The sequence below is a fragment of the Streptomyces sp. NPDC004031 genome (assembly GCF_053604375.1).
This window is the reverse complement of record NZ_JBSGHL010000014.1, coordinates 1-57,671: the sequence shown is the minus strand read 5'-3', so window position 1 is coordinate 57,671 and position 57,671 is coordinate 1. Positions and strand designations below refer to the sequence as shown.

Below are 57,671 nucleotides of genomic sequence, written 5' to 3'. Positions count from 1 at the left end.
TGGGCGACACCGCGGACCTGCCCGGCTGGCGGCTGCGCGTCGCCGAGGTCGGGCACCACCGCGCCGAGCGGGTCCGCATCCTGCGCACCGCCCCCGCGCCGGACGCCACCGCGGACGAGGCGGGGGGTGAGGCCCGGTGAACGCGCTGATGCTCGTCCTCGCACTGCTGCTGGTCCTCGCCAACGGCTTCTTCGTCGGCGCCGAATTCGCCCTGGTCTCGGTCCGCCGCAGCCAGATCGAACCGCTCGCCGCGACCCACCGCGGCGCCCGGCGGGTGCTGTACGGGCTGGAGAACCTGCCGCAGATGATGGCCGCCGCCCAGTTCGGCGTCACCGTCTGCTCGCTGACCCTCGGCGCGGTCGCCGAGCCGACCGTCGCCCACCTGCTGGAACCGGTCTTCTCCGCCGTCCGCGTGCCGGAGGACCTGGTCCACCCGATCGGCTACGTGCTCGCGCTGGCCCTCGTGGTCTTCCTGCACCTGGTCATCGGCGAGCTGGTCCCGAAGAACCTGGCCATGGCCGACCCGGAGAAGACCGCGCTGTGGCTCAGCCCCGGACTCGTCGGCTTCGCCCGGGTCTTCCAGCCCGTCATCGTGGTGCTCGGCGCCGGTGCGCGGCTCATCCTGCGCGCCTTCCACGTCGAGCCCAAGGACGAGGTCGAGTCCGTCTTCACCAGCGCCGAACTGACGGTGCTGGTCGAGGACGCCCGGCGGGCCGGACTGCTGGACTCCGACGAGCAGGAACGTCTGGAGGACGCCCTGGAACTGGGCAGCCGCCCGGTCACCGAGGTACTGCTCACGCCCGACGAGCTGATCACCCTGGCCCCCACGGCGACGGCGAAGGAGGTCGAGGAGCTGACCGTACGGACCGGCTACTCGCGCTTCCCGGTCGCCGCCGAGTCCGGCACGGGCTACCTCGGCTACCTGCACGTCAAGGACGTCCTGGACCTGGAGGACCAGGACCGCCCGGTGCCGCGCCGGCTGTGGCGGCCCATCACCACGCTGCGGGCCGACCTGCCGCTGGACGACGCGCTCACCTCGATGCGCCGGGCCGCCTCGCACCTCGCGGCCGTCGCCGAGCCGGGCGGCCGGGTGCTCGGCCTGGTCGCGCTGGAGGACGTCCTGGAGATGCTGGTGGGCGAGGTGCGGGACCCCTCGCACCCGGCGCACCGCACGATGCCGGGCGAACTCGTCCGCTGACCCCGGACACCCCGCCGCCGGACCCCGCTACTCCGCGGGGTCCGGCGGCGGCACTCCCGGGCCGCGGCCCGAGAGCACCTCGCCGTACGCCTGCATCAGGTCCGGCAGCCGCAGCGTCGCCAGCTCGTCCCGGGTCGGCGTCGCCGGGTACTCCGACAGCCGCAGGTCGCGGTACGCGCAGCTCTTCTCGTACAGGGTGCGCAGCAGCCGGCCGTTGCCCAGCTCGTCGATCCAGCCCTGCTCCACCACATGGCCGCTGATCGCGCGCAGCTCGTCGATCGCCTCGTCGTCCCAGTGGTCGCCGTTCTCCGCGGCCAGCACCTCGCCGATCCGGGTCAGCTCGTTCGGACGGTAGCTCGGGAAGTCCACCCGGGTGGTGAAGCGCGAGCCAAGGCCCGGGTTGGCGGCGAGCAGCCGGTCCATGCCCTCGGGGTAGCCCGCCAGGATCACCACCAGCCGGTCCCGGTTGTCCTCGGCCCGCTTCAGCAGCACCTGGAGGGCCTCGTCGCCGTACGCGTCACCCTTGCTGTAACCGGAGTTGGACAGCGCGTACGCCTCGTCCACGAACAGCACGCCGCCCAGCGCCGAGTCGATCAGCTCATTGGCCTTGACCGCGGTCTGGCCCAGGAACTCCCCGACCAGATCGGACCGCTGCGCCTCCACCAGGTGGTCGCCGCCGAGCAGGCCCAACGCGTAGAACACCCGGCCCAGTATCCGGGCCACCGTGGTCTTGCCCGTGCCCGAGGGGCCGGAGAAGACGAAGTGGCGTTTCGGCGGCTGCACCGGCAGCCCCTGCCCGGCCCGCAGCCGGGCCATCCGCAACTGCGCCGACAGCGCCCGCACCTGGCGCTTCACCGGCTCCAGGCCCACCATCCGGTCCAGCTCCGCGAGCGCCTGCGCCAGCAGCGCCGGATCCGAGCCGCCGAGCGGCAGCGGGATCTGCGGGGCGCCCGCCAGCGGGGCGGCGCCGCGGTCGCGCGGGTCCTCCTCCAGCGGGCCCGGCGGGACCAGCAGCACATCGTCCACCTCGACGGGCTCCGGCACGGCGGGCGGCCGGCCCTCGCCCGGATCCGCGTACAGCCCGGCCTCCAGGTCCGTACCGCCCTCCGGCACCGCCTGCCCGCCCGCCAGCGACACCGCGGTGGCCAGGCCCGCGCTCTCGTCGAGGCCGTCGTCCGTCTCGTGTATCGCCGCCAGCCGCGCGGCGGTGTCCATGAACGCCGGATCCACCCGGTGCACCGCCCGGTACAGCGGTACGGCCGCGGCGGTACGGCCCGTGCCCTCGTACGCCCTGGCCAGCCAGTACCGCAGCTCCTTGCGCTGCGGCTGCTCGCTGCGGCAGCGCATCAGCGCCGCGGACAGCAGCGGTTCGGCCTGCCCGCACATCTCCAGGCGCACCCGCGCCATCCCGCCGAACAGGCCCGCCTCGATCCCCAGCAGCTGGTCGCCCAGCAGCGGCTCGGTGTGCCGGACCAGATGCTCCCAGTCCTTGACCAGATACGCCCGGCAGGCGTGCAGGAAACGCACCTGCGGATCGGTGTCCACCGGAGGGCAGTCCGCGAGCGCGCGGTCCAGCTCGGCGACATGCCGTCCGTCCAGCCAGTGGCTCGCGTGCGCGAGCAGCAGATCACGGCTGGTCTCCAGCACCGGCTGCACCCACCAGCCCAGCCAGTACCAGGAGTTCAGCGTACGGCGGTGGGCGGCGCGCTGCTCGCCGAAGCGGTCGCGGTGCCGGTACATCTGGAGCAGGGCCGTCGCGGTGTCCGCGCGCAGCGCGTGCAGGCCGAGCCAGGCGTCGGCCATCCCCGCGTCCAGCCGGACCGCGGTCCTGAACTCCTCCTCGGCCTGGGCGTAGGCGCCCACGGTGTACGCGTCGATGCCGCGCAGCCAGGCGAGATCGGCAGGGCCGCCCGCGCGGTCGGTGCCGAAGTCCATGTGGTCCCCACCCTCGTTGCCCCGCGCCCCTCGCCGACGGCTCCCGCCGCCAACCGGAAGGCGACACGCAGGAGTTGAAGCAGGTGGTGACTCCCCAGGGCACCACCGCGACCCCTCCGCATCGTACCCGCGAAGCGGGCGGGGCCGTAGAGTGCGTGGCCCCTGCGGGGTTGCTCCCGGGTGGCTGCGCCTTGCGCTGGGGCTTCCCGCTTACCCCGGCGGGGGGCACGCGCTCCCCGGGCGGGGGCGCGGGCCGGTGGCGCTCCGGGGGGCGTGGTGCGGTGCGGTGTGCGACCTTGCGGTGGGTGGGGGGTTGCTCGCGCAGTTCCTCGCGCCCCTTTTCGCGGCGCCGCCGTCGCTGGGTCGGGGGCCGCCACGGGGCACCTCCTCGGAATGCGCGTTCGGCCTCTTCCCGTGTGGGTGAGCCACTTGCAGCGCATTCCTGCGGGGGCACCCCGCACCGTCCCCCTCCGGGCCGGTTCGGTGGCTGCCTGCCGGTGGGGGGCGAGGGTTCTCGTCTTTAGGGGCGCGGCTGCGGGGGAGGGCACCCGTTTTCAGGGGCGCGGGGAACTGCGCGCTCAGCCCCCACCGGCGGAAAGGCGAACTGGCCACCCCGCGTGGCAATCACCCGGGGGCGCGTGGGGGAGAACGGGGCGACCGGCCACGACGGTGGCGCAAAAGGAGGGGTAGACGGAGCCCCCGGTCACGGGGGAACAACCGGGGGCTCCGTGCTACGGAAAGCGGTCTTCCGGGACCGCTTGGTTGAAAACGTAATTGCTCGCCGCCAAGCGGTCAAGCCGTCTCCGCAGGTCCCCGCACGGGGCCGCGCACCGCGCGGTAGCCGTCGTCCGTCTGATGGACCAGCAGGTCCGCGAAGGGCCGGGTCGGGTCGGAGGCGAAATGCGCGTCCTCCGCGGCGGACCACCCGGTCCAGAAGTGTTCGAGGGCGGGACCGTCCCGCCGTATCCCGCGGCCCCGCGCGGTCACGCGGTCGACTTCCAGCCACAGCGTGAGCGCGAGGTGCGGGCGCAGGGCGAGGCGTCCGGCTCCGACACCCTCGACGAGCACGACCGGGGCCGCCGGGACGTCGCGGGTGGACGCGAACCGCCGGGCCGTCCAGTCGTAGACCTCGTGCCGCGCCGCGCGCCCCGCGGCGAAGAGGCCGACGACCTGCGCCGCGAACCGCTCCTCCCAGTCGAACGGCTCCTCGTGCGTGGCGAGGTCGTCGGTGTGCACGACGGGCACCCCGTCGAGTTCCGCGGCGAGCCGCCCCGCCAGCGTGGTCTTGCCCGAGCCCGCGTGGCCGTCGACGGCGACCAGCCGGACCGGGCCGCAGGACGGTGGCAGCACGCCCAGTTCCGCGGCCAGCTCGCGCAGCGACAGGCCCTGTTCGTCGTCCATGTCCCAGGACCCTACGCGACCCGCCGGGCGCCCCGGCCGCACACCGTCCGGGCGGCGCGCGGCGTGCCGGAAAATATCGGCGTCCGGAGCGGGCGGGGCGTTTACCGTGGGCGGCGTGACCGTTACCGAGCAGAATGCCGACGCGCTCCACCCCGCCGAGCGCCTCACCCTCGCCAGGAAGGCTGCGGGCGACGCCGGCCTCGACGCGCTGCTGATCTCGCCGGGCGCGGACCTGCGGTATCTGACCGGCTACCAGGCGCTCCCGCTGGAGCGGCTGACGTGCCTGGTGGTGCCCGCCGAGGCCGACCCGTTCCTGGTGGTGCCCGCGCTGGAGCGCCCCGCCGCGACGGCCTCCCCGGCCGGCGCCCTGGCCCTGGACATCACCGGCTTCGCCGAGACCGACGACGCCTACGCGATGATCGCCCGCCGGCTGCCCGCGGGCGTCCGCCGCTTCGCGGTCGACAACCACATGTGGGCGGAGAAGCTGCTGGCCTTCCAGGCGGCACTGCCGGAGGCCCAGGCGTGCCTGGCGGGCGACGTGCTGACGGAGCTGCGGATGCGCAAGAGCCCGGCGGAGGTGGCCGCGCTGCGCCGCGCGGGCGCGGCGATCGACCGGGTGCACCGCCGGGTGGGGGAGTGGCTGCGCCCCGGCCGCACCGAGCGCGAGGTCGCCCGTGACATCGCCGACGCCATCATCGAGGCGGGCCACGTGACCGTGGACTTCGTCATCGTCGGCTCGGGCCCGAACAGTGCGAGCCCGCACCACGAGGTGTCCGACCGGGTCATCCGCACCGGCGACCCGGTCGTGGTCGACATCGGCGGCACCACCGCGGACGGCTACTGCTCGGACTCCACCCGCACCTACGCCGTCGGCGAGCCCCCCGCGGGCTTCCGCGAGCTGTACGCGGTGCTGCTGCGCGCGCAGACCACGCAGACCGAGGCGGTGCGGCCCGGCGTCACCGCCGAGCAGCTCGACGCGGTGGGCCGCGACATCATCACCGCCGCCGGCTACGGCGAGCACTTCATCCACCGCACCGGGCACGGCATCGGAATGGAGTCGCACGAGGAGCCGTACATCGTGGCGGGCAGCAGCCGACCGCTCGCGCCCGGCATGGCGTTCTCGATCGAGCCCGGCATCTATCTGCCCGACACGTACGGCGCGCGCATCGAGGACATCGCGGTGTGCACCGAGGACGGCGGCGAGCGGCTGAATCTGACCGGGCGCGACCTGGTCGTGCTGCCCGGCTGAACGGTGGCCCGGCGCCACTGGAACAGACCAATGACGGTGCCGCCACGCGGCCGGAAAGCCTGGTGGAAGGGCGGGTCGTGCTGCCATGGTGGTGCGACCTGCCCGCCGGCGGCGCGCAGGGGTGCCCACGCCTGTCCGGGCACGCCCAGGAACGAGCAACGCCGAGGGAAACGAAGGGGATTCAGCCATGACCAGTAACGCGCCCCGCCGTACCGTCATCACCGCGGCGCTGGCCGCCGCGGCAGCGGCCGCCACCACCGCCGTCGCGCGGCCCGCGGCCGCGGCGCCCGCCGCGGCGGGCACGCCCGGCGCCGCGCAGCACGGGCACGGCGGCGCAGCCGCGCCCGACGACGCACCGGTCGACTACCACGGCTGGACGACCTTCCCCGACTGGCTGTTCGGCGCGCACTCCGGCACCCGCCCGGTGCCCGGCGCGCGGCCCGGCCTGGAGATCGGCCGGGCCACCGGCTCGCTGGACTACACCGACCCGCACACCGGCACCACCGCGACCTGGGAGTCCGCGTCGTGGACCTCGCCGGTGCGCAAGGTGCCGCACCCGGCGACCGAGCTGATCGCGTCCTGGAACGCGCACACCCCGGCGGGCACCTGGCTCCAGGTCGAGCTGCTCGGCACGTACACCGACGGCACCGCGACCCCGGCGTACGTCATGGGCCGCTGGACGGCGGGCGACGGGCCCGAGGACATCCGGCGCACCTCCGTGGACGACCAGACCGACGGCAAGAGCAGCATCTGGACGGACACCTTCTCCATCGACGACGCCGCGGCCGGCCCGCTGCTCGCGTCGTACCGGCTGCGCCTGACCCTCTTCCGCAAGCCCGGCAGCAAGCTGACGCCCACGGTGTGGCGGCTCGGCGCGATGGCCTCGAACATCCCGGACCGCTTCACCGTGCCGGCCTCGGTGCCCGGGGTCGCGACGGGCGTGGAACTGCCCGTGCCCGCGTACTCGCAGAACATCCACAAGGGCCAGTACCCGGAGTACGACAACGGCGGCGAGGCGTGGTGCAGCCCGACGTCGTCGACGATGGTCATCGAGTACTGGGGCCGCGGCCCCACCGCGGAGCAGCTGGCGTGGGTCGACCCCGCGTACGCCGACCCGCAGGTCGACCAGGGCGCCCGCTACACGTACGACTACCAGTACGAGGGCTGCGGCAACTGGCCCTTCAACGCGGCCTACGCGGCCACCTACCGGGACATGCAGGGCGTCATCACCCGGCTGCACTCCCTCAACGACGTCGAGACGCTCATCGCCGCCGGCATCCCGGTGATAACGTCCCAGTCCTTCCTGGCCTCCGAGCTGGACGGCGCCGGCTACGGCACGTCCGGCCACCTGATGGCCCTGGTCGGCTTCACGGCGGAGGGCGACGTGGTCGCCAACGACCCCGCGAGCGACAGCGACGCGGTGGTCCGCAACGTCTACAAGCGGGCGCAGTTCGAAACGATCTGGCTCCGCACCAAGCGCATCAACGCCACCGGCGGCACGAGCGGCGGCACCGGCGGCGTCTGCTACCTCTACTTCCCCGCCCGCCCCACCCCCCGCCAACGCCGCGCCCTCGCCTCCGTCGGCGTGATCTGACCCCCCGCCCGGGGGACGGACCCCACGGCCCGCCCCCCGGCATCCCCTTGCCACACCAGCGACACGTTCCTCCGCCGTCAGGTGCGAGCCGCCCATGTGCCGCCCCCCCGGCGCTTCCCCTGCCGCACCACGTCCGGCGCGAGTCGCCTGCGTGCCGCTTCGCCCCTGACGCCCGTCTTCGCCGCGGCAGCGGCACGTCCCCACCTCCGGCGCGGGTCGCCCGCGTGCCGCTTCGCCCCGGCGAGGGTGTACGCCGCGGCAGCGGCATTTTCCCTGCGTCCGGCACGGAGCGCCTACTGCCGCTTCGCCGTGTCCCCGCCCCCGCCGCGGCAGCGGCACGTCCTCGCCTCCCGGCGCGGGTCGCCTACGTGCCGCTCCACCCCGGCACGGGTGTGCCCGGCGCCTGCCGCGGCAGCAGCACGTCCCCCACGCCCGGCGCGGAGCGCCTACGTGCTGCTTCGCCCCCGGCGAGGGAGTTCGCCGCGGCAGCGGCATGTTCCCAACTACCGGCGCGGAGCGCCCACGTGCCGCTTCTGCCACAAATTGGTCTCGACCAATTTGTGGGTTGCTCTAAAGGTCTGGACCAACTCATTGACGGGTTCGTGTCAGCGCTGGATTCTGCTGGCACGTTCCCCCACAGGAGGTTCCCGACGTGAAGCGTCTCCAAGCACTGGGTTCGGGCGTGGCCGCTGCCGCGCTCGCCGTGGCCGGGCTGGGTGCCGTGGCCACGGTCGGCGCCGGGCAGGCGGACGGCGCCACGGCGGCGTCGTCCGCCCTGGGCAGCCAGTGGTACGCCGCCGCCCCGTATCTGATGCCGACCGACAACAATCCGCCGGACGCGACCGCGATCATGGACGCCACCGGCCTGAAGGCCTTCCAGCTCGCGTTCATCCTGGCCCCCAACGGCGGTGGCTGTACGCCGACATGGAGCGGTACGAGCGCGGTCTCGTCCGACACCGCGGTCGGCAACGTCATCTCCGCGATCCGCGCCAAGGGCGGTGACGTCTCCGTCTCGATCGGCGGCTACGGCGGCACCAAGCTCGGCCAGGCCTGCTCCGACGCGGCCTCGACCGCGGCCGCCTACCAGCAGGTCATCAACAAGTACCAGCTCAAGGCGATGGACTTCGACCTGGAGGAGCCGGAGTACGAGAACACCGCGGCCGTCGCGCACGAGATCGGCGCGGCCAAGATCCTCCAGCAGAACAACCCGGGCCTGTACATCTCGGTGACCACCGCGGGCACCGCGGCCGGCACCGGCTGGTTCGGCCAGCAGATGCTCAACGAGGCCAAGTCGCAGGGCTTCACGCCCAACAACTTCTCCATCATGCCCTTCGACGGCGGCTTCAACGGTGCCGCCGCCCAGACCGCGGCGCTCACCGCCTTCAACGGCCTGCTGAAGACCACCTTCGGCTGGGACACCGCGACGGCGTACGCCCACGAGGGCTTCTCCGGCATGAACGGCCGCAGCGACGCGGGCGAGTACTTCTACCAGGCGGACTTCCAGACCGTGCTGGACTACGCGACCAGCCACGGCATGGCCCGCTTCACCTTCTGGTCCCTCAACCGGGACCGGCAGTGCACCCCGCCGGACAACCAGACCACCTCGGGCACGTGCAGCAGCGTGCCGCAGAGCAACTGGGAGTTCGCGAAGTTCTCGGTGAAGTTCGCGGGCGCCACCCCGCCCACCAACCCGCCGACGACGCCGCCGACCACCCCGCCGACCTCGCCCGGCGGTGGCGGCACCTGCACCGCCGCCCAGTGGAGCGCCTCCGCGGTCTACACGGGCGGCAACGAGGTCGCGCACAACGGCCACCTGTGGAAGGCCAAGTGGTGGACGACCAACGAGGAGCCCGGCACCACCGGCGAGTGGGGCGTGTGGCAGGACGAGGGCGCCTGCTGACCGCAGCGTGACGACACCCGGCCCGCAGAGATTGGCCGGAAATCGCTGAAGGGCCCGCGGCGTGAGGTGCCGCGGGCCCGTCATCGTGACGGGGCTTGCCCGCTTCCTCTGCGCGAATTCGCCGTGGCGCGTTTTCGCACCTGCACATGCCGGTGGTTGTTGACCGAAAACGGACGTAGCGTCTCCGGTTGGTTGTTTCGCTCCGAACATACGATCAGTAGCCTCACAGGGACAAGCGGCCTCCCGTCCGCGACAGTTGCTCCGGACGCGTCCACCCCGGCCCCTCGACCTGGAGACTCCCACCGTGACTGAGCGACCCTCCTGGGCACCCCCCGGTATCGACATCAACGTGCCCAGCGTGTCGCGGGTGTACGACTACTTCCTGGGCGGCTCGCACAACTTCGAGGTGGACCGGGACGCGGCCCGCAAGGCCATCGAGGCCATGCCGGGCATCCCCAAGCTGGGGCAGGCCAACCGGGCGATGATGCGCCGCGCGGTGCGCTACGCGGTGGGCCGCGGCATCACCCAGTTCCTCGACATCGGCTCGGGCATACCGACCTTCGGCAACGTCCACGAGGTCGTGCACGCTCTGAACCCCGAGGCGAACGTCGTCTACGTCGACAACGACCCGGTCGCCGTCGAGCACAGCAAGGCGGTGCTCGACGGCAACAAGCACGCCACGATCGCCGCGGCCGACCTGCGCGACCCGCGCGGCGTCCTGGACCACCCCGAGACCCGGCGGCTGCTGGATCTCGGGCAGCCGGTCGCGCTGCTGCTCGTCGCGGTGCTGCACTTCCTGTCCGAGGACGAGGACGACGCGTACGGCGTGGTCGCCACCCTCCGCGACGCCCTCGCGCCCGGCAGCGTGCTGGTCGTCACCCACGGCACGCAGCAGACCGAGATGAACGAGGACCAGGACGAGGCCGTCAAGATCTACCGGCGCACCCGGACCCCGCTGATCCTGCGCTCGCCGCAGGAGGTGGAACGCTTCTTCACCGGATTCGAGCTGCTGGAGCCCGGTGTCGTGACGCTCCCGTACTGGCGCCCCGACTCCCCGCCCGGGGACGACATCGATCCCGCCGTGCTGGCCGGGCTGTCCGGCGTGGGGCTGAAGGCGTGACGCTGCGACCGGTCCTCGCCGGGTACGGACCGGGCCCGGCGACGGCGGTGGACGACGACAGCCTGGCCCGGTTCGCGGCGATCTGGAGCCGGGCGGTCTACCCGGTGACGGCCACCTCGATGACCAAGGCGGAGTTCGAGGCGCACCTCCTGCCGCTGGCCGCGGTGCTGCGCGACGCCCTGCACGCCGAGCGCTTCGAGCCGCGCGCGGCCGTCCAGGTCGGCACCGGACTGGTCGCCGCGCACTGCACCGACCCCGAGGCGCTGCCCAGCATCCTCGGCGTCATCGACGCCTACCTCGTCCTCTACTGCGGTCCCGGCCCCGAGCTGGGCCTGCCCGCCGACGAGTGCCGGGCGCGCTGCGCCCGGCTGCAGCACGCGGTCGCCGTCGGCTTCGCCCACGCGCTGCGCGAACGCACCCTGCGCGAGCAGGAGTCCATCTCGCGCGCCGCCCTCAACGCCAAGAGCGAGGCGGAGAGTGCGCTCGCCGCGAGCGAGGCCCGCTTCCGGGCGGTCTTCGAGACCGCCGCCGTCGGCATCGGCATCGCCGACCTCGACGGCACCATCCTGGAGCTCAACGCGGCCCTGGTGCGGATGTTCGGCAGCGAGTCCTTCATCCGGCAGCGCAGGACCGCCGACTGGCTGCACCCGGAGAACTCCACCGACACCGAGGGCGTCAACCGCGAACTGGTCACCGGTGAGCGCGACCACTACCAGATCGAGAAGGCCTACCCGCGTGCCGACGGCTCGGTGCTGTGGGCCGACGTCCAGGTGTCGCTGCTGCGGGACGCCGCCGGGCGGCCGCGCTACCAGCTCGCGCTGCTCGACGACGTGACCGAGCGCCGTCGGCTGCTGGAGCGGCTGCGCCACCAGGCCACCCACGACGCGCTCACCGCGCTGCCCAACCGGGCACTGTTCTTCGAACGCCTCGACCAGGCCCTGGAGGAGCCCGCCGACGGGCCGTCCCGCCAGATCGGGGTGTGCTACCTGGACCTCGACGGCTTCAAGGCCGTCAACGACAGCCTCGGTCACGCCGTCGGCGACCGGCTGCTGCTCGCCGTCGCGGACCGGCTGCGCGAGTGCGTCACCTCGCCGGACCAGCTCGTCGCGCGGATCGGCGGCGACGAGTTCGTGGCGCTGTACGCCGACCCGCCCGACCGGCGGGCCGTCACCGACCTGGCCGCGCGCATCCTGGGCGCGCTGTCCACCCCGGTCCTGCTGGACGACCGCCAGCTCACCGTGCACGGCAGCCTCGGCCTCGTGCACGGCCCGGTCGGCGGCCGCGGCCCGGCCGACATCCTGCGCAGCGCCGACATCACGATGTACCGCGCGAAGGAGCGCGGCGGCAACCGCTACGAGGTCGCCGACGCGGACGCCGACGCCCGCGCCATCACCCGGCACGGCCTGACCAACCAGCTGCCCAGCGCGCTGCGCCACCACGAGTTCTTCGTGGAGTACCAGCCGCTCATCGCCCTGGAGGACAACTCCGTGCTCGGCGCCGAGGCGCTGGTGCGGTGGAGCCACCCGGTGCACGGCGTCCTCGGGCCCGACCGGTTCATCCCGCTCGCCGAGAGCACCGGGCAGATCGTGCCGCTCGGCCGCTGGGTGCTGGAGCAGGCCGTCCGGCAGGCCCAGGAGTGGCGGCAGGACCTGCACTGCCCGGGGCCCCCGCCGCGGATCAACGTCAACCTCTCGCCCGTGCAGCTCGGCCACCGCGGTCTGGTCTCCGACGTCGCCGCGGTCCTCGGCGAGAGCGGCCTGGAGCCGAGCGCGCTGTGCCTCGAAGTGACCGAGAGCGCCCTGATCGGCGCCGACAAGGACGCCCTCGAACCGCTGCGGCGGATCGCCGATCTCGGCGTCGCCATAGCGCTGGACGACTTCGGCACCGGCTACTCCAACCTCGCCTCGCTGCGCTGGCTCCCGGTCAGCGTGCTCAAGCTCGACCGCGCGTTCACCCGCGGCATGCGGTGCAAGCCGGCCGACCCGATGGAGTTCAAGATCGTCGAGTGTGTCGTCACCCTCGCGCACGCCCTCGGCCTCACCGTCACCGTCGAGGGCGTCGAGACCCGCGTCCAGGCCGACCACCTGCGCGCACTGGGCTGCGACACCGCCCAGGGCTGGTACTACGGCAAGGCCGGACCCGCCGACCGGCTGCACAAGCTCACCCTCGCCGACGCCGGCTGACGCGCCTGACGCGCCTGACGCGGCACCGGCCCGCGGCACGGCGGCGCTGTCCGGGCACCGCCCCCCGCTGTGATGAAATCCCCTGGTACGCCGTCATCCGCACCAGGGAGTTCCGCTGAGCACCGCAGCCGCAGAGACGCTGTCCGTGGCCGCGCTGCTGCTCGTCCTGGGCTTCGCCGTGCTGCGCCCGCACGGCTGGCCGGAGGCCGCCGCCGCGGTGCCCGCCGCGGTGCTGCTGGCCGCCGTCGGGGCCGTGCCGCTCTCCGCCGCCTGGCACCAGATCCGCGAACTGGCCCCCGTCGTCGGCTTCCTCGCCGCGGTGCTCGTGCTCGCCGAGCTGTGCGCCGACGACGGGCTCTTCACCGCCGCGGGCGACGCCATCTCGCAGGCCTGCCACGGGCGCCCGCAGCGGCTGCTCGCGGGCGTCTTCGCCGTCGCCGCCGTGGTGACCGCGGTGCTCAGCCTGGACGCCACGGTCGTGCTGCTCACCCCCGTCGTCATCGCGACCGCCGCGCGGGCCGGGGCGCGCGCCCGCCCGCACGTCTACGCGTGCGCGCACCTGGCCAACTCCGGCTCCCTGCTGCTGCCGGTGTCCAACCTGACCAACCTGCTGGCCTTCACCGCCGCGGGCATCACCTTCACCCGCTTCGCGCTGCTGATGGCGGTGCCCTGGCTGCTGGCCGTCGGCATCGAATACGCCGTCTTCCGCCGTTTCTTCGCCGCCGACCTCGCGGTCGTCGAGCACCCGCCGGAGCGCGGCGAGCCGCCCGCCGTCCCCGTCGTCACCCTCGTGGTGCTCGGCCTGACGCTGGCCGGCTTCGCCGTCACCTCGCTCGCCGGGATCAACCCGGCCTGGGCCGCGCTCGGCGGCGCGCTGGTGCTGGGGGTGCGCGCCCTGTACCGCGGGCGGGCCACCGTGCCCAGCCTGGTGAAGGCGGCCGGGCCGCTGTTCTGCCTGTTCGTGCTGGCGCTCGGCGTCGTCGTCGAGGCGGTCGTGCGCAATGGGCTGTCCGACGCGGCCGACGCGGTGCTGCCGAACGGCGACAGCCTGCCCGCGCTGCTCGGGGTCGCCGCGTTCTCCGCCGTGCTGGCCAACCTGATCAACAACCTGCCGGCCACCCTCGCGCTGCTGCCGCTCGCCGAGTCCGGCGGCGCGGGGCCGGTGCTCGCCGTGCTCATCGGCGTCAACCTCGGGCCCAACCTCAGCTACGCCGGGTCGCTCGCCACCCTGCTGTGGCGCCGCGTGCTGCACGACCACGGGGCCGACGCGAAGCTCGGCACCTTCACCCGGCTGGGGCTGCTCACCGTGCCGCCCACCCTGGTCGCCGCGACCGCCGCGCTGTGGGCGGGCCTGCGCCTCACCGGCACCTGACGGGCGCCCCGCTCAGCTCGTCTTCCGCAGGACGGTCGGCGACCCGGGGGCCGTGGAGCCGGGTGCCAGCTGCAGGTGCGTGGCATCGGTCATGGACAGCGTGTAGACGCGGCCGTCGGCGCAGTGCAGATCGGAATCGCGGTCGGTGGGCACGCTGGTGACCGCCTCGAAGGTCATCATGTCGCCCTGCACACCGGTGAGCCGCAGATCCTCGGTGCAGCCGTTGTCCACACCGGAGTCGGGTACGGGAATGTTGCTGACCTGCTTGCCGACGGTGCTGCCACGGCTGCCGCCCCGCAGGGTGAGCGTGACCTTGACCGAGCTGCTGCCCTGCGAGTAGCTCCCCGGACCCTCGCCGTACCAGGTGCCGACCCACGCCGCGGGCAGCCGGTCCCCGGCGGTGGCCGCGGACGCCCCGGACGACGTGCTGCCCGTGCCCTTGCCGCCCGTGTCGCCGCCCGAGCCGCCGTCGCCGCCCGATCCGGAGCCCAGGTTCTGGCTGAGCACCACGGCCAGCACCGCCACGACCGCCACCGCGCCGCCGGCCGCCGCGAGCAGCGGGCCGTTCGCGCGCCGCCGCCCCGGCGTGGCGGGGGAGGCGGGCGCGCCGCCGTAGGGGTGCCCCGCCGTCGGGGCCGCGACCGTGGGCCGGACCGGCTGCGGGTGCGGGGCGGTGTGCGGGGCAGTGAGCGGGGCGGGCCCGGTCGGATAGGCCGTGGTGCCCGGACCGTACGGCGAGGGGCCGAGGTCCGCGGCGGGCGCCGCGCCCAGCGCCGCCCGGGTCTGCGCCTCCCGGGCCGCCAGGTCCGCCGCCAGCTCCGAAGCGGCCGCGGGCCACCCGCCGGTGGCGCCGCCGCCGGGCAGCAGCTCGGCGGCGGTCCGGGCGTCGGGGCGCTCCGCCGGGCTCTTGGCCAGGCACGCGCGGAGCATCGGCAGCAGCTCGGCGGGCACACCCTCCAGGTCCGGGTCCTCGTGCACCACCCGGTAGAGCAGCGCCGGCGCGGAGACCTCCTCGCCGGGGTGCTGGAAGGGCCCGTGCCCGGTGGCCGCGTACACCAGCACCGCGGCCAGCGCGAAGAGGTCGCCCGGCTCGGCCGCCGAGCCCGCCGTGGCCTGCTCGGGCGCCATGTAGCCGGGGGAGCCGATCATCCCGCCGGTGCTGGTGTGCCGGGTGTCCTCCGCCGCGCGGGCGATGCCGAAGTCGATGAGCAGCGGCCGCCGCGCGGCCAGCAGCACGTTGGACGGCTTGACGTCGCGGTGCGCGAGCCCCGCCTCGTGGACGGTCCGCAGCGCCCCGCACAGCTCGGCGGCCAGGGCGGTCACCGCCCGCGCGGGCAGCGGGCCGTGGGCGGCGACCCGGTCGGAGAGCGACGGCGCCGGGACGTACTCGGTCGCCAGCCACTGCGGACCGCTGCCGGGCGGGCTGAAGTCGACCACCGCGACCGTCCACGGCGAGCGCACCCGGTCGGCGTTGCGGATCTCCTGGGCGAACCGGGCGCCGAAGCCGGGATCGAGCGCGAACTCCGGCCGTACGGTCTTCAGCGCCAGGGCCCGGCCCGCCGGGGTCCGGGCGAGGAACACCTGCCCCATCCCGCCCGCCCCGAGCCGCGCGAACAAGGGATATCCGCCGATCGACCGCGGGTCTCCGGCTTGCAGCCTCTCCATGGGCCGAGCGTACGACGGCGCGCCCCGCCCGGCCCCGCCGTTCCGGAAACCCGCGGATCTTCACCTGGCCCCCGTCCGGCGGCGGCGCACCGGTGACGTGCGCCGCCGCGTCCGGCATACTCCAACGCGCCGGTCTCGTCGATCAGCCCGTGCCGTGATCCGGTACGGGAGGGCGGCAGCCGGGTATGCCCATCGGACGGAACCGCCCACCCACGGCGGCCCGCCCCGTAGCCCCCGACCGGGAGGAGTGCGCCGCCATGCAGAAGTACGGTCCGCAGCCGGTGTCCCGCCAACTGCCCACCGAGGAGGCGCGCGACCTGCTCGCGCTCACCCGGGAACTGGCCCAGCGCGAGATCGCCCCCGCCGCGGCGGCCCAGGAGGAGGCGGGCCGCTTCCCGCGCGAGGTCTTCACCCTGATCGGCGAGTCCGGACTGCTCGGCCTGCCCTACCCGGAGGAGTACGGCGGCGGGGGCCAGCCCTACGAGGTCTACCTCCAGGTGCTGGAGGAGCTCGCGGCCGCGCGGCTGACCGTCGGCATGGGCGTCAGCGTCCACACCCTGTCCTGCCACGCCCTCGCCCACTACGGCACCAAGGAGCAGCGCGCCGAGCACCTGCCCGCGATGCTCGGCGGCGGCCTGCTGGGCGCCTACTGCCTGTCCGAGCCCACCTCCGGCTCCGACGCCGCGGCCCTGCGCACCCGCGCGGCCCGGGACGGCGACGACTGGGTCCTCGACGGCACCAAGGCCTGGATCACCCACGGCGGGGTCGCCGACTTCTACACCGTGCTGGCCCGCAGCGGCGGCGAGGGCGCGCACGGCATCTCGGCGTACCTCGTACCCGCCGACACCGCGGGGCTGTCCGCGGCCCCGCCCGAGCGGAAGATGGGCCTGAAGGGCTCGCCGACCGCGCAACTGCACCTCGACGGGGTACGCGTCCCCGACGCCCGCCGGATCGGCGACCTCGGCCAGGGCTTCGCCATCGCCCTCGGCGCCCTGGACTCCGGACGGCTCGGCATCGCCGCGTGCGCGATCGGCGTCGCCCAGGCCGCGCTGGACGCGGCACTCGGCTACGTCCTGGAGCGGCAGCAGTTCGGCAGGCCGGTCGCCGACTTCCAGGGACTGCGCTTCATGCTCGCCGACATGGCGACCGGAGTGGAGGCCGGCCGCGCCCTCTACCTGTCGGCCGCGCGGCTGCGGGACGCCGGGGAGCCCTTCTCCGCGCAGGCCGCGATGGCCAAGCTCTTCTGCACCGACACCGCGATGCGGGTGACCACCGACGCCGTCCAGCTGCTCGGCGGATACGGCTACACCGCCGACTTCCCGCTGGAGCGCTACCTGCGGGAGGCGAAGGTGCTGCAGATCCTGGAGGGCACCAACCAGATCCAGCGGATGGTCGTCGCCCGCCACCTGGCGGGCCCGGAATCCCGCCGCTGAGCTGCGGGCGCGGGCGAGGGCGGGGCGATGGAGGCGGGGGCCGGCGACGGGGGCGCCGGCCCGACCGCGGGCCTAGGCCGCGAGCCCCTGCGGGGGCAGGTGGACGGGGCGCGACTCGGGGCCGCCGACGTGCGAGAAGGGCTGGGTGCGCCAGTCCAGCCCGGCGGGCAGGGTGAGCAGTACGGCCAGGTCCGGCCGGCGGTCCGCGGCGCCGACGGCGACCGGGCCGGCCTCGGCGACCGCGCGGCCGGAGCCGTCGCACACCGTCAGGCCGAACGGATTCCACGGCGTCGGGCACAGCGCGTGCTGCGGGAGGCGGTCCTCGTCCGCGAGGACGGCGATGGGCCGCCCGCAGCCGGGGCAGGACAGCCGGACGATGTCCGCGGTGTCCTCGTCGAGGACGTCCTCGACGCCGGCGTCCGCCTCGGCGGCGAAGATGTCCATCAGGTCGTCGGACGCGTCGGCGTCCGTAAGGCCGGCGGCCGGGGTCGGGCCGCGTTCGTGGCCCTCCTCGAACGCGGGAGCGGTCCGCTCGCTGCGACTGCGGCGCACGTGATGACGCATGGTGCGTGTCCCCCTCGGGTGAGTGCCCCTCCAACGGGTCGGCCGGGCGTCACGCCTCAGGCCATAGCGAGCACTTCCCGCCGCGCTACGCGGGTAACCACGCCATAGCGGGCGGACCGGCCCATCCGGTGTGTGCTTCGTCACATCCCCGCGGTTGGCCGGTTCATGCGCCCCCGGCGTGCGCCCGCGCACCCCCCTGAGCCCCCGCGCGGCGCCTTGCCAACCGTCCGGATACAGTGCGAACAGGCGAGGCCAGGACGGGTCCCGCGGGATCGGAAGCGTGACGTGATGCGAACCAACTGGGCGGGGAACCTGACCTTCTCGGCGGCCGAAGTACGACGCCCGGCCACCGTGGCGGAACTGCGGTCCGCCGTCGCCGGCAGCCGCCGGGCCAAGGCGCTCGGCAGCGCCCACTCCTTCAGCGACATCGCGGACACCGACGGCACCCTCATCGACACCTCCGCGCTGCCGCCCGAGATCGACGTCGACACCGCCGCCCGCACCGTGCGGGTCGCCGCCGGTGTGCGCTACGCCGACCTCGCCGCGCACCTGCACGCCCACGGTTGGGCGCTGCCCAACATGGCCTCGCTGCCGCACATCTCCGTCGCCGGCTCCGTCGCGACCGGCACCCACGGCTCCGGCGACCGCAACGGCTCGCTGGCCACCGCGGTCTCCGGCCTCGACCTCGTCACCTCCGACGGCGCCATCCACACCATGAGCCGCGCCGCCGACCCCGACACGTTCGACGGCGCCGTCGTCGCCCTCGGGGCGCTCGGCGTCGTCACCCACCTCACCCTCGACCTGCGGCCCGACTTCGCCGTACGGCAGCAGGTCCGCACCGGCCTCGACCTCGCCGACGCCGTCGAGCACTTCGACGCGATCACCTCGGCCGCGTACAGCGTCAGCCTCTTCACCGACTGGCGCGGCCCGCGCTTCACCCAGGTCTGGCTCAAGCAGCTCGCCGACGCCCCCGACGCCGACTTCCCGTGGGCCGAGCCCGCGCCGGCCAAGCTGCACCCGGTGCCCGGCGTCGACCCGGTGCACTGCACCGAGCAGTTCGACGTCCCCGGGCCCTGGCACGAGCGGCTGCCGCACTTCCGGCCCGGCTTCACGCCCAGCAACGGCGAGGAGATCCAGTCCGAGTACCTCGTGCCGCGTGCGCACGCCACCGCCGCGCTCGCCGCGCTCGACGCGATGCGCGACACCATCGCGCCCGCGCTGCAGATCTGCGAGATCCGCACCATCGCCGCCGACCGGCTGTGGCTCAGCCCCGCGTACGGCCGCGACACCGTGGGACTCCACTTCACCTGGGTCAAGGACACCGCCGCCGTCCTGGCCGTGCTCGCCCCGCTGGAGGCCGCGCTCGCGCCCTACGCGGCCCGGCCGCACTGGGGCAAGCTCTTCACCACCGACCCCGCCGAGGTCCGCGCCCGCTACCCGAGGATGGACGACTTCGCCGCGCTCGTCGCCGCGACCGACCCCGCGGGCACCTTCTCCAACGCCTTCCTCGACCGTATGCTCCGCGGATGACCGAAATCCCCGGCGGAACGGTAAGGTCGTCGGCTGTGGAAGAGCTGGACCGGCAGATCGTGGAACTGCTCATGGCCGACGGGCGCATGAGCTACACCGACCTCGGCAAGGCGACCGGTCTGTCCACGTCGGCGGTCCACCAGCGGGTCCGCCGGCTGGAGCAGCGCGGGGTGATCCGCGGGTACGCCGCGATCGTCGACGCGGAGGCCGTCGGGCTGCCGCTGACCGCCTTCATCTCCGTCAAGCCGTTCGACCCCAGCGCGCCGGACGACATCCCCGAACGGCTCGCCGACGTCGCGGAGATCGAGGCGTGCCACTCCGTGGCGGGTGACGAGAACTACATACTCAAGGTGCGGGTGGGCACACCGAGCGAGCTCGAACACCTCCTCGCGCGGATCCGCACCCTCGCGGGCGTCTCGACCCGCACGACGGTCGTCCTCTCCACCCCGTACGAGTCGCGCCCTCCGCGGATGTAGGGGGGCGCCCCGGGGTGCCTCATGCGGTGGCCCGCGCGACCGTCTGCCGGTGGGTGGTCGCGCGCGCAGTTTCTCCCCCAGGCTCTGCCGGGAGGTGCCCCCACGCCCCTGGTGCGTTGCCTCGCGCGGCATGCGCGGGCTCTTGCCGGGCAGGGTGAGCGTTTTTAAGGGGCGCGGGGAACTGCGCGATCAGCCCGCCCCCGGCAGATGATCGCGAACGCCACCGCAAGGGGCAGCCCGGGGCGTACCCCGCGGCCGGGGCGGACGCCGGGACGGGGGAGACTGGGGAGATGCGCCCCAGCTCCACCACCCAGCCCCAGCCCCAGACCCCGGACCAGCTCAGCAGCATGCGGACCCTCATGCTGCGCGGCGGCTTCGTCTACAGCCCCGCGGACCCGTTCGCGACCGCGATGGTCGTCGAGGGCGACACCGTCGCCTGGGTCGGCGGCGAATCCGCGGCCGACTCTTTCGCCGACGGCGTGGACGAGATCGTCCACCTCGACGGCGCCCTCGTCACCCCCGCGTTCACCGACGCGCACGTGCACGTCACGTCCACCGGCCTGGCCCTGACGGGGCTGGACCTCACGGGCTGCGGCAGCCTGCGGGAGGCGCTGGAGCGGGTCGCCGCGCACGCCGCCGCGCACCCGGCGGACCGGGTGCTGCTCGGGCACGGCTGGGACGAGACGGCCTGGCCGGAGCGCCGGCCGCCGACCCGCGCGGAGCTGGACGCGGCGGCGGGCGGCCGCCCCCTGTACCTGTCCCGCACGGACGTGCACTCCGCGGCCGTCACGAGCGCGCTCGCCGTCCTCGTACCGGACCTCGCGGGACGCGCGGGCCACGACCCGCAGGCGCCGCTGACGCGCGACGCGCACCACGCCGTGCGCGGGGCCGCGTACGCCGCCGTGACGCCCGCGCAGCGCGACGCGGCGCAGCGGGCGGCGCTGCGGCACGCGGCGGCGCAGGGCATCGGCGCCGTCCACGAGTGCGCGGGCCCGGAGATCTCCTCGCAGGACGACCTGACGGCCCTGCTCGCGCTCGCCGCGCGGGGCGGGGGCCCGCGGGTGCTCGGCTACTGGGCCGAGCCGGTGGGCGGCCCCGCGGACCTTGAGCGGCTGCGCGACCTCGGCGCCGCCGGCGCCGCGGGCGACCTGTTCGTCGACGGCTCCTTCGGCTCGCACACCGCGCATCTGCACGCCCCGTACGCGGACGCGCCGGGCAGCACGGGCGTGGCGTACCTGGACGCCGAGACCGTCGCCCGGCACCTGCTGCTGTGCACCCGGGCGGGGGTCCAGGCGGGCTTCCACGCGATCGGCGACGCCGCCGTGGACACCGTCGTGGCGGGCGTGCGGGCCGCCGCGGCGGACGCGGGCCTGGACCGGGTGCGGGCGCTGCGGCACCGCGTGGAGCACGCCGAGCTGCTCTCGCCGGACGCGATCGCCGCCTTCGCCGAGTTCGGCCTCGTCGCGTCCGTGCAGCCCGCCTTCGACGCCACCTGGGGCGGTCCGGACGGCATGTACGCGCAGCGCCTGGGTGCCGAGCGCGCCGCGGCCCTCAACCCGCTGGCCGCGCTGAGCCGCGCGGGCGTACCGCTCGCGCTGGGCTCGGACAGCCCCGTCACCCCGCTGGACCCGTGGGGCGCGGTGCGGGCCGCGGCCTTCCACCGCACCCCCGCGCACCGCATCTCCGCCCGCGGTGCCTTCACCGCCCACACCCGCGGCGGCTGGCGTGCGGCGGGCCGGGACGACGCGGGCGTGCTGGTGCCGGGCGCGCCCGCCGACTACGCCGTGTGGAGCGTCGGCGACCTGGTCGTCCAGGCGCCCGACGAGCGGGTCGCCAACTGGTCCACGGACCCGCGCTCGGGCGTGCCGGGTCTGCCGGACCTGACCCCGGGCGGCGCGCTGCCGGTGGCGCTGCGCACGGTCGTCGGCGGCCGTACGGTCCACGAGCGGCCGAACGGGTGACCGCGGGCGCCGCCGGATGCGGCCGAACGGTGTGCCCTGGCCGGTCAGCGGCGTGTCGCAGCGCCCCGGGCCGGTCCGCACTGACCTGCTGATTTGGTGAAACCCCGCAGGTCACAGGGCTGTTGACAGTTGCCCGTCGAGGGCGAGTAGGTTCGGCGAAGTCCACCACAGGACGCCGGACCGGGGGTACTCGCGAGGGCGTCGACCGCCGCTGGGCCGTGGGGCGTCGCGCCGCACGTGCACGCCGCCACTGGCAGCCAGGTCCAGCGCGCTCGACGCGGAACGCGGCTCGCCAGTGGGCCTCTCCGCCCGTGAGGGTACGGAGGGTGAGCACCGCCCGATCGGCAGGTGGGACCCGGGAAGGGCCCGGACGCCCAGTAGACAACGGCCTCGGCGGACGCGCAGCCAGCGCGCCCCGGGTCGGCCCGAAGGGTGTCCGGGCCCGTTCCGCAGCGGCGCGCTCCGCGCGGGCGCGGCTTTGGGCCTGACAGGTTGAGGTGGGAAGCTTTGCCCACGTGCGGCCCACCCGGGTGCCATCCCGGGGTACGGTCGCCTTCACCCCGTCTCCACCTGCAGGAAGGCCGCGATCGTGCGCCTGCGCCCCGAAGCCGCGAGCGCGGCGCCCCCGGCGGAGTCCGGCGTGCCGGAACCCTCCGACTCCGCCGCCGCGCCGGCGCGCCCCCCGGCTTCCGCCGTCGGCCCCGTCGCGGACCGCGCGCCCGTCGCGGACCCGGCCCCGGTGCCGCGCCCCACCCGGCGGCAGCGGTTCGCCGCGCTCGTCCGCCGGATGTGGCGCGACAGCGCCGTCGCCGCGGCGGCGGGCCTCGCGCTGGCCGCCGCCTTCCCGCCGTACGACGTGTGGCCGCTGTCGCTCGTCGCCGTCGCCGCCTTCACGCTGCTGATGCGCGGCCGGACGGTGCGTCAGGGGGCGTGGCTGGGCTTCGCCTTCGGGCTGCCGTTCTTCATCTGGCTGCTCCAGTGGCTGCACACCGTCGGCTGGGACGCCGTGGTCGGGCTCGCGGTCATCGAGGCGTGCTTCCTCGCCGCGCTGGGCGCGTTCACGGTGCCCGTGACGCGGCTGCCGGGCTGGCCGGTGTGGGCGGCGTGCTTGTGGGTGACCGAGGAGCTGGCCCGCGACCGGCTGCCCTTCGGCGGCTTCCCGTGGGGGCGGCTGGCGTTCGCCAACACCGGCTCGCCCTTCACTCCGCTGGCCGCGCTCGGCGGCGCCCCGCTGGTGTCCTTCGCGGTGGCCCTGAGCGGCACGCTGCTGGCCGCGACGGCCCTCGCGCTGGTCCGGCTGCGTCCGCAGCCGCGCGACGCCCGTACCGCGCTGTCCGCGGCCGGTGCGCTCGCGCTGTCGGCTGCGGTGCTGCTGGCCGGGCTGCTGGTGCCCGTGCCGACCGATGCCCGGGACCACGTCCGGATCGCGGTGGTGCAGGGCAACGTGCAGCAGCCGGGCATGCACTTCCTGGGCCGTCCGATGATGATCCTGGACAACCACGTCAAGGCCACCCTCAAGCTCGCCGCCGACATCAAGGCGGGCAAGGTGCCCAAGCCGGACCTGGTGCTGTGGCCGGAGAACTCCTCCGACCTCGACCCCTTCAGCCACCCGGCCGCGTACGACAAGATCACCGAGGCGGTGCGGGCGGTCGGCGTCCCCGTCCTGGTCGGGGTGCTCGTGGACGGGCCGGACGCCGACCACGTGCAGAACGAGGGCATCGTCTGGGACCCGGTGAAGGGCCCCGGCGCGCACTACACCAAGCAGCACCCGGTGCCGTTCGGCGAGTACGTGCCCTTCCGCAAGGAGCTGACCAAGGTCATCAGCCGGCTCGACGAGATCCCGCGCGACTTCTACCCCGGGAAGACGACGGGTGTGCTGCAGATCGGCCCGGCCCGGCTCGGCGACGTGATCTGCTTCGAGGTCGCCTACGACGGCATCGTGCGCGACACCGTGAACGCCGGCGCCCGCGCCATCGTCGTCCAGACCAACAACGCCACCTACGGCGAGACCGGGCAGCCCGAGCAGCAGCTCGCGATGTCCCGGCTGCGCGCGATTGAGCACGGCCGGGCCATCGTCACCGCCGCGACCAGCGGAATCAGCGCGATCGTCGCTCCTGATGGCAAGATCGAGCAGCGCAGCAAGGAATTCACGCAGACGGTGCTCGACGCCGACATCCCGCTGCGCGACGGCACGACGACGGCCGATCGCGTCGGTGCGGCACCCGAGTGGACTCTCGCTATGGTGGGGCTCCTGTCCTGTGCGGCTGCCGTCGCGCTCGGCAGGCGCGAGCGCACCCGCACGGCGAAAGGGCAAGAGCAGCAGTGAACGACGGCGAGCAGCGGACCTTCGGCCCGCTGGGCAAGGTCCTGGTCATCATCCCGACCTACAACGAGGCCGAGAACGTCGTGCCGATCGTGCGGCGGGTGCGGGCCGCGGTGCCGGAGGCCGAGATCCTCGTCGCCGACGACAACAGCCCCGACGGCACCGGCAAGCTCGCCGACGAGCTGTCGGCGGCCGACCCCGCGGTGCACGTCATGCACCGCAAGGGCAAGGAGGGCCTGGGCGCCGCCTACCTCGCGGGCTTCCGCTGGGGCATCGACCACGGCTACGACGTGCTGGTCGAGATGGACGCCGACGGCTCCCACCAGCCCGAGGAGCTGCCGCGCCTGCTCACCGCGCTGAAGAGCGCCGACCTGGTGCTCGGCTCGCGCTGGATCCCCGGCGGCCGGGTCGTGAACTGGCCCAAGAGCCGTGAGTTCATCTCCCGCGGCGGCAGCACGTACTCCCGGCTGATGCTCGGTGTGACGCTGCGGGACGTGACGGGCGGCTACCGCGCCTTCCGCAAGGAGACCCTGCTGGGCCTCGGCATGGACGACGTGGCCTCCGCCGGATACTGCTTCCAGGTCGACCTCGCCTGGAGGGCGGTCAAGGCGGGCTTCCACGTCATCGAGGTGCCGATCACCTTCGTCGAGCGGGAGCGCGGCGACAGCAAGATGAGCCGCAACATCGTCGCCGAAGCGTTCCTGCGGGTCACCGCGTGGGGTGTCAGCTCGCGCGCCGGGCAGCTCACCGGCCGCAGGCCCGACACGGCCGCTCCCGACGCCCCCGCCGCCGCGCGGCCCGCGGAGGGCGCGGTCTCCGTGCCCGAGCAGGCCGGCCCCGCCGTCGCCGCCGACGCCTCGCCCGAGCGGGAGTCGCAGACGCCCTGACGGCCGCCCGGCGGCTACTGCAGGATGTTCACCGCCCGCGCGACCACCAGCACCACGGTCAGCAGCGACACCGCGGACTGCGCCAGCATCAGCGCCTTCGCCCACCGGGTCAGCGGCATGACGTCGGTCGGGCTGAAGGCGGTGGAGTTGGTGTACGACAGGTAGAAGTAGTCGAAGAAAGCCGGCTCCCAGTGGGCCGGCGCCATCTCCGGCACCTGCATCTGGACGAAGAGGAAGTCGGGGACGTCCCGCTCGCCCTGCGCACGGGCGGCGGGGCCGCCGCGGTCCAGCTCCCAGTACAGCAGCCCGAAGATCACGATGTTGATCAGCCAGATCGCCCCACCGGTCAGCAGCAGCGGGCCCGCGGAGCCGCCCTCGGTGCCGCGTACGAGGCCCGCGACCAGCCGTACGGCCCCGTAGGCGTTCGCGCCGCCGATCGCGAGCGTGAGGGCCAGCTCCAGCATCCGGTAGGTCCGGGAGGAGCGCTCGATGCGGTGCGGGTTGCCCGCGATCAGCGCGACCAGCAGCGCCAGCTCCACCACCGGCATCAGCCACCGCGGGTGCACCGAGAGCCGCGCGGGCAGCGCGAACTGGATCACCACCACGGCCAGCACCGTCGAGGTGGAGGCCCACCGCGGCTCCCCGCGGGTGACCCGGCGCCAGGCCGGTACAAGCGCCGCCGCGGGCCCCTCGGCGGCCTCCGCGGGCCGTGCGGGCGGCGGTACGGGGGCGGGTGCCGGCTGCGGCTCGGGCTGCGCGCCGGGCGCGGAGTTCGTCACGCCGCACATCGTGGCCGCGCCGCGGTCCCGCCGTCCATCGCGGGCGGGGGCACCGACCCGGGCTTTACCTGCTCTTTGGCACACTTGAGCTATGACGACGAGTTCCTCGCGCCCCGTCCGACCGCAGTCCGGGCAGCAGCCGCCACGGCAGCCGCGGCGGCGCTCCCGCGCCCGTACCGTGGTGCCCCTGGTGGTGGCGGCGTGGGCCGTGCTGGAGATCTGGCTCATGACGGTGGTGGCGTCGGCCACCAGCGGCCTCGTCGTGCTGCTGTGCGTCATCGCGGGCTTCGTGCTGGGCGCCGCCGCCGTCAAGCGCGCCGGGCGCAGCGCCTGGCGGAATCTGACAGCCGCCGTGCAGGTGCCCGGCGGCGGTCCGGGGGAGGGGGCGCCGGTGCCGCCGCCCGCGGGCGGCGGGCGCACGGGCCTGCACATGCTCGGCGGGCTGCTGCTGATGATCCCAGGCTTCCTGTCCGACGCCGTGGGCCTGGTGCTGCTCTTCCCGCCGACCCGCAGGCTCGCCGGATCGCTCGCCGAACGGCTGGCCCGCCGCTCGCTGCGGCGCCACCCGGACGCCGGGCCCGGCTCGATCGGCGACCTCTTCCAGCAGGCGCAGCAGGCCGGTGAGCAGGCCCGTATGCACCGCCCGGACGGCAAGGTCATCCAGGGCGAGGTCGTCGACCACCGGCACGACCGCTGAGCCCACCGGCTCATGCGGGCGCCCCCGTCGCGCGAGCGCGAGGCGGGGGCGCGGATGTGAGCAGACTCACTCCCGGACTCACCCGTACGCGGGCTCGTCGCCGGAGCCACCCGTGCACGGACTGACTCCCGGACTCACCCGTACGCGGACACACGACCGCCCGGCCGGGGGACGCGGCGTCGCGTCCCGCGCCGGGCGGGGAGTCCGGGGGCACCCCGGGTGGTTCCCCGGGGCGTCGGGTCGGGTCAGGCGGTCTTGCGGTTGTCCCGCGGGTGCACCGCGATGTTCATGGCGCCGGAACGCAGCACGGCCAGCCGTTCGGCCAGCACTTCCTCCAGCTCCTCGAGCGTGCGCCGCTCCATGAGCATGTCCCAGTGCGTGCGCGCGGGCTTGGTCGTCTTTTCTTCCGGGCCTTCGCCGTCCACCAGCAGTGCGGTCTGGCCGCAGGCGCGGCACTCCCACTCCGGCGGAATCTCGGCCTCGACCGAGAACGGCATCTCGAATCGATGGCCGTTCCGGCATGCGTACTCAACGGTCTGGCGCGGGGCCAGATCGATGCCGCGGTCGGTCTCGTAGCTGGTGGCCCCGAGTCGCGTGCCGCGGAGAGCTCGCTCACTCATGAATCGTGCCTCCCGGGCTTGGTCGCCCACAGGACAGGTGTCGCTGTCGTCGTCATCCGGTCAACGTCCGGTCGGCGGTGAAGATTCCCGAAGTGGGAGATGCGTCGCCCGTCGTGTCGCCCCTGTTTGTACCCGCCGATGCCCGTTTTGTCACATCCGGGACAAGATGTCACCCGGTCTTGTCATATCTTTTGTGTGCAGTAACGGTCAAGCCGGAGGGCCAACCGCGTACACTACCCGTCCGCGTGCCCGGGGGCTAAATCGTGTCCGCCATCACGTGCTCCCGCGCGGCGGACCCGGCCGCTGCGGCGGAGGGTTCCGTACCCGGCTCCAGGCCGCCGAAAACGCGCAGGAAGAACTGTGCCAGCGGTCCTATCGCCAGCGCGTAGAGCACCGTCCCCACCCCCACGCCACCGCCCAGCACGAAGCCGACCGCCAGCACCGTCAGCTCGATCGCGGTCCTGATCAGCCGCAGCGAGCGGCCCGTCCTGCGGTGCAGCCCGGTCATCAGGCCGTCGCGCGGGCCGGGCCCGAAGCGGGCGGCGATGTACAGGCCCGTCGCGACGCCGTTGCCCACCACCGAGGCCACCAGCAGCGGTATCCGCCCGCCCAGTGCCTCGACGTGCGGCACCAGCGCGAGCGTCACGTCGATCGCGCCGCCGACCAGGAAGACGTTGGACACCGTGCCGAGGCCGGGCCGCTGCCGGATCGGCCACCACAGCAGCAGCACCACCGCGCCGACGATGATCGAGACGTTCCCGATGGCGATGCCGGTGTGCCGGGACAGGCCCTGGTGGAAGACATCCCAGGGGTCCAGTCCCAGATCCGCGCGGATCATCAGCCCGTCGGTCGCGCCGTACAGCAGCAGCCCGGCGTACAGCATGACGAGGCGGGCCACCGGCAGCGGGCCGCGGCCCGCCACGAGCCGCCCGAGCCGGGACGGAGGAAACAGGCGTACTGGTGACAAAGGAGCCCCCCGGATGGTGGTCATACGGCTACGCATGACACTCTGTGGCTCGTAAGCAGAGCTTCTCCAGGGCCAATTCGCGGAAGGTGGACTGAATTTTATGTCGCAGTGGACCGCGTCGGTGAGTGCCGCGCATCTGGCCAGGCTGCTGTCGCCCGGACCGCAGGCGGCCGTGGGCGGCCGCAGGCTCCCCGCCTACCGCGGGCTCGCCGACGGGGTGCGGCTGCTCGTCCTGGAGGGCCGCGTCCAGGTCGCCGCCCGGCTGCCCGCCGAACGTGAACTGGCCCTCGCGCTGGGGGTGAGCCGCACCACGGTCGCGGCCGCGTACGAGGCGCTGCGCGCCGAGGGCTTCGCCCGCTCGCGGCGCGGCGCCGGCAGCTGGACCGCGATCCCCGACGGGCACGTGCTCCCCACCCGCGGCCTCGAACCCCTCCCGCCGGACGCCGCCGGCTCCGTCATCGACCTCGGCTGCGCCGCCCTGCCCGCGCCCGAACCGTGGCTCACCCAGGCCATGGAGGGCGCCCTCGCCGAGCTGCCCGCCTACGCCGCCACCCACGGCGACTTCCCGGCCGGGCTGCCCGTGCTGCGCGAGGCCATCGCCGACCGCTACACCGCGCGCGGGGTGCCGACCATGCCCGAGCAGATCATGGTCACCACCGGGGCGATGGGCGCGATCGGCGCCACCGCCCGCCGCGTCGCCGGGCACGGCGAGCGCGTCGCCGTCGAGTCGCCCAGCTACGCCAACGTCCTGGAGCTCTTCCGCGAGACCGGCGCCCGGCTCGTCCCCGTCGCCCTGCGCGAGGGCCTCGGCGGCTGGGACATGGGCGCGTGGCGCCGCGTGCTGCGGGACGCCGCCCCGCGCATGGCGTACGTCATGCCCGACTACCACAACCCCACCGGCACGCTCGTCGGCGACGACGAGCGGCGCGAACTGGTCGAGGCCGCCCGCGCCGCCGGGACGGTCGTCGTCGCCGACGAGACCATGGCCGAACTCACGCTCGACGGGGACGAGCCCGGTGTGCGCCCGATGGCCGCCTTCGACCGCGGCGGCACCGTCATGACCGTCGGCTCCGCCAGCAAGGCGGTGTGGGCGGGCCTGCGCATCGGCTGGGTCCGCTCCACGCCCGACGTCGTCCGGCAGCTGGTGTCCGCGCGCGCCTACCTCGACCTCGGCTCGCCGGTCGTCGACCAGCTCGCCGTCGCCTGGCTGCTGCGCGGCGGCGGCTGGGACCAGGCCCTCGCCACGCGGCGGCTGCGCGCCCGCGAATGCCGCGACGACCTCGCGGCGGCGCTGCGCGAGCACACGCCGGACTGGGACTTCACGCTGCCGCGCGGCGGGATGACGATGTGGGTGCGTACGGGTGACGTGTCCGGGTCGCGGGTCGCCGTGGCCGGTGAGCGGCTCGGGGTCCGCGTGCCGTCGGGGCCGCGCTTCGGGGTGGACGGCGCGTTCGAGTCCTACGTCCGCATCCCCTTCACGGTGAGCGGCCCCACCGCGCAGGAGGCTGCCGCGAGGCTCGCCGCCGCGGCCACGGTGGTCCGCTCGGGGGGCGCCCCCGACGCGGACCCTACGGGGTTGTTCGTGGCTTGAGCGATCCGCTGCGCGGGGCGGTGAGTGTTTCAGGGGCGCCTGGGAAGTGCCCCCAGCCCCCGCCGGGGCGCGGGTGGTCACCGGCCGAAACGGGCAGTTGCTGTCGTTTCCGGACCACCGGCCGGTGGAGGGCTGAGCGCGCGGTTCTCCCCCAGGCTCCGCCTGGGAGGTGCCCCCACGCGCCCCTGGTGGCTCGCGCCCCGCGCGGTCAGGTCAGGTCCGCGACCGTGCGGATGACGTCCTTGCGGAGGGACGGGGCCGCGGGTTCCGGGGCGGGCTCCGGGTCGGGGGCGGGGGCGGACGCGCCCGGGAGGAGGGCGAGGACTGCCTCGCGGTGAGCGGCGCAGCTCTCCGCGTCGTACGGGTCGGGTGCGGCCGGCACCTGGAGGCGCAGGACGGGCCCGGTCCCGAGCCGGGCGTACCCCCGTCCGGGCGGGACGTCGGCGGCGGGCGTGCTGTCCGGCGCGGCCCCGAGCACCGCCTCGACGTGCTCGGGGGCGAGCCGCCCGAGCACGACCCGGGCGCGGGTGTGGGCGACGACGGGCGCGAGCCCCTCCGTCGCGTCGAGCTGGTCGGCGACGGCGACCGCGACGTTGGCGGCGCGTCCGTGCCGCAGCGGAACGTCGAGGAGCAGCTGCGGGTCGGGGCGGCCCTCGGCGAGGGCGAGCTGGGTGAGGGCGGTGGGCCGGTCGACGAGGATCCACAGCGGGCGGCGCGCGTCCTCCTCGACCGGGCGGCCCTCCTGCCGGGCGCGGTTGACGGCGACGAGCCGCCGCTCCGTCTCGTGCGCGGCCCATTCGAGCGTGGCGGCGGCGCCGAGCACGCAGTCCTCGACGGCGAGGACGCCGGGCCGTCCGGTGAGGAACGCGTACTCACCGGTGCCGCTGCCGTCCACGACGACGACATCGCCGCCCGCGAGGGCCTGGAGGGCGATGCAGCGCAGCAGGCCGGTGGTGCCGGTGCCGGGCTGGCCGAGGGCGAGCAGGTGCGGTTCGGTGGAGCGGGCGCCGGTGCGCCACAGCACGGGGGGCGCGTCGCGCGGCTCGGGGACGCCGTCGCCGGTGACCGGGAGCGTGCGGGCGACGGCGTCCGGGTCGGTGAAGCCGAGCACCGTCTCGCCGGGGGCGGTGACGAAGCGCTGCACCGCGATGTCGGTGGCCAGCGGCGGCAGCGCGGTGAGGACGAGGCGGTTGTCCTCCTCGTTCCAGTCGAAGCGGTACTCGCGGCCCCGCCCGGCCTTGGCGTGCAGCAGTTGCTCGACGCGGGCCCTGGCGTCGGCCTCGCCGTCGGTGAAGTAGGCGGGGTAGCGCAGTTCGAGCCGGACGAGCCGGCCGTCCTCGAAGGTGTAGGAGCCGAAGGCCTTCTCCCAGCCGCCGTCATACGTGTAGAGGGGCGCGGGGTCGGCGGGGTCGGACAGGTAGGGCACCAGGGCGTCGTACAGCGCGCGCAGCCGGGCGGTCTCGGCCTCGCCGGGGCCCGCGGGGGTGCGGGCGGCGCGGTCGCGGCCCATCCAGGCGGCGGAGGCGAGGACGGCGGCGAGGGCGAGCAGCGGCCCGTACGGCATCATCACCAGGACCACGACGCCGGCGGCGGCGAGCAGCAGCGCGGGCCCGCGGCGGTCCTTGGGGGTGCGGCCCCACCAGCCGCCGGCCCAGGCCGCCTGGCGGCGCATGCCGCGGCCGATGGTGATGACCGGGTGCAGGACGTCCGAGGCGCCGTCGGCGGCGGTACGCGCCAGGTCGCGGCCGCGGGCGAGCGCGGGACGGCTGGTCAGGATGCTGGGCAGGGGGCGCCTGGACACGGCTTGCTCCATGGGTGGCGGGGATGTGCTGGGGTGCGGCGGGGGAGGGGACCGCGAGCGACCCGGGAGCGGCGCGCTCCCGGGTCCTGGACGACGTGTGCCGTCGGCCCTAGATCTTGATCCCGCCCAGCAGGCTGGCCAGGCTCGCGCCGCCCGCCGTGATGCTCGGGGCGATGGCGGTGCTCGCGAGGTAGAAGCCGAAGAGGGCGCTGACGATGCCGTGGGACATCTTCAGACCGTCCTTGCGGAAGAACAGGAAGACGATGATGCCGAGCAGGACGACACCGGACATGGACAGGATCATGGGCTTTCTCCTGGGTGATGGGGACGGTCACCATGAGTGCCTCCAGGGTCACAAAAAGTCAGGAATCGCGCGCGGCGGCACATGGGTGATTTATAGAGAATTTCGCCCATCGGAGTGGGCCGGTGCCCCGGGATCACGCGGGTGGCGCCGGTGCGGGTGCGCGGGCGTCCCGCCCGATCGGGTGATCCGGGCCCGCCCGCCCGCGCCGCGGCCCGCTCCGGCAGGATGAGCCCGTGCAGTTCACGCCGATCAGCCGGGCCCGGCTCGCCGAGGCCCTCGCCGGGAAGATCGCCGGGCAGGACCCGCCCGAGGGACCGTGGTGGCGGGTCGCCGTGGACGGGGCGCCCGCCGCCCGCCCCGCGGACCTCGCCGACGACCTGGCCGCCGCGCTCCCGCCGCTCGGCCACCCGGTGCTCCGGGTGCGCGCGGCGGACTTCTGGCGGCCCGCGTCGCTGCGGCTGGAGTACGGGCACGAGGACGTCGACGCGTACTACCAGCTGTGGCTGGACACCGGCGCGCTGCGCCGCGAGGTCCTCGACCCGCTCGGTCCCGGCGGCAGCGGGCGCGCCCTGCCGTCGCTGCGCGACCCGGGCACCGACCGCGCCACCCGCGCGGACTACGTCGAGCTGCCGCCCGGCGGTGTGCTGGTCCTGGACGGGGCGCTGCTGCTGGGCCAGGGCCTGCCGCTGGATCTGACGGTGCACCTGCGGCTGTCGCCCGCCGCGCTCACCCGCCGTACACAGGAGGCGGAGCGCTGGACGCTGCCGGCCTTCGCGCGCTACGCCGACGAGGTGCTGCCGGAGGAGACCGCCGACGTCACCGTCCGCGCGGACGACCCGCGGCACCCCGCGTGGACGGGCGGGCAGCCCGGGTGAGCGTCGTGACCAGGCTGCGCCTTGCCCTCGAAGGCCGCGCCCCGCTAGCGTCCTCGACCACCATGACTGTCGCCACCGCGCCGCTGACTCCCGAGCACATACCCCTGGCCGTCCAGCGCTACGACCGCTGGTTCGCCCGCGCGCGGCGCCCGCCCTCGCAGCGGTCCTGGCTCGCCGACGGGCCGGTGCGCGGCGAGGACCTGGTGGGCCCGCTGCACGCGGTGCCCGGCCTGGAGGCCTGCCGCGCGCTGGACGGCGACGGCAACATGATCGGCTACCTCGCAGCCCAGCCCGTCACGCTCGCCCCCGACGACCCCGCGGGCCTGCGTACCCACCCGCGCTCCGCGCTCGTCCCGTACGGCGGCCACGCGCTGCCCGGCGGGCGGGAGACCGAGGTGCTGCGCTCGCTCTACGCCCGGATCGCCGAGCGGCTGGTCGCCGACCGGCGGCTGGTGCACTACGTGCAGGTGCCCGCGGGCGAGGTGGCCACCGCGCCCTGGGCGGATCTGGGCTTCGGCCGCGAGCTGGTGCACGGGCTGATGGCGGTCAAGGCGCGCGGCCGGCAGCCGCGCGGGGTCGAGGGTCTGGCCATCCGGCGTGCCGGGCCCGGCGACCTGCCGCAGATAGGGCGGATGGCCGCCGAGTCGTCGCGGCGGCAGCGCGGCACCGCGGTCTTCCAGCCGCAGCCCGAGGCGGCGCTCGCCGCGCTCCGGCTGCGCTACACCGACGCGCTCGCCGACCCCCGCTGCGGTGCCTGGATCGCCTCCCGCCGCGGTGAGGAGATCGCCATGGTCGTGGTGGTCCCGGCCGTCGCCGACCCGGTGATACCGGAGTCGTGCGTGGAACTGGCCGAGGCGTACGTGGAACCGGCCGCGCGCGGCGAGGGCATCAGCCGGGTGCTGCTGGCCACCGCGCTGGCCTGGGCGTACGACAACGGGCACCGCTACATGTCGGCCCGCTGGCACTCCTCCTCGCCGCTGGCGGCGGGCCACTGGCCCGGGGTCGGCTTCCGGCCGGTCGGCTACCGGCTCAGCCGCACTCTCGACACGCGGATCGGCGGGGCACCGGGGACGTTCTGACCGGGTCATCGCCAACAAGTCGCCCAGAAGTGAAATAAGCCTGCATATCGGACATTTCGCGGTGATGCGGGTCACCTCGGGCGAATCGTGTGTCCGGTGTCACCCGCCGAACACGGTGCGCGCCCCGGTCGCGTACCCGCTGTTCGTGCCGGGGGCCGAATGTCGCGGCGGGTGCGGCGCCGGTCGGCGGACGGTCACCGTCGCGGGTACGCAGTGGATCGCGCGGGTGGCGCCCCGTGACCACCGGTAAGGGCGGAATGGGGTGGCATGCCGGGTTTGCTTGCCCGCCGCTCGCGGGGTCGTCTAGCTTCGCCGTTACCGCGGGCCGGACGTCCGCGACAGCCGCCGGGCGGAACGCCGAATCCTGCCGCCGCCCGGACGCAGCACCATCCGAGCTGCAAAGGGCAGGAGCGGGGGACCCAAGGTAAGCCGCCGTCCGGGACGACTCCCGGCCGGCTCGGGGTGAAGCCGTGCCGCCGTACCGCCGCGCACCTGACCGGAGCGCGCACCACGGCCGCGGCCGGGCATCTCCAGCCCGAACCCGACAGCTCACCTCGCAGGCGTAGGAGAGGAATCCCCATGCCCGCACAGGGTCAGCACCGCAAGCCCCGCTCGCTCAGCCGCCTCACCCGTGTCTGCGTCGTCGCCGGCACGGGCGCCGCCGCCGTGGCGATCCCGCTCGTCGGCGTCGCCCAGTCCGCGTCCGCCGCCGAGCCCGCCAAGGCCCCGGCCGCGGCGACCGCCAAGGCGCAGGACTACACCGTGGTCCGCGGTGACACGCTCGCCAAGATCGCCACCACGCACCACGTCAAGGGCGGCTGGAAGGCGCTCTACGACGCCAACAAGAAGGTCATCGGCGCCAACCCGGGCATCATCCACCCCGGCCAGCACCTCACGCTGAACACCGCCCCGGCCGCCGCGCCGAAGCCCGCGCCCGCCGCCAAGGCCCCCGTGAAGAAGGCCGCCCCGGCGAAGAAGGCCGCTCCGGCGGCCGCTGTGAAGGCCGACACCGGCTGGACCAAGCCGGTCGGCGACGCCGCCATCGGCACCGGCTACAAGACCGGCGGCAGCATGTGGTCCTCCGGCCACCACACCGGCGTCGACTTCCTGGTCTGGAGCGGCACCCCGGTCCACTCCGTGGCCGCCGGCACCGTCGTCCACGCGGGCGCGGACGGCGCCTACGGCAACGACGTGATCATCAAGCACGCCGACGGCAAGTACACCCTGTACGGCCACCTGACGCGCCCGGTGGTCTCGGTCGGCCAGACCGTCACCGAGGGCCAGGAGATCGGCATCTCCGGCGCCACCGGCAACGTCACCGGCCCGCACCTGCACTTCGAGGTGCGCACCACGCCGGACTACGGCTCCGACATCGACCCGGTCGCCTACCTGGCGTCGCACGGCGTCACCGTCTGACCGCCGCCCCGGCGGTACGGCCCCCAGGGTGCCCGCCCGGTCCTCGCGACCGGGCGGGCACCCGCCGTTGCGCCGCTAGCCGAACAGCCCGGCCAGCTCGCCCCGGGAGGCCACTCCGAGCTTCGGGTACGCCTTGTACAGGTGGTAGCCGACGGTCCGCGGGCTCAGGAACAGCCGGGCCGCGATGTCCTTGTTCGACAGGCCCTCCGCCGCCAGCCGGACGATCTGCGACTCCTGCGGTGTGAGCCCCGCCTCCGCGTCCACCGGCGCCGTCTCCCGGCCCGCCTCGGGCAGCGTCCCGCCCGCCGCGCCCAGCTCACCGCGCGCCCGCTCCGCCCACGGGGCCGCGCCGAGCCGCTCGAAGACGTCCAGCGCGGCGCGCAGCCTCACCCGGGCCTCGTTCTTGCGGCGGGCCCGGCGCAGCCACTCCCCGTACAGCAGGCTCGTGCGGGCCGACTCCATGGCGCGCCGGTGCGGGTCGTGCGCGTCGAGCGCGGCGAGGTAGTACGCCTCCGCGTCCGCCTCCGGCGCGCGCAGCGCACGGCAGCGCGCCACCAGGGCCGCCGCCCAGCCTTGCCCGGAGCGCGCCGCCCACGCCTCGAAGCGGGCGAAGGACGCGTCCGCGCGCTCCGGCACCCCGAGCCGCACCGCCGCCTCCACCAGGTCCGGGATGCTGCGGGTGGCCGATATGTGGTGCCGCACCGACTCCTCGCCGAGCAGCGACAGCCGCTCCAGCGCCGCCTGCGCGCGGCCGAGACCCAGCTCCAGCAGGCCCTGCGACCAGTACGCCCACGGGGCGCCGGGCGGCATCGCGGTGCCCGAGCCGCCCGCGAGCGCCGCGTCCACCCTTCGGCGGCACTCCTCCTCGTCGCCGCGCACCGCGGCGACGTACGCGAGCGCGCTGCTGAGCTGGCTCACCCACTGCCGCTGGCCGGTGTCCGCCGCGATCCGCAGCGCCTCGCGGGCGGTCGCCGCCGCGTCCTCGAAGCGCGCCTCGAAGATCTCCGCCTCGGCGCGGAAGAACAGCACCGTCGTGAGCCGTCCGACCCCGCCGCTCTCCCGGCCCTCGGCCGCGAGCACCGTGGTCAGCTCGTGCGCCTGCACGTCCTGGCCGAGCGTCAGCCCGACCCCGCACAGCATCACCAGATGCCCCGGCTCGACCCGTCCGCCGTGCGCCGCCCGCGCCGCGGCCGCCGCCGCCCCGAGGTCCGGCGGTACGTGCCCGGCCGCGCTCCGGCCCAGCGCGTCCACCAGGAAGCGGGCGACCGGCGTCACGGGCGCGTCCGGCGGCAGCCGCAGCGCGTCCAGGCGCGCCACGGTGTCAAAGACCGCGTCGCCGCCCAGGTACCACGCGGTGTGCGAGGCCTGCACCAGCATGCGCGCCGCGCGCGTCGGATCGCCCTCGGCGGCCAGCGCCGCCCCCTCGATGAGCAGCCGGTGGGCCGCGGGGAAGTCGCCCTCCAGGAAGTCCGCGAGCCCGCGCACGTGCAACGTCCGTGCGACGGCGAGCTGTTCGGCCCCGCCGTCCTGGGGCGCCGTCGCGGCCAGTCGGGCCGCCAGCCGGGCGGCCTCGTCGGCGAAGGTGCGGGCGCGGGGGATCTCACCGGCCTCCGAGGCGGATTCCGCGGCGAGCAGCAGGCGGCGCAGGCGGGCCGCCGGATCGGTGCTGAGGCGGGCCGCGCGGTCGTACGCCGCGGCGGCCGCGGTGTGGCCGCTGCGCTCACGGGCGCGGCCCGCGGTGCGCTCCAGGGCCGCGGCCGCCGCCTCGTCCGGGCCGGTCGCGGCGGCGGCGAGGTGCCAGGCCCGGTGGTCGGCGTCCCGTTCGGGGTCGGCGGCCTCGGCCAGCGCGCGGTGCGCGGCGAGCCGTTCGGGCAGCGACGCGCGCTGGTGGATCGCGGCCCGCACGAGCGGATGCCGGAAACGCAGCAGCGTGCCGTCCACCGTGACGAGCCCGGCCTCCTGCGCGGGCGGCAGATCGGGGACGCCCGCGCCCAGCTCACCGGCCGCCCGCAGCACCGTGCCCAGCTCGCCGGTGTGGTCCGCGGCCGCCACCAGCAGCAGCGTCTGGGTGGCCCGCGGCAGATGGCTGACCCTGCCGTGGAAGGCCAGTTGCAGCCGGCTGGTCAGCGGCAGCGCGCCCGGCCCGGCCACGGCGCCGCCCGCGTCCCGCAGCCCCGCCGGGAGTTCCAGCAGCGCCAGCGGATTGCCCTGCGCCTCGGCCAGCACCCGGCGGCGCAGCACGTCCGCCATCGGCTCGTCCCGCCCGGCGCGCTCGGCGAGCAGTGCCAGCGCCGCCGTCTCGTCCAGCGGCGCGGGGCGCAGCTCCGGCAGGCCCGGCGCGGGGAAGGCCCCCTCCCCGTCGCGCGCGGCGAAGACCATCGCGACGCCTTCCGCGTCCAGCCGCCGGGCCGCGAAGAGCAGCGCGTCGGCGGACGCCCGGTCCAGCCACTGGGCGTCGTCCACGACGCACAGCAGCGGGCCGTCGGCCGCGTGCTCCGACAGCAGCGACAGCACCGCGAGGCCGACGAACATCGGCTCGACCGGGCCCCCTTCCGCGCCGCCGAGCCCGAACGCCGACCGCAGCGCCCGCCGTTGCGGCTCCGGCAGCGCGCCGTCCGCGCCCATCGCCGTCCGCAGCAGCAACTGCAGACCGGCGAAGGGCAGTTCGGCCTCGAACTCGACGCCCGAACCGCGTACCACCGTCATGTCGGCGGCCTCGCCGACCGCGTGCTCCAGCAGCGCGGTCTTGCCGATGCCCGCCTCGCCGCGCAGCACCAGCACCCCGCTGCGCCCGTCCCGTGCCCCGTCCAGCAGGCCGCGCAGCGCGGCGGCCTCCCCGTCCCGTCCGTACAGCATGATCAGACGCTAGCCGACGTCCGTGGTGCCGAGCCCGCGGCGTATCGCCAGCTCCACCGGCGAGTACGCCCCGTCGGCCCGCTCCAGCTCCAGCGGCACCGCGGGATGCAGCGGCGGCTGGGCGAGGAAGCGCGGCGCGGTGCCGTGGTGCGGCTGCGCGGCGTGCACGAGGAAGGGGTGGCACAAGAACACGTCGCCCGCCCGCCCGGTGGCGAGCACTACCGGGCGGTGGTCCGACGCGGCGACCGTCGCCGGGGCGCAGCGCAGCGTCGAGACGCCCGCCTCGCCGTACGGGGCGAGCACCCGCGGGACGTCGAGATGGGAGCCGACGCGGATCCGGGTGGGCGCGTCGTCCTCGGCGACGTCGGTGAAGAGGAAGAGCATGAGCAGCGCGCGGTCGCGTGAGCGGACGTTCGCGAAGTACCAGCTCTCGCCGTCGGGCAGGTAGCTGCCGTCGATGTGCCAGCCCGCGTCGTCCGGCTCGTCCCGGTGCGGGAAGCGCAGCGGGAAGGAGCCGAGGCCCTGCCGGGGAACCCACCGCCCCGGACCCACCAGCAGGTCGAACGCGGCACGCAGAGCGGGGGTGTCGGCCGCGGCGGTGAAAGGCGGCTGTGCCATCCAGCCGACCCGGTGCACCGGCTTCGTCCATGTCTCCGGGCGCTCGGGGTCGCACCCGGTCTCCTGCCACAGCAGGTCGGCGCACGCGCGGGCGGTAGCCGCGTCGAAGGCCCCTGCGATCTTCACGAAGCCGTCCTGTAGGAAGGCCTCGACCAGCGTCGTTCCCCCGGACGCCGGGCCGGTCGTCTCCATGACGGCGATCATGACGGCGGCCGCGCGTACGGTCCAGCGGATATTTCCCACCCGGCCGGGCGCGGCCTCAGACCTGGCGCGGGACCGTGCCCTGCACCTGGCGCAGGAAGGACGCGTTGTCGGGCGTGTGCCGCATCCGCTCCAGCAGCACGTCCAGGGCGGAGTGCGCGTCACGCCCGTGCAGCGCCTGCCGCAGCCCGTGCACCACCGGCAACTCCCGCGGCGGCAGCAGCAGTTCCTCGCGCCGGGTGCCGGAGGCCAGGACGTCCACCGCGGGGAAGACCCGCCGCTCGGCGAGGTTGCGGTCCAGGTGCAGCTCCATGTTGCCGGTGCCCTTCAACTCCTCGTAGAAGAAGGTGTCGGCGCGGGAACCGGTGTCCACCAGCGCGGTGGCCAGGATCGTCAGCGACCCGGCCTCCTCGGTCCGGCGCGCCGCGCCGAAGAGCCGCTTCGGCCCGTGCAGCGCCGCCGCGTCCACCCCGCCGGAGAGCGTACGGCCGCCGTGCGCGGCGGCGTTGTTGTGCGCCCGGCACAGCCGGGTCAGCGAGTCCAGCAGGATCACCACGTCCTGCCCCAGCTCCACCAGCCGCTTGGCCCGTTCCACCGCCAGCTCGGCGAGCGCGATGTGCTCCTTCGGCGGCCGGTCGAACGTCGAGGACAGCACCTCGCCGCGCACCCCGCGCCGCATGTCGGTGACCTCCTCGGGCCGCTCGTCCAGCAGCACCACCATCAGCACGCACTCCGGGTGGTTGGCGGCGATCGCGGCCGCGACGTTCTGCAGCAGCACGGTCTTGCCCGCCCTGGGCTGCGCCACGACCAGCCCGCGCTGGCCCTTGCCGACCGGTGCGAACAGGTCCATGAGCCGCCCGGACAGCGCGCCCGAGCCGCGCAGCGACGGGCTCTCCAGGCGCAGCCGTTCACCCGGGTGCAGCGGCGTCAGATCGGCGAAGTGCGGCCGCGGCGCGCCCACGGGCCGGCCGTTGACGAGCTGGACCTCGCCGAGCGCGCCGGGCTTTCCGGTCAGCCCGGTCACCAGGTCGCCGCGGCGCAGCCCGGCCGCGCGGATCCGGTCGGCGGGCACGTGCAGGTCGCCGGGCGCGGGGTGCAGCCCGGGGGAGCGGAGGCGGCCCTGGCCGCCCTGGATGTCGAGGACGCCGGTCACGGGGGCGGCCGCCCTGGGCCGGACGTCCGGCCGTTCGAGAGTGCTGGTCATGTACGTCGTCCTTTCGCGGACGGAAGAGGGACGGAGCAGGAGGGGGATGCGGCGCGAGCGGGGTCGTCACGCTCCGCGGACCGCGGACATCACCCGGCGGCCCGTGCCGAGGCCTGTCACCTGGGCGTCGGGGGCGAACCGGCGCGGACGCGTCCTGCGCGACCGCGGAAGGGAACCACCGGACCGGACGGACGGACCGCCGGACGGGAAGGAAGGAGAGAACGGCACCGGCGCCGCGACGAAGGCGGCACAGACAAGTGCTGTTCGCACTGTAGCACGCGGCGCCGTCGGCACGGCACCGCGAACGGGCCCCCGGCGGACGGGGGCCCGTCCGGTCGTCAGCGGCCGCGGCCCGCCCTGCGGCGCAGCAGCAGGACGGAGCCGGCCGCGAGCACCGCCAGGCCGCCGCCGATGGACCAGGCCGCCGTGGAGGTGTTGTCGTGCGGGGAGGAGGAGTGCTCGGCCGGTGCGGGGCGCGTCGCCCGCCGGGCGGGCACCGGGATCTGCGCGGCCACGCTCTTGAGGTGGTAGGCGGTCGGCGCGGAGTTGAGGGTGCCGACCGACGCGGTGTGCCCCGCGGCGGCGAAGCCCCAGTCCAGCAGCTTGCCCGCCTCGGTGTACACGGCCTGCGGCAGCCCCGACTGCGGGTTCATGACGGTCACGATGAGCGTGCGGCCGTCCCGCCTGGCGGCGGCGACCAGGGTGTTGCCCGCGTTGGTGGTGTAACCGTTCTTCACACCGATCAGCCCCGGGTAGGGGTGCACGCCCTGAGCACCGGTCAGCAGCCGGTTGGTGTTCTGGATCCCGAACGACTTCACGAACTCGCCCTGCGCGTCGTAACCGCCGGGGAACTGCGCGGACGCGGTCGAGGCGTACGAGGCGAAGTCGTGGTCTGCCAGCCCCGCGCGGGCGAAGACCGCCAGGTCGTACGCGGACGAGACCTGGCCCGGATTGTCGTAGCCGTCCGGCGAGACCACGTGCGTGTCGTCGGCGCCCAGCATCCGCGCCTTGGCCTGCATCTGCGCCACCGTCTGCGCCACCGAGCCGTTCATGTGCGCCAGGACGTGCACGGCGTCGTTGCCCGACGCGAGGAAGACCCCGCGCCACAGATCCGCCACCGTGTACGTCTGCCCCGGCTGCACCCCCACCAGGCTGCTGCCCTCGCCGATGCCCAGCAGATCCTCGTCGGTGACCTTGTGCGTCTCGGCCGCCGGGAAGCGGGGCAGCACCGTCAGCGCGAAGAGCGTCTTGAGCGTCGAGGCCGGGGGCAGCTCGCGGTGCGCGCTCTTGGCGGCGAGCACCTGGCCGGTGCGGGCGTCGGAGACCGTCCAGGACAGTGCGGAGATGCCGTCCGGCAGGTCGGGGGCGCCGTCCTGGAGGTCCACGTGCACGCCGGGCTCGCCCAGCAGCGCCCCGCCGATCACCTCGTTCGGGCTGCCGTCGCCCGTCCCGCCGGTCGCGGCACCCGCGGGGGCGGCGGGGGCCGCGAACAGGGCGAGGCAGCAGCCCGCGCCGAGCGCGGCGGCGACGCGGTGGGGGATACGGGGGGTGGGGCGGCGGTTGCTCATACGTTCACCGTATGAACGCCAATGCCTTTGCGGCGCGGTGACCAGGCCCGTACCCCACCCCGAGGGGTGGCCCCTCTACGCCACCCGGCCCACGTCCCCCGTCCGCGCTGCCGCGCGGAGCGCCCCGCAGGGGCGCGGGGTCTGCGCCTGCCGCGCGGGGCAGCCCGTTTTTTAGGGGCGCGGGGAACTGCGCGCTCAGCCCCCACCGGGGCGCGGGTAGTCAACCGACCCAAAGGGGCAGCTCGGTCCGATCCGGACCACCGGCCGGTGGGGGCGGGCCGCGCAGTTCCCCGCGCCCCTAAAAACGGGTGCCCGGCGGCGCCGCCGCAGCCCGGAAAAACGGGTGCCCGGCGGTGCGGGCGCAGCCCTGAAACGGGGCGCCCCGCGGCGCAGGCGCGAGGTCGTGGCGTTGCTAGGCGGCGAGGAGCGTGGCGAGGGCGCGGTGGGACTCAAGGAGCCGACGGCGGTCATACGTGCTGGTCGTCACGAGGAATTCGTCGGCCGCCGAGCGGGTGAGGAGGGCGGTGAGGGCGGCGGCCACCTCGTCCGGGGGGCCGGCGACGTGGCCGGTGAGGGCGGCGCCGAAGTGCTCCCGCTGCGCGGGGCTCATCGCGCGGGACTCCACCGCTTCCGGCGGGGGCAGCGGGGGGAAGGCGCCGTGCGTGCGGGAGTACGCGGTGGACCAGGCCTCGGGCAGGAGAAGGCGCCGGGCCTCCTCCGGGGTGTCGGCGACCGCGACCGTGCCGGAGAGGGTGACGTGCGGGGCGGCGGCCCAGCGCGACGGCCGGAAGCCGGCGCGGTAGGCCTCGACCGCCCGCAGCATCGCGTCCTCGCCGCGCACCGCGCCGATGACGAGCGGCAGCCCGAGCCGCGCGGCCAGGTCCGCGCCGCTGCCGGTGGCCAGCAGGAAGGGCGCGGGCCGCAGGCCCTCCGCGGGCCACGCGTGCACCCCGGGGTAGGCGGGCTGCTCGCCGGTGAACCATCCGAGCAGTTCGGCGACCTGCGCGTCGAAGTCCTCGGCCGCGTCCTTGCCGTGGCCGAGGGCCCGCCGTACGCCGCCGGTGAAGCCCACGGAGCGGCCGAGGCCCATGTCGATCCGCCCCGGGTGGAGCGCTTCGAGCACGCCGAACTGCTCGGCGACCACCAGCGGCCGGTGGTTGGGGAGCATCACCCCGCCGGTGCCCACCCGGATCCGGGAGGTCGCCGCGGCGACGGCGGCGGCCAGCACGGTGGGCGCGGAGCCCGCGACGCCGGGCACGGAGTGGTGCTCGGAGACCCAGAAGCGGTGGTAGCCCAGCGCTTCGGCCTCCCGGGCCAGCGCCACCGTGTCCCGCAGTGCCTGCGGGCCGTCCGCGCCCTCCCGGACCCGGGAGCGGTCCAGTATCGAGAAGGGCGTGTCGCGCAGTACGGAACTCACTCTCCTTCCAACGCTCACCCCGGCCGGGCATTCCCGGGGCGAGGGGAGCGCGGCGGCGGTGCCGGATGCGCCCTTGTGGCGCGCCCGGGGCGGGCCTACTCTGTGCCCGCCCGGCAATTCGGGCGTATGGCAGCCCGGTGTCACGGTGCCGGGCCGGTCCGGAGAGGACGCCTTCCATGGCCTTACGCGGACGCCACCGCCGCTACCGCCCGAGCCGGGTCTCGCAGGCCTCGCTGACCGTCACCGCGGGCGGTGCCGGCCTGGCGCTGCCGCTCATCGGCATGAGCACGGCCCACGCCGAGTCCACCGGGGTGTGGGACAAGGTCGCCAACTGCGAATCCTCCGGGAACTGGCACGTCAACACCGGGAACGGCTACTACGGCGGGCTCCAGTTCACGTCCTCCACCTGGAAGTCCTTCGGCGGCGGCGCGTACGCCCCGCGCGCCGACCTGGCCACCAGGAACGAGCAGATAGCCGTGGCCGAGCGGGTGCTGCGCAGCCAGGGCCCCGGTGCCTGGCCGGTGTGCTCCCGGCGTGCCGGGCTCACCCGCGAGGTGGCCACCGCCTCGCACACCGTGCACGTACCCGCGTCGAAGACGCGTCCCGTGACGGCGCACACCACGGCGCACACCCCGAAGGCGCCCGCGAAGGCGCAGCCGAAGAAGACGGTGAAGAAGCCCGCCGCGGTGCCGGGGAAGTCCACCGGGCAGGAGCACTACACGGTCGTGCACGGCGACACCCTCTCCGGGATCGCCGCCGACCAGCACGTCAAGGGCGGCTGGCCGCGCCTGTACGCCGACAACCGCGGCGTCGTCGGCGACAACCCCGACCTCATCCTCCCCGGCCAGCGGCTCGCCCTGGACGCCCCGCCCGCGAAGCCGCGGCCCGCGGCGAAACCGGCCGCGAGGCCCACCGTGAAACCCGCGGCCAAACCGGCAGCCAAACCGGCAGCCAAGCCCGCCGCGAAGCCCGCGGCCAAGCCCGCCGCCAAACCGGCCGCGAAGCCCGCGCAGAAGAAGACCGTCGAGACCGCCGCCGTCCGGCACACCACCGGCTGGGCGCTGCCGGTGCACGCCGCGCTCGGCACCGGCTACGAGGCGTCCGGCAGCCACTGGGCCAGCGGCCACCACACCGGCCAGGACTTCCTGGTCCCGACCGGCACCGCCGTGCACGCGGTGGCCTCGGGCAAGGTCGTCAGCGCCGGGTGGGGCGGCTCGTACGGCTACCAGGTGGTCATCCGGCACCCGGACGGGCACTACAGCCAGTACGGCCACCTGTCGCAGATCTCCGTCAAGGTCGGCCAGCAGGTCACCGAGGGCCAGCGCATCGCCCGTTCCGGCTCCACCGGCAACGCCACCGGCCCGCACCTGCACTTCGAGATCCGCACCGGCCCGGTGTACGGCGACGACATCGACCCGCTGCACTTCCTGCGCGCCCACGGGGTGAAGGTCTGACCGGCGCCCCGGGCCGCCGCGCGGGCGGACCGGGACGCCGTACCGAGCCGACCCCCCGGGGTCAGGGGCGCTTGGTGGGGACGTTCTCGTAGACCTTCAGCGGGTCGGTCTCCGCGACCGGGGCGAGGACCGACTCGATGCGCTCCATCACCTCGGCGTCCAGCTTCACGCCTGCCGCCTTCGCGTTCTCGCCCACCTGCTCGGGGCGCGAGGCGCCCACGATCGCGGCCGAGACGTTCTTGTTCTGGAGCACCCACGCGACCGCGAGCTGCGCCAGGCTCAGGCCCGCCTCCGCCGCGACGGGCTTCAGCTCCTGCACCCGGGCGAGCACGTCGTCGCGCATCCAGCGGCCGATCATGTTGGCGCCGCCCTTGTCGTCGGTGGCGCGCGAACCGGCCGGGGGCTGCTCGCCCGGCACGTACTTGCCGGTGAGGACGCCCTGGGCGATCGGGGAGAAGACGACCTGGCCGATGCCCAGCTCCTCCGACGTCGGCACGACCTCGCCCTCGATGACCCGCCACAGCGCCGAGTACTGCGGCTGGTTGGACACCAGCGGGATCCGCAGCTCGCGCGCCAGCGCGTGGGCGCGGCGGATCTGGTCGGCGGTCCACTCCGACACGCCGATGTAGTGCGCCTTGCCGGAGTGCACGACGTCGGCGAAGGCCTCCATCGTCTCCTCCAGCGGGGTGAAGCGGTCGTACCGGTGCGCCTGGTAGAGGTCGACGTAGTCGGTCTGCAGACGGCTCAGGGAGTTGTCGATGGACTCCATGATGTGCTTGCGGGACAGGCCGCGGTCGTTGTGGCCGGGGCCGGTGGGCCAGAAGACCTTGGTGAAGATCTCCAGGCCCTCGCGCCGCTCGCCCTTCAGCGCGCGGCCGAGGACGGACTCCGCGCGGGTGCCCGCGTAGACGTCCGCGGTGTCGAAGGTGGTGATGCCGACGTCCAGGGCCGCGCGCACGCACGCGGTGGCGGCGTCCTCCTCCACCTGGGAGCCGTGGGTGAGCCAGTTGCCGTAAGCGATCTCGCTGATGATCAGGCCGCTGCGGCCGAGGTGACGGTATTCCATGGTCAACGACCTTAATCCGCCTCCCCGCCGCCGGTGAAGGCGGCCGCACCGGACCTTCCGCGCTCAGCGGGCGCGGGTGGGGGAGACCAGCAGGAAGGGCTCGCCCTCGCGCGTGCGGTGCTCGGTGCACTGCCAGCCGTACCGGCCGAGCAGTCCGGCGCAGCGGGCGAGCGCCCGTATCGCCGCCGTCCCGTCCGCGGCGCCGCGCCAGGCGACCCGCGGCTCGCCGTCCCGCTCACCGGCGGCCGTCACGGCGTAACCCGGGGAGCCGGGCCGGGCGGGAGGGCAGCCGGCGGCCTCCAGGGCGAGGGCGACGGCGTGCACCGGACGCTCCCGCTCCCAGGGCGCGGGCGCGCCGGTCGCCCCGTCGAGCAGCAGCGACCTGATCCGCAGCAGGCCCTCCCACGCGGTCGCCACCTCGGCGGCGCGGCGCGGGCCGCCGGGCGGGCCCGTCCCCGTACCGTCGTCGGCCGCGAAGGTGTCGGCGGCGGGTGCGGGGCGGCCGGGCGGCGGGACGTCGGGCCGGGGCGCCGTCAGGCCGGCGCGCAGCCGCAGGCCCTCCGGTGTGAGGTAGTAGCCGTGGTGGCCGCTGCGTCCGTGGCGGACGGCGAGCCCGTGGGCGGCCAGTGCGGCGCACACGTCGGCGCGCGCGGCCAGCCGCCCGGTCACCGGGTCGGATCCGGTGAGCGCGCGGCGCTGCGCCGCGGTCAGCGTGCCCTTCATGCGCCTTTCCTCCCGTCCCGTCGCATCCTTTCCCGCACCGTACCGCGGGCCACCGACAGCGCCCCCGGCAGCGGCGGCGGTCCCCCGCCCGCGGCAAGGGTCACGCGCGCGCTGCCAGTTGGTGCGCGGGGCGTAACAAACGCGCGGTCGCCGGGAGCCGGGCGGGCGCCGAGGTCACAATTGCCGGGTCGGTTGCAGACGTACCGGTCCTCGGGGCCGGTCTCGGGGGAACGGGATCACCACATGAACACGAAGACGGCCAGAACCGGTCCGGCGCGCCGGGGCCTGCGCGGCGCCCTCCTGGGGGCCGCGGCGGTCGCCGCGCTGCTGACGGTCACCGCCTGCCAGGGCGACGACGACGCCGCGGGCCCGTCGAGCCCGGCGTCGACCGGCACGGGCACACCGCGGGCCACGGCGACCACCGCCGACTCCGGCACCGGCACCGGGACCGCCAAAGCCACGCCCAGCGAGCAGGTCGGGGACACCGGCGAGACCAGCGGCGGCAACGGCACGAAGTACAAGGACTGCCAGGTCACCGAGCTGAACACCGCGGTCGAGCTCAAGGACCCGTCGGGGGACACCCCGCGGCACTTCCTGCTGACCGTCACCAACGGCACCAGGACCCCGTGCGTCCTCAACGAGTCCCCGCAGGTGCGGCTCGGGGCCGGCAACGACGCCGACATCGTGCGGACGCTGGGCGAGCAGAACACCGAGCCGCTGGTCGTCCCGGGCGGCGGCAAGGCGTACGCCGGGCTGTACGTCTTCGGCGCCGACGAGGGCGGCGAGGCGGAGTACGACCGGTCCGACCGCTTCACCGCCACCCTGGTCTCCGGCGACGGCACCGAGCTCAACGGCACCCTCATCTTCGACCTGCCCGACGGCCTCGACTCCGTCTCCTACGACGACGCGGCGCGCCTGTACGGCTGGGCGCTCACCGAGGGCATGGCGATGCGCCCGGTCACCCAGATCTGACCCCGCGTGCGGCGCCCGGCCCTTCCCGGCCGGGCGCCGCACGTTGTGAAAAGCCGGGGAATCGCGGGGAACGCCCCGCCCCGTCCACGGCCCGCGCATTCCGCCCGCCTAGGATCGTGGGATGGATCTCCGATGGCCGCGGCGCAGGCGGTGGTTGGCCGGCGCGGGGGCGCTCGCGGTGCTCGTGGCGGGCGGTGCGGCGGTCGGTACCGCCGCGGCGGACGGCGGCGGGCCCGCGGTGCACCGCTCGGACGCGATGCTCACCGGCGCGGGCGGCGTACGCCTGGACACCTCCTACTTCACCGCGGGCGGCGGCGGCCGCAGACCCGCGGTGCTGCTCGGCCACGGCTTCGGCGGCAGCAAGGACGAGGTGCGCGGCCAGGCCGAGTCGCTGGCCCGGCACGGCTACGCGGTCCTGACGTGGTCGGCGCGCGGCTTCGGCGCGTCCGGCGGGCAGATCGGCCTCAACGCGCGGGACGGCGAGGTCGCCGACGTCAGCCGGCTCGTCGACTGGCTCGCCGCCCGCCCCGAGGTCCGGCTCGACGCGCCCGGCGACCCCCGGGTCGGCGTCACGGGCGTGTCGTACGGCGGCGCGGTGTCGCTGCTGGCCGCCGGGTACGACCACCGGATCGACGCGATCGCGCCCCGCGAGACGTACTGGAACCTCGCCGACGCGCTCTTCCCGGACGGCGTCTACAAGAAGCTCTGGGCCGGCATCTTCTTCTCCTCCGGTGCCACCCAGCTGCCCGGCGTCGGCACGGGCGGGCAGCAGGGGAAGGCCCCGACGGCGGCCGAGGCTCGGGCGCCGGCGACCGCGGCCGCCGCGAGCGACCCGGTGTGCGGCCGCTTCACACCGCAGATCTGCGCCCTCTACCAGCGTGTCGCGCAGGCCGGCCGCCCCGACGCGGCGGCCACCGCGCAGCTCACGGCGCTCAGCCCCGTCGCGGTCGCGTCCCGGATCAAGGTGCCCGCGCTCATCGTGCAGGGCCAGACCGACTCGCTCTTCACGCTCGCGCAGTCCGACGCGGCGGCCGCCGCGCTGCGGGCGGGCGGCGCGCCCGTGGCCGTCGACTGGATCGCGGGCGGGCACGACGGCGGCGACACCGAGGACGCCCGGATCGACCGCCGGGTCACCGCGTGGTTCGACCGCTACCTCAAGGGCGACAAGGGCGCGGACACCGGCCCGGCCTTCCGCGTCACCCGCACCGGAGGCCTGAACTCCACCGACGGCAGTGTGGTGCTGCGCGGCGCCACGGCCGGCTCCTACCCGGGCCTGGAGGGCACCTCGGCCCCCCGGTTCACCCTGACCGGCGGCCCGCAGCGGGTCCTCAGCCCCGCGGGCGGCTCGCCGCCGGCGATCTCCGCGGTGCCCGGCGCCGGTGCGCTCAGCTCCCTGTCGTCGCTGGGCGCGAGCCTGTCGACCGACATGCCGGGGCAGTTCGCGAGCTTCGACTCCGCGCGGCTGCCCGCCCACACCCATCTGACCGGCGCGCCCACCGTGACCCTGCGGGTGACCACGAAGGCCCCCGACGTGGTGCTCTTCGGCAAGCTCTACGACGTCACGCCGGGCGGCAAGCAGACGCTGCCCGCCGGGCTCGCCGCGCCCGTACGGGTCGCCGGGGCGCCGGGCGGCAGCCTGGTGACGCTGCAACTGCCCGCCGTGGACCACGACTTCGCCGCCGGTCACCGGCTGCGGCTGGTGGTGGCCACGACCGACCTGGGGTACGCCTCGCCCGCGGCCGCCGCGTCGGTGACGGTGGCGCTGGCCGGGCCGCAGCTGACCGTGCCGGTCGACACCGAGCTGTCCGACGCCGCCGGGCCGCTGCCCTGGTGGACGTGGGCGCTGCCGCCGGCCGCGCTGCTCGCCGCCGCGGCGCTGCTGGTGACCGGGCGGCGCCGGGTGCGGCCGCGCCCCGCCGATCCCGCGCTCGCGGCGGTCCCGCTCCAGATCACCGGGCTGAGCAAGCGCTACGCGAAGTCCGCCGACCGCTACGCGGTGCGCGACCTGTCCTTCCGGGTCGAGCCCGGACAGGTGCTCGGGCTGCTCGGGCCGAACGGCGCGGGCAAGACCACCACGCTGCGCATGCTGATGGGCCTGATCCACCCGGACGAGGGCGAGATCCGGGTCTTCGGCGAGGCGGTGCGGCCGGGCGCGCCGGTGCTGTCGCGGCTCGGCGCCTTCGTCGAGGGGGCCGGCTTCCTGCCGCACCTGACCGGCCGCGCCAACCTGGATCTGTACTGGCAGGCCACCGGCCGCCCGCCGGGCGACGCGCACATGGCCGAGGCGCTGCGGATCGCGGGCCTCGGCGACGCGCTGGAGCGCGCGGTGCGCACCTATTCGCAGGGCATGCGGCAGCGGCTCGCCATCGCCCAGGCCATGCTGGGCCTGCCGGATCTGCTGATCCTCGACGAGCCGACCAACGGCCTGGACCCGCCGCAGATCCGCGAGATGCGCGAGGTGATGATCCGCTACGCGGCCGGCGGGCGCACCGTCATCGTCTCCAGCCACCTGCTGGCCGAGGTCGAGCAGAGCTGTACGCACCTGGTGGTGATGGACCGCGGCCGGCTGGTCACGTCGGGGCCCGTCGCCGAGATCGTCGGCTCGGCGGACACCGTGCTGGTCGGCGTGGACGGCGAGATGCCGCAGGACGTCGTCGACAAGGTCGCGGGGCTGCCCGGGGTGGCCACCGCGGTACGCGCCGAGGACGGCGTGCTCGCGGTGCTGGACGGGCTGACGTCGGCGCAGTTCGTGGCCGAACTCGTCCGGCTGGACGTGCCGGTGGCCCGGGTCGGGCCGCACCGCCGGCTGGAGGACGCCTTCCTGACCCTGATCGGAGGCTCGGCATGAGCGCCGCCCCGCCCGCACCCGTACCCGCTCCCGCGCCGCCGCCCGCCGCGGTGCCGCGGCGGGACACCGCCGAGGGCTACCGGCCCGGCCGTACGCTGCGGCTGCGCGTCGAGGCCCGGCGGCAGCTGCGCCGGCGGCGCACGATGGTGGTGTTCGGGCTGCTGGCCGCGCTGCCCTTCGTCCTGATCATCGCCTTCGCGATCGGCGGCACCCCCAAGGAGGGCCGCAACGGGCCGACGCTGATCGACACCGCGACGGCCTCGGGCGGCAACTTCGCGGCGACGTGCCTGTTCGTGTCGGCCGGTTTCGTGCTGGTGGTGCCGGTCGCGCTGTTCTGCGGCGACACCGTCGCCTCGGAGGCGGGCTGGTCGAGCCTGCGCTACCTGCTGGCCGCGCCCGTGCCGCGGACCCGGCTGCTGGGCGTGAAGTTCACCGTCGCGCTCGGCTTCAGCGCGGCGGCCGTCGTGCTGCTGCCCGCGGTGGCGCTCGCCGCGGGCACGGTCGCGTACGGCTGGGGCGATCTGGAGCTGCCCACCGGCGGGGCGCTCGCGGCGGGTGACGCGCTGCCGCGGGCGGCGATCGCGGTGGCGTACATCTTCGTGAGCGAACTGGTCACCGCGGCACTGGCGTTCTGGCTGTCGACGAGGACCGACGCGCCGCTCGGCGCGGTGGGCGGCGCGGTCGGGCTGACGATCGTCGGCAACGTGCTGGACGCGGTGACCGCGCTGGGCTCGTGGCGGGACGTGCTGCCCGCGCACTGGCAGTTCTCCTGGGCCGACGCGCTCCAGCCGGACCTGGAGTGGGGTTCCATGCTGCAGGGCATGTCGGTGTCGGTCTCGTACGCCGTGGTGCTGACCGCGCTGGCGTTCCGGGGCTTTCGCACCAAGGACATCGTGTCCTGACGGCGCGTCCGGCGCCCGTCCGCCCGACATACCGTCATGCCCTGGTCAAGGCCCGGCAAAAGGAGGGCCATCCGGGTAAAGCGAGCTGCGGGAATCCGGGAGGCACTCTTGTCCTGGGCATGATCTCTCCGATGTGATCAGTCATCCGTCTCGTGCGGTCGTCCTCCACCCAGGGAGAGTCCATGCGCAGATTCCGCCCGCGCTCCGCAGCGGTCGCCGCGGCCGGGGCCACCGCCCTCACCGCCGCCGTGCTGACCGCCGCTCCGGCCGGCGGTGCCACCGCCTCCGCGCCCGCCGCCCACGGGCCCGCCGCCAGGGCGGTGCCCGCGGTCACCGGTCACCGGCTGGTGCACGGCGTCAGCAGCCCGCTGACGCTGGCGCAGTGCCAGGCGCAGTGGGGCATCAACTGCTACACCCCGCTGCAGTACCGCCAGGCGTACGACCTCAACCCGCTCTACCGGGCGGGCGTCACGGGCAAGGGCCGCACGATCGTGATCGTCGACTCGTTCGGCTCGCCGACGATCCAGCACGACCTGGACGTCTACAGCGCCCAGTTCGGCATCAAGAGCAGCAAGGTGCAGGTCGTCAAGTGGGGCGACGTGCCGCCGTTCGACCCGACCAACCCCGACCACACCGGCTGGGCCGGCGAGTCCACGCTGGACGTCGAGATGGCGCACGCCGTCGCGCCCGACGCGAAGATCGTGCTGGTCGAGACGGGTGTCGCCGAGACCGAGGGCGTCGTCGGCCTGCCGGAGATGATGGATGCCGAGAAGTACCTGATCGACCACAACGTGGGCGACGTCATCACCCAGAGCTTCGGGGCGACCGAGAACACCTTCCCCGGCTTCGACAAGGGCGACTTCTCCAGCATCCAGGGCCTGCGCTACGCCTTCCAGGACGCGGCCCGGCACGGTGTGACGGTGCTCGCCTCCTCCGGAGACGACGGCGCGACCGACGCGGTCGAGGACGGCTCGGGCGACTACCCGTACCAGGTCAACTCCTGGCCCTCGGCCGACCCGCTGGTCACCTCCATCGGCGGCACCCAGCTGCACCTGGACGCGGCGGGCGCCCGCACCGCGCCGGACAGCGTGTACAACGACTACGGGGCGGGCGGCGGCGGGCAGTCGCACGTCTTCGCCCGGCCGTCGTACCAGAACGGCGTCAAGAACACGGTCGGGGCGCGGCGCGGCACCCCGGACATCTCGATGGCCGCGGCCGTGGACGGCGGCGCCTGGGTCTACTCCAGCTACGACCCGACGGCGACCGGCTGGGACGTCTACGGCGGCACGAGCGAGGCGAGCCCGCTGTTCTCCGGCATCGTGGCGCTGGCCGACCAGTACGGCGGGCACCGGGTGGGCGACATCCACCAGGCGCTGTACGCGCTCGCCAAGGGCAACCCGAAGTTCACCGGCGTCGTGGACGTCGCGGACGGGACGAACAACACCTACGGCGGGGTTCCCGGCTACACCGCGGTGAAGGGCTACGACATGGCCACCGGTGTCGGCTCGGTCGACGCCCTGCGGTTCGTGCCCGCACTGGCGCTCACCAGCTGGGGCCGCTGACCCGCGGCCCGCACGATCAGCCGAGGTCACCGCCGCGTCCGGGCGTCCGGGCGCGGCGGTGACCGCTGTCCGGGGGCTGCCGGAAAGGCCGTGAACGCCGGAATTCCGCACCCGGGTGGTCCAACTCCATTATCTGTTAGGACTCTTGACAGTCGAGTGGTCTGGACCAACAGTATTGGTCCAGACCAGCAGGCCGCCGTCTGCTGATCCCCCCACCTGGAAGGAGCGCGGTCCATGACCGGACCCGTCCGCAGAGGGCGAGCACGCGCACTGCTCACCGGACTCGCCACCGCAGCCGCCACCGCAGGGCTGGCCCTGACCGGCGGCGGCGCCGCCCACGCGGCCACCCCGCTGCCCCAGCACCTCTCGGCGCCGTACTTCGAGGCCTGGAACGGCGACAGCCTCTCCGGCCTGGCCGCCGCGTCGGGCAACAAGTACCTGACGATGGCCTTCATCCAGACCCCGTCGGTCGGCTCCTGCACGCCGTACTGGAACGGCGACAGCTCGATGCCGATCAGCCAGGCCAACTTCGGTGCCGACATCGACACCATCCAGGCCGGCGGCGGCGACGTCATCCCGTCCTTCGGCGGCTTCACGGCCGACAACACCGGCACCGAGATCGCCGACAGCTGCACCGACGTCGCCTCGATCGCCGCGGCCTACGAGAAGGTCGTCAGCACCTACGACATCAGCCGGCTGGACATGGACATCGAGGACAACTCGCTGACCAAGGCCGCCGGTATCGACCGCCGCAACAAGGCGCTCAAGATGACGCAGGACTGGGCCGCCGCCAACGGGCGCACCCTGCAGATCTCCTACACCCTGCCGACCACCACCCACGGCCTGACGACCGGCACCGCCGGCGACGGCTCGGGCCTGTCGGTCATCAAGAACGCCATCTCCAACGGCGTGAACGTCGACGTCGTCAACCTCATGACGTTCGACTACTACGACAACGCCACCCACGAGATGGCGAACGACACCCAGACCGCCACCCAGGGCCTGCACGACCAGCTGGCCAAGCTCTACACGTCGAAGACCGACGCGCAGATCTGGAACATGGTCGGCATCATCGAGATGCCCGGCATCGACGACTTCGGCGCCGCCGAGACGTTCACCACCGCCGACGCCACCCAGGTCTACAACTGGGCGGTCAGCAAGGGCGTCAACACGCTGTCCTTCTGGGCGCTCCAGCGCGACAACGGCGGCTGCCCCGGCCAGGGCGGCTCCGACACCTGCTCCGGCATCGCGCAGAGCACCTGGCAGTTCAGCCACACCTTCGCGGCGTTCAACAGCGGCGGCACCACCACACCGCCGACCAACGACTTCTCGGTGTCGCTGTCCCCGGCCTCCGCGACCGTCGCGGCGGGCGGCTCCACCACCTCCAGTGTGCACACCGCCGTCACCGCGGGCGCCGCGCAGTCGGTGAACCTGAGCGTGAGCGGCGCGCCGGCCGGCGTCACCGCCTCGGTCAGCCCCGGCTCGGTCACCGCGGGCGGCAACGCGACGCTGAACGTGTCCACGACCGCCGCCGCCGTCTCCGGCACCTACACCCTCACCATCACGGGCACCGCCTCCGGCGCCGCGCACAACGCGACGTTCACGCTGACCGTCACCGGCGGCACGACCGCCTGCACCGCGGCCCCGTGGACCAGCTCGGCGGTCTACGTCGGCGGCAACACCGTCTCCCACAACGGCCACACCTGGAAGGCCAAGTGGTGGACGACGGGCGAGGAGCCCGGCACCACCGGTGAGTGGGGCGTGTGGCAGGACCTCGGCGCCTGCTGACGTAGCGGACCGTGACGTAGCGGACTGGCCTGTCCCGCAGCACGGCGGCCGGACCTCCCCGGATTCGGGGTCCGGCCGCCGATCCTCTAGAGTCGCCACCGGACGTCTACGCATGTGTAGTCGTCACCAGCGGGCCGGCTGATCACCGGCGGACCAGGGGACAGGACCACCACCCACATGAGTGCCATCGGCGTCGGCCAGGCCGTCATTCTCGGAGTCGTGGAAGGAGTGACCGAGTTCCTGCCGGTCTCCTCCACCGGGCATCTGAAGATGGCCGAGGGCCTGATGAACATCAAGGTCGACGACAAGTCCGTCGTCGCCTTCACCGCGGTGATCCAGGTCGGCGCCATCGCCGCGGTGTTCGTGTACTTCTTCAAGGACATCATGCGGTTCGTCTCCGCGTGGCTGCGCGGGCTGACGAACCGCAACGAGCGGGACAACCACGACTACAAGTTCACCTGGTGGGTGATCTACTCCACGATCCCGATCGTGATCGTCGGGCTGGCGGCCAAGTCGCTCATCGACGGCCCGCTGGGATCGCTGTGGGTCGTCGCCCTGTCGCTGATCGTCGGCAGCCTGGTGATGTGGGCCGCCGAGCAGATGGCCCGGTTCAAGCGCGGCGAGGACGAGGTCACCATAAAGGACGCGATGTACGTCGGTACGTCGCAGATCCTGGCGCTGCTCTTCCCCGGCTTCTCCCGCTCGGGCGCGACCATCTCCACCGCGCTGATCCGCGACCTGGACCGGATGGCGGCCACCCGGCTGTCGTTCTTCCTCGGCCTGCCCGCGCTCACCGGCGCCGGTCTGTACGAGCTCAAGGACGCCACCGGCGGCGGGGTGAGCGCGAGCGCGCTCGCGGTCGGCACGCTGGTGTCGTTCGTCGTCGCCTACGCCTCCATCGCATGGCTGCTGCGGTTCGTGGCGCGGCACTCGTTCAACTCGTTCGTGATCTACCGGATCGTCATCGGCTTCGTCCTCATCGGGCTGCTGGCGACCGGCACCCTCGACAGCTGACGCACGCCGGGCCGCCCGGAAGGGCAGCTCACAGGGCCGGACCGGAAGGTCCGGCCCTCTGTCGCCCCGCATAATTCACGACTTATTTTTTGATGTGTATTGACGCGCCGACAGGTGCGCCCCTAGCGTCCACTCCGCATCGCGACCCCACAACGCGACCGAGGAGAGACGTGTGACCCAGGTTTCCACCGGGCCCGGCACGCACATCCGCCCCCGCCCCCACCGCAGACGAACCGCAGCCCTCGTGGCCGCCCTGCTCCTCCCGGCCGGTGCCGGGCTCGCCCTGGCCGCCGCGCCCGGCGCGGCAGCCGCGACCATCCCCGCCGCACCGGCCTCGGTGACCAACGTCGGCAGCGGCAAGTGCGTGGACGCCCGCGCCGCCGCCACCGCCAACGGCACCGCCGTCCAGCAGTACACGTGCAACGGCAGCGGCGCCCAGCAGTGGCAGTTCACCGCCACCGACAGCGGCTACTACCGCGTCGGCGCCGGCTCCGCCGCGAACCAGGTGTGGGACGTCACCGACGTGTCCACCGCCGACAGCGCGAAGACCCAGCTGTGGCTGTACGGCGGCGGCGCCAACCAGCAATGGCTGCCGGTCGCCGAGGGCGGCGGCTCCTTCCACTTCGTCAACCGCAACAGCGGCAAGTGCCTGGACGTGCCCGGCGCGTCCACCGCCGACAGCGTGCAGCTCCAGCAGTACACGTGCAACGGCAGCGCCGCGCAGTCCTTCACCGTCTCCGGCTCGGACGGCGGCACCACCACCCCGCCCACCGGCGGCGACCCGGACCTCGGGCCGAACGTCGTGGTCTTCGACCCGTCGATGTCCGCGTCCTCGATCCAGTCCCGGCTCACCTCGATCTTCAACCAGCAGCAGAGCAACCAGTTCGGCAGCCAGCGCTACGCGGTGCTCTTCAAGCCCGGCACCTACAGCGCGGACGTCAACGTCGGCTTCTACACCCAGGTCGCGGGCCTGGGCCTGAGCCCCGACGACGTGACGATCAACGGCGCCGTGCACGCCGAGGCCGACTGGTTCGGCGGCAACGCCACGCAGAACTTCTGGCGCGACGCCGAGAACATGTCCGTCAACCCCACCGGCGGCAGCGACCGCTGGGCGGTCTCGCAAGCGGCGCCCTACCGGCGCATGCACGTGCGCGGCAACCTGGCGCTGGACGACGGCGGCTGGTCCAGCGGCGGCTTCATCGCCGACACCAAGGTCGACGGCCAGATCCGCTCCGGCTCCCAGCAGCAGTTCCTGACCCGCGACTCGACGATGGGCAGCTGGTCCGGCTCCAACTGGAACATGGTCTTCGTCGGCGACCAGGGCGCCCCCGCCCAGTCCTTCCCGACCTACACGAACGTCGCCTCCTCGCCCACCATCCGCGAGAAGCCGTTCCTGTACGTCGACGGGTCGGGCAAGTACCAGGTCTTCGTGCCCGCGCTGCAGTCCAACGCCTCCGGCACCACCTGGAGCGGCAAGACCCCGCAGGGCCAGTCGCTGCCGCTGGACCAGTTCTACGTCGCCAAGCCCGGCGCGACCGCCGCCGACATGAACGCGGCCCTCGCGGCGGGCAAGAACCTGCTGGTCACCCCGGGCGTCTACCACCTCGACCAGACGCTGAACGTCACCCGTCCGGACACCGTCGTGCTGGGCCTGGGCCTGGCCACCCTGGTGCCGGACAACGGGATCACCGCGGTCAGCACCGCGGACGTCGACGGCATCAAGCTGGCCGGCCTGCTCATCGACGCGGGCACCACCAGCTCGCAGCAGCTGATGCAGATCGGTCCGGCAGGCTCGTCCGCCGCGCACGCGGCCGACCCGGTGAGCCTGTCCGACGTCTTCTTCCGCATCGGCGGCGCGACCGTCGGCAAGGCCGTCAACTCCCTGGTGATCAACAGCAGCAACACGATCATCGACCACACCTGGATCTGGCGCGCCGACCACGGCAACGGCGGCACCGTCGGCTGGGGCACCAACACCGCCGACACCGGACTGATCGTCAACGGCGCGAACGTCACGGCGTACGGCCTGTTCGTCGAGCACTTCCAGAAGACGCAGGTCGTCTGGAACGGCAACGGCGGGCGGACGTACTTCTTCCAGAACGAGATGCCCTACGACCCGCCCAACCAGGCCTCCTGGATGAACGGTTCGTCCCAGGGCTACCCCGCCTACAAGGTCGCCCCGTCGGTCACCAGCCACGAGGCGTGGGGGCTGGGCAGCTACTGCTACTTCAGCGCCAACCCCTCGGTGGTCTCCGCCAACGCCTTCCAGGTGCCCGACACCTCCGGCGTGCGCTTCCACGACATGGTGACCGTCTCGCTGGGCGGCACCGGCACCATCAGCCATGTCATCAACAGCACCGGGGCCGCCGTCAACAGCGGCCACCAGGTGACCGACCTGACCAGCTACCCGTAACACCCCCCGCCCCCCGGGGCGAACGGTGACGAAAGGGCCGGCCGGTCCGGCCGCACCGTTCTCCGGCGTTGATGACCGCTCAACCTGAACGCACAGGTCAGCGCATCCGGCGCGGTGGATGCGAGTGGTGACGGCACCAACTGCC

General features: G+C 74.5%; 43 protein-coding genes (1 of these 43 running past the window's edge). 27 read left to right on the top strand and 16 right to left on the bottom strand.

Annotated features, from left to right (window positions below):
* Both ACWERV_RS11615 and ACWERV_RS11610 read left to right on the top strand, forming a co-directional pair.
* Window positions 1-140: the end of a hemolysin family protein gene (locus ACWERV_RS11615; protein ID WP_398180166.1), read on the top strand. The gene continues 1,210 nt to the left of window position 1, outside the view; only the last 140 of its 1,350 coding nucleotides appear in the window; the start codon falls outside the window, past its left edge; its stop codon occupies window positions 138-140.
* Between the two features lie 8 nt (window positions 141-148).
* Window positions 149-1,198, top strand: coding sequence for a hemolysin family protein (locus tag ACWERV_RS11610; protein WP_452931837.1), 1,050 nt, complete (start codon window positions 149-151; stop codon window positions 1,196-1,198).
* 27 nt (window positions 1,199-1,225) lie between these two features.
* On the opposite strand, the gene ACWERV_RS11605 is transcribed toward ACWERV_RS11610, so the two are convergent.
* Complete coding sequence (locus tag ACWERV_RS11605) at window positions 1,226-3,133, bottom strand: AAA family ATPase (protein ID WP_398180164.1); 1,908 nt, start codon at window positions 3,131-3,133, stop codon at window positions 1,226-1,228.
* A 792-nt stretch (window positions 3,134-3,925) separates the two neighbouring features.
* Window positions 3,926-4,534, bottom strand: a complete 609-nt coding sequence (locus tag ACWERV_RS11600) for a uridine kinase family protein (RefSeq protein ID WP_452931672.1) — start codon at window positions 4,532-4,534, stop codon at window positions 3,926-3,928.
* 115 nt (window positions 4,535-4,649) lie between these two features.
* Here ACWERV_RS11600 and ACWERV_RS11595 point away from each other — a divergent pair, with 115 nt between their 5' ends.
* From ACWERV_RS11595 to ACWERV_RS11570, 6 genes are all read left to right on the top strand, one after another.
* Window positions 4,650-5,783: a M24 family metallopeptidase gene (locus tag ACWERV_RS11595; protein ID WP_452931670.1), complete on the top strand. Its 1,134-nt coding sequence runs from the start codon at window positions 4,650-4,652 to the stop codon at window positions 5,781-5,783.
* Window positions 5,784-5,970: 187 nt separating this feature from the next.
* The gene (locus ACWERV_RS11590; protein ID WP_452931667.1) at window positions 5,971-7,377 is read left to right on the top strand and encodes a peptidase C39 family protein; all 1,407 of its coding nucleotides are present in this window, start codon (window positions 5,971-5,973) and stop codon (window positions 7,375-7,377) included.
* 652 nt (window positions 7,378-8,029) lie between these two features.
* Window positions 8,030-9,277 (top strand): carbohydrate-binding protein, encoded by a 1,248-nt coding sequence (locus ACWERV_RS11585; protein WP_452931664.1) that lies wholly within the window; start codon window positions 8,030-8,032, stop codon window positions 9,275-9,277.
* Between the two features lie 304 nt (window positions 9,278-9,581).
* Window positions 9,582-10,397: an SAM-dependent methyltransferase gene (locus tag ACWERV_RS11580; RefSeq protein ID WP_398180147.1), complete on the top strand. Its 816-nt coding sequence runs from the start codon at window positions 9,582-9,584 to the stop codon at window positions 10,395-10,397.
* A gap of 2 nt (window positions 10,398-10,399) precedes the next feature.
* The gene (locus ACWERV_RS11575) at window positions 10,400-12,580 is read left to right on the top strand and encodes a putative bifunctional diguanylate cyclase/phosphodiesterase (RefSeq protein WP_452931834.1); all 2,181 of its coding nucleotides are present in this window, start codon (window positions 10,400-10,402) and stop codon (window positions 12,578-12,580) included.
* Window positions 12,581-12,695: 115 nt separating this feature from the next.
* A complete protein-coding gene (locus ACWERV_RS11570) occupies window positions 12,696-13,952 on the top strand; it encodes an SLC13 family permease (protein ID WP_452931831.1) in 1,257 nt (418 codons plus the stop codon).
* Between the two features lie 12 nt (window positions 13,953-13,964).
* On the opposite strand, the gene ACWERV_RS11565 is transcribed toward ACWERV_RS11570, so the two are convergent.
* Complete coding sequence (locus ACWERV_RS11565; protein WP_452931661.1) at window positions 13,965-15,617, bottom strand: serine/threonine-protein kinase; 1,653 nt, start codon at window positions 15,615-15,617, stop codon at window positions 13,965-13,967.
* A 257-nt stretch (window positions 15,618-15,874) separates the two neighbouring features.
* On the opposite strand from ACWERV_RS11565, the gene ACWERV_RS11560 reads away from it, so the two are divergent.
* Window positions 15,875-17,050, top strand: a complete 1,176-nt coding sequence (locus ACWERV_RS11560) for an acyl-CoA dehydrogenase family protein (protein ID WP_398180141.1) — start codon at window positions 15,875-15,877, stop codon at window positions 17,048-17,050.
* Between the two features lie 72 nt (window positions 17,051-17,122).
* On the opposite strand, the gene ACWERV_RS11555 is transcribed toward ACWERV_RS11560, so the two are convergent.
* Window positions 17,123-17,494, bottom strand: coding sequence for a hypothetical protein (locus ACWERV_RS11555; RefSeq protein WP_452931828.1), 372 nt, complete (start codon window positions 17,492-17,494; stop codon window positions 17,123-17,125).
* A gap of 408 nt (window positions 17,495-17,902) precedes the next feature.
* Here ACWERV_RS11555 and ACWERV_RS11550 point away from each other — a divergent pair, with 408 nt between their 5' ends.
* From ACWERV_RS11550 to ACWERV_RS11530, 5 genes are all read left to right on the top strand, one after another.
* The gene (locus tag ACWERV_RS11550) at window positions 17,903-19,144 is read left to right on the top strand and encodes an FAD-binding protein (protein ID WP_452931658.1); all 1,242 of its coding nucleotides are present in this window, start codon (window positions 17,903-17,905) and stop codon (window positions 19,142-19,144) included.
* A gap of 35 nt (window positions 19,145-19,179) precedes the next feature.
* Window positions 19,180-19,620 (top strand): Lrp/AsnC family transcriptional regulator, encoded by a 441-nt coding sequence (locus tag ACWERV_RS11545; RefSeq protein ID WP_398180847.1) that lies wholly within the window; start codon window positions 19,180-19,182, stop codon window positions 19,618-19,620.
* A 290-nt stretch (window positions 19,621-19,910) separates the two neighbouring features.
* Window positions 19,911-21,581, top strand: a complete 1,671-nt coding sequence (locus ACWERV_RS11540; RefSeq protein WP_452931655.1) for an amidohydrolase — start codon at window positions 19,911-19,913, stop codon at window positions 21,579-21,581.
* Window positions 21,582-22,221: 640 nt separating this feature from the next.
* The gene (lnt, locus tag ACWERV_RS11535) at window positions 22,222-23,907 is read left to right on the top strand and encodes an apolipoprotein N-acyltransferase (protein ID WP_452931653.1); all 1,686 of its coding nucleotides are present in this window, start codon (window positions 22,222-22,224) and stop codon (window positions 23,905-23,907) included.
* Entirely contained in the window at window positions 23,904-24,791 is an 888-nt protein-coding gene (locus ACWERV_RS11530) for a polyprenol monophosphomannose synthase (RefSeq protein WP_452931650.1), read from the top strand. Before lnt ends, ACWERV_RS11530 begins: the two co-directional genes overlap by 4 nt.
* Window positions 24,792-24,805: 14 nt before the next feature.
* Here the strand turns inward: ACWERV_RS11530 and ACWERV_RS11525 are convergent, their stop codons facing one another.
* The gene (locus ACWERV_RS11525; RefSeq protein WP_452931647.1) at window positions 24,806-25,570 is read right to left on the bottom strand and encodes a hypothetical protein; all 765 of its coding nucleotides are present in this window, start codon (window positions 25,568-25,570) and stop codon (window positions 24,806-24,808) included.
* Between the two features lie 91 nt (window positions 25,571-25,661).
* On the opposite strand from ACWERV_RS11525, the gene fxsA reads away from it, so the two are divergent.
* On the top strand, window positions 25,662-26,267 hold the full coding sequence (gene fxsA / locus ACWERV_RS11520; RefSeq protein WP_452931645.1) for an FxsA family membrane protein: 606 nt from the start codon (window positions 25,662-25,664) through the stop codon (window positions 26,265-26,267).
* A gap of 245 nt (window positions 26,268-26,512) precedes the next feature.
* Here the strand turns inward: fxsA and ACWERV_RS11515 are convergent, their stop codons facing one another.
* Both ACWERV_RS11515 and yczE read right to left on the bottom strand, forming a co-directional pair.
* Window positions 26,513-26,887 (bottom strand): RNA polymerase-binding protein RbpA, encoded by a 375-nt coding sequence (locus ACWERV_RS11515; RefSeq protein WP_031517570.1) that lies wholly within the window; start codon window positions 26,885-26,887, stop codon window positions 26,513-26,515.
* A 256-nt stretch (window positions 26,888-27,143) separates the two neighbouring features.
* On the bottom strand, window positions 27,144-27,770 hold the full coding sequence (gene yczE, locus ACWERV_RS11510; protein WP_452931825.1) for a membrane protein YczE: 627 nt from the start codon (window positions 27,768-27,770) through the stop codon (window positions 27,144-27,146).
* Window positions 27,771-27,954: 184 nt separating this feature from the next.
* Here yczE and yczR point away from each other — a divergent pair, with 184 nt between their 5' ends.
* Window positions 27,955-29,445, top strand: coding sequence for a MocR-like transcription factor YczR (yczR, locus tag ACWERV_RS11505; protein WP_452931641.1), 1,491 nt, complete (start codon window positions 27,955-27,957; stop codon window positions 29,443-29,445).
* Window positions 29,446-29,653: 208 nt separating this feature from the next.
* Here yczR and ACWERV_RS11500 read toward each other — a convergent pair whose 3' ends face one another.
* Window positions 29,654-31,246, bottom strand: a complete 1,593-nt coding sequence (locus ACWERV_RS11500; protein ID WP_452931638.1) for a hypothetical protein — start codon at window positions 31,244-31,246, stop codon at window positions 29,654-29,656.
* A 109-nt stretch (window positions 31,247-31,355) separates the two neighbouring features.
* Window positions 31,356-31,550 carry a hypothetical protein gene (locus tag ACWERV_RS11495; RefSeq protein ID WP_031517563.1) on the bottom strand — a complete coding sequence of 65 codons (195 nt, stop codon included), beginning with the start codon at window positions 31,548-31,550 and terminating at the stop codon, window positions 31,356-31,358.
* Between the two features lie 233 nt (window positions 31,551-31,783).
* Here ACWERV_RS11495 and ACWERV_RS11490 point away from each other — a divergent pair, with 233 nt between their 5' ends.
* The 3 genes from ACWERV_RS11490 to ACWERV_RS11480 all read left to right on the top strand — a co-directional run bounded on the left by ACWERV_RS11490 (window position 31,784) and on the right by ACWERV_RS11480 (window position 34,920).
* Complete coding sequence (locus ACWERV_RS11490; protein ID WP_452931634.1) at window positions 31,784-32,425, top strand: uridine kinase; 642 nt, start codon at window positions 31,784-31,786, stop codon at window positions 32,423-32,425.
* Between the two features lie 62 nt (window positions 32,426-32,487).
* Window positions 32,488-33,504, top strand: a complete 1,017-nt coding sequence (locus ACWERV_RS11485) for an N-acetyltransferase family protein (protein ID WP_452931631.1) — start codon at window positions 32,488-32,490, stop codon at window positions 33,502-33,504.
* Window positions 33,505-34,083: 579 nt separating this feature from the next.
* Window positions 34,084-34,920: a M23 family metallopeptidase gene (locus ACWERV_RS11480; protein ID WP_452931629.1), complete on the top strand. Its 837-nt coding sequence runs from the start codon at window positions 34,084-34,086 to the stop codon at window positions 34,918-34,920.
* A 75-nt stretch (window positions 34,921-34,995) separates the two neighbouring features.
* On the opposite strand, the gene ACWERV_RS11475 is transcribed toward ACWERV_RS11480, so the two are convergent.
* From ACWERV_RS11475 to ACWERV_RS11455, 5 genes are all read right to left on the bottom strand, one after another.
* Window positions 34,996-37,776 carry an ATP-binding protein gene (locus ACWERV_RS11475; RefSeq protein WP_452931627.1) on the bottom strand — a complete coding sequence of 927 codons (2,781 nt, stop codon included), beginning with the start codon at window positions 37,774-37,776 and terminating at the stop codon, window positions 34,996-34,998.
* Between the two features lie 9 nt (window positions 37,777-37,785).
* Entirely contained in the window at window positions 37,786-38,586 is an 801-nt protein-coding gene (locus ACWERV_RS11470) for a phytanoyl-CoA dioxygenase family protein (RefSeq protein WP_398180841.1), read from the bottom strand.
* A gap of 67 nt (window positions 38,587-38,653) precedes the next feature.
* Window positions 38,654-39,799, bottom strand: coding sequence for a transcription termination factor Rho (gene rho / locus ACWERV_RS11465; protein ID WP_452931622.1), 1,146 nt, complete (start codon window positions 39,797-39,799; stop codon window positions 38,654-38,656).
* A 338-nt stretch (window positions 39,800-40,137) separates the two neighbouring features.
* Window positions 40,138-41,367, bottom strand: a complete 1,230-nt coding sequence (locus ACWERV_RS11460; RefSeq protein ID WP_452931619.1) for a D-alanyl-D-alanine carboxypeptidase family protein — start codon at window positions 41,365-41,367, stop codon at window positions 40,138-40,140.
* Between the two features lie 412 nt (window positions 41,368-41,779).
* Complete coding sequence (locus ACWERV_RS11455; RefSeq protein ID WP_452931616.1) at window positions 41,780-42,784, bottom strand: LLM class flavin-dependent oxidoreductase; 1,005 nt, start codon at window positions 42,782-42,784, stop codon at window positions 41,780-41,782.
* A 176-nt stretch (window positions 42,785-42,960) separates the two neighbouring features.
* Here ACWERV_RS11455 and ACWERV_RS11450 point away from each other — a divergent pair, with 176 nt between their 5' ends.
* A complete protein-coding gene (locus ACWERV_RS11450) occupies window positions 42,961-44,238 on the top strand; it encodes a transglycosylase family protein (RefSeq protein ID WP_452931613.1) in 1,278 nt (425 codons plus the stop codon).
* 61 nt (window positions 44,239-44,299) lie between these two features.
* Here ACWERV_RS11450 and ACWERV_RS11445 read toward each other — a convergent pair whose 3' ends face one another.
* Window positions 44,300-45,304: an aldo/keto reductase family protein gene (locus ACWERV_RS11445; RefSeq protein WP_398180088.1), complete on the bottom strand. Its 1,005-nt coding sequence runs from the start codon at window positions 45,302-45,304 to the stop codon at window positions 44,300-44,302.
* A gap of 63 nt (window positions 45,305-45,367) precedes the next feature.
* Window positions 45,368-46,027 carry a hypothetical protein gene (locus tag ACWERV_RS11440; RefSeq protein ID WP_452931610.1) on the bottom strand — a complete coding sequence of 220 codons (660 nt, stop codon included), beginning with the start codon at window positions 46,025-46,027 and terminating at the stop codon, window positions 45,368-45,370.
* A gap of 243 nt (window positions 46,028-46,270) precedes the next feature.
* Here ACWERV_RS11440 and ACWERV_RS11435 point away from each other — a divergent pair, with 243 nt between their 5' ends.
* The 7 genes from ACWERV_RS11435 (at window position 46,271) to ACWERV_RS11405 (ending at window position 57,526) form a co-directional block, all read left to right on the top strand.
* On the top strand, window positions 46,271-46,999 hold the full coding sequence (locus ACWERV_RS11435) for a DUF4232 domain-containing protein (protein ID WP_452931608.1): 729 nt from the start codon (window positions 46,271-46,273) through the stop codon (window positions 46,997-46,999).
* A gap of 121 nt (window positions 47,000-47,120) precedes the next feature.
* Entirely contained in the window at window positions 47,121-49,847 is a 2,727-nt protein-coding gene (locus ACWERV_RS11430) for an alpha/beta fold hydrolase (RefSeq protein ID WP_452931605.1), read from the top strand.
* Window positions 49,844-50,749 (top strand): ABC transporter permease, encoded by a 906-nt coding sequence (locus tag ACWERV_RS11425; protein WP_398180076.1) that lies wholly within the window; start codon window positions 49,844-49,846, stop codon window positions 50,747-50,749. Before ACWERV_RS11430 ends, ACWERV_RS11425 begins: the two co-directional genes overlap by 4 nt.
* 182 nt (window positions 50,750-50,931) lie before the next feature.
* Window positions 50,932-52,311, top strand: coding sequence for a S53 family peptidase (locus ACWERV_RS11420; protein ID WP_452931602.1), 1,380 nt, complete (start codon window positions 50,932-50,934; stop codon window positions 52,309-52,311).
* Between the two features lie 234 nt (window positions 52,312-52,545).
* Window positions 52,546-54,099: a glycosyl hydrolase family 18 protein gene (locus tag ACWERV_RS11415; protein ID WP_452931599.1), complete on the top strand. Its 1,554-nt coding sequence runs from the start codon at window positions 52,546-52,548 to the stop codon at window positions 54,097-54,099.
* 177 nt (window positions 54,100-54,276) lie between these two features.
* A complete protein-coding gene (locus ACWERV_RS11410; protein ID WP_452931596.1) occupies window positions 54,277-55,113 on the top strand; it encodes an undecaprenyl-diphosphate phosphatase in 837 nt (278 codons plus the stop codon).
* Window positions 55,114-55,285: 172 nt separating this feature from the next.
* Entirely contained in the window at window positions 55,286-57,526 is a 2,241-nt protein-coding gene (locus tag ACWERV_RS11405; RefSeq protein WP_452931593.1) for an RICIN domain-containing protein, read from the top strand.
* Window positions 57,527-57,671: the final 145 nt, after the last annotated feature.

Coding starts and splice junctions, on each gene's coding strand:
- ACWERV_RS11470 (WP_398180841.1), bottom strand. CDS start 38,586: ATGGAGACGACCGGCCCGGCGTCCGGGGGAACGACGCTGGTCGAGGCC.
- ACWERV_RS11515 (WP_031517570.1), bottom strand. CDS start 26,887: ATGAGTGAGCGAGCTCTCCGCGGCACGCGACTCGGGGCCACCAGCTAC.
- ACWERV_RS11540 (WP_452931655.1), top strand. CDS start 19,911: ATGCGCCCCAGCTCCACCACCCAGCCCCAGCCCCAGACCCCGGACCAG.
- ACWERV_RS11555 (WP_452931828.1), bottom strand. CDS start 17,494: ATGGACATCTTCGCCGCCGAGGCGGACGCCGGCGTCGAGGACGTCCTC.
- yczR (WP_452931641.1), top strand. CDS start 27,955: ATGTCGCAGTGGACCGCGTCGGTGAGTGCCGCGCATCTGGCCAGGCTG.
- ACWERV_RS11605 (WP_398180164.1), bottom strand. CDS start 3,133: ATGGACTTCGGCACCGACCGCGCGGGCGGCCCTGCCGATCTCGCCTGG.
- ACWERV_RS11425 (WP_398180076.1), top strand. CDS start 49,844: ATGAGCGCCGCCCCGCCCGCACCCGTACCCGCTCCCGCGCCGCCGCCC.
- ACWERV_RS11495 (WP_031517563.1), bottom strand. CDS start 31,550: ATGATCCTGTCCATGTCCGGTGTCGTCCTGCTCGGCATCATCGTCTTC.
- ACWERV_RS11445 (WP_398180088.1), bottom strand. CDS start 45,304: ATGGAATACCGTCACCTCGGCCGCAGCGGCCTGATCATCAGCGAGATC.
- ACWERV_RS11410 (WP_452931596.1), top strand. CDS start 54,277: ATGAGTGCCATCGGCGTCGGCCAGGCCGTCATTCTCGGAGTCGTGGAA.
- ACWERV_RS11420 (WP_452931602.1), top strand. CDS start 50,932: ATGCGCAGATTCCGCCCGCGCTCCGCAGCGGTCGCCGCGGCCGGGGCC.
- ACWERV_RS11480 (WP_452931629.1), top strand. CDS start 34,084: ATGCCCGCACAGGGTCAGCACCGCAAGCCCCGCTCGCTCAGCCGCCTC.
- ACWERV_RS11450 (WP_452931613.1), top strand. CDS start 42,961: ATGGCCTTACGCGGACGCCACCGCCGCTACCGCCCGAGCCGGGTCTCG.
- ACWERV_RS11565 (WP_452931661.1), bottom strand. CDS start 15,617: ATGGAGAGGCTGCAAGCCGGAGACCCGCGGTCGATCGGCGGATATCCC.
- ACWERV_RS11415 (WP_452931599.1), top strand. CDS start 52,546: ATGACCGGACCCGTCCGCAGAGGGCGAGCACGCGCACTGCTCACCGGA.
- fxsA (WP_452931645.1), top strand. CDS start 25,662: ATGACGACGAGTTCCTCGCGCCCCGTCCGACCGCAGTCCGGGCAGCAG.
- ACWERV_RS11435 (WP_452931608.1), top strand. CDS start 46,271: ATGAACACGAAGACGGCCAGAACCGGTCCGGCGCGCCGGGGCCTGCGC.
- ACWERV_RS11485 (WP_452931631.1), top strand. CDS start 32,488: ATGACTGTCGCCACCGCGCCGCTGACTCCCGAGCACATACCCCTGGCC.
- ACWERV_RS11600 (WP_452931672.1), bottom strand. CDS start 4,534: ATGGACGACGAACAGGGCCTGTCGCTGCGCGAGCTGGCCGCGGAACTG.
- ACWERV_RS11475 (WP_452931627.1), bottom strand. CDS start 37,776: ATGCTGTACGGACGGGACGGGGAGGCCGCCGCGCTGCGCGGCCTGCTG.
- ACWERV_RS11610 (WP_452931837.1), top strand. CDS start 149: ATGCTCGTCCTCGCACTGCTGCTGGTCCTCGCCAACGGCTTCTTCGTC.
- ACWERV_RS11440 (WP_452931610.1), bottom strand. CDS start 46,027: ATGAAGGGCACGCTGACCGCGGCGCAGCGCCGCGCGCTCACCGGATCC.
- ACWERV_RS11550 (WP_452931658.1), top strand. CDS start 17,903: ATGCGAACCAACTGGGCGGGGAACCTGACCTTCTCGGCGGCCGAAGTA.
- ACWERV_RS11560 (WP_398180141.1), top strand. CDS start 15,875: ATGCAGAAGTACGGTCCGCAGCCGGTGTCCCGCCAACTGCCCACCGAG.
- ACWERV_RS11430 (WP_452931605.1), top strand. CDS start 47,121: ATGGATCTCCGATGGCCGCGGCGCAGGCGGTGGTTGGCCGGCGCGGGG.
- ACWERV_RS11460 (WP_452931619.1), bottom strand. CDS start 41,367: ATGAGCAACCGCCGCCCCACCCCCCGTATCCCCCACCGCGTCGCCGCC.
- rho (WP_452931622.1), bottom strand. CDS start 39,799: ATGACCAGCACTCTCGAACGGCCGGACGTCCGGCCCAGGGCGGCCGCC.
- ACWERV_RS11590 (WP_452931667.1), top strand. CDS start 5,971: ATGACCAGTAACGCGCCCCGCCGTACCGTCATCACCGCGGCGCTGGCC.
- yczE (WP_452931825.1), bottom strand. CDS start 27,770: ATGCTGTACGCCGGGCTGCTGCTGTACGGCGCGACCGACGGGCTGATG.